Annotated in this window: 48 protein-coding genes; 27 read left to right on the top strand and 21 right to left on the bottom strand. The window is 45.7% G+C overall.

What is annotated here, in order from left to right; all coding sequences use genetic code 11:
- Positions 1 to 112 precede the first annotated feature (112 nt).
- The 9 genes from NA59_RS08325 to NA59_RS08365 all read left to right on the top strand — a co-directional run bounded on the left by NA59_RS08325 (position 113) and on the right by NA59_RS08365 (position 8,770).
- A complete protein-coding gene (locus NA59_RS08325) occupies positions 113 to 502 on the top strand; it encodes a hypothetical protein (RefSeq protein WP_157792579.1) in 390 nt (129 codons plus the stop codon).
- Positions 503 to 1,051: 549 nt separating this feature from the next.
- Positions 1,052 to 1,390 (top strand): hypothetical protein, encoded by a 339-nt coding sequence (locus NA59_RS08330; RefSeq protein WP_044410920.1) that lies wholly within the window; start codon positions 1,052 to 1,054, stop codon positions 1,388 to 1,390.
- A gap of 257 nt (positions 1,391 to 1,647) precedes the next feature.
- Complete coding sequence (locus NA59_RS08335) at positions 1,648 to 2,247, top strand: D-sedoheptulose-7-phosphate isomerase (protein WP_044410926.1); 600 nt, start codon at positions 1,648 to 1,650, stop codon at positions 2,245 to 2,247.
- Positions 2,244 to 3,707, top strand: a complete 1,464-nt coding sequence (gene hldE / locus NA59_RS08340) for a bifunctional D-glycero-beta-D-manno-heptose-7-phosphate kinase/D-glycero-beta-D-manno-heptose 1-phosphate adenylyltransferase HldE (protein ID WP_232504064.1) — start codon at positions 2,244 to 2,246, stop codon at positions 3,705 to 3,707. The genes NA59_RS08335 and hldE overlap by 4 nt, the downstream gene beginning before the upstream one ends.
- Positions 3,698 to 4,747 (top strand): glycosyltransferase family 9 protein, encoded by a 1,050-nt coding sequence (locus tag NA59_RS08345; protein WP_198401076.1) that lies wholly within the window; start codon positions 3,698 to 3,700, stop codon positions 4,745 to 4,747. The genes hldE and NA59_RS08345 overlap by 10 nt, the downstream gene beginning before the upstream one ends.
- On the top strand, positions 4,744 to 5,292 hold the full coding sequence (gmhB, locus tag NA59_RS08350) for a D-glycero-beta-D-manno-heptose 1,7-bisphosphate 7-phosphatase (RefSeq protein ID WP_044410929.1): 549 nt from the start codon (positions 4,744 to 4,746) through the stop codon (positions 5,290 to 5,292). The genes NA59_RS08345 and gmhB overlap by 4 nt, the downstream gene beginning before the upstream one ends.
- Positions 5,285 to 6,589 (top strand): O-antigen ligase family protein, encoded by a 1,305-nt coding sequence (locus tag NA59_RS08355; RefSeq protein ID WP_044410931.1) that lies wholly within the window; start codon positions 5,285 to 5,287, stop codon positions 6,587 to 6,589. Before gmhB ends, NA59_RS08355 begins: the two co-directional genes overlap by 8 nt.
- Before the next feature lie 105 nt (positions 6,590 to 6,694).
- A complete protein-coding gene (locus tag NA59_RS08360) occupies positions 6,695 to 7,669 on the top strand; it encodes a CDP-glycerol glycerophosphotransferase family protein (protein ID WP_232504065.1) in 975 nt (324 codons plus the stop codon).
- 15 nt (positions 7,670 to 7,684) lie between these two features.
- Entirely contained in the window at positions 7,685 to 8,770 is a 1,086-nt protein-coding gene (locus NA59_RS08365) for a glycosyltransferase family 4 protein (protein WP_052501554.1), read from the top strand.
- A gap of 106 nt (positions 8,771 to 8,876) precedes the next feature.
- Here the strand turns inward: NA59_RS08365 and NA59_RS08370 are convergent, their stop codons facing one another.
- From NA59_RS08370 to NA59_RS08390, 5 genes are all read right to left on the bottom strand, one after another.
- Positions 8,877 to 9,347: a Dps family protein gene (locus NA59_RS08370; RefSeq protein ID WP_044410936.1), complete on the bottom strand. Its 471-nt coding sequence runs from the start codon at positions 9,345 to 9,347 to the stop codon at positions 8,877 to 8,879.
- A 214-nt stretch (positions 9,348 to 9,561) separates the two neighbouring features.
- Positions 9,562 to 10,365, bottom strand: coding sequence for a c-type cytochrome (locus NA59_RS08375; protein ID WP_052501555.1), 804 nt, complete (start codon positions 10,363 to 10,365; stop codon positions 9,562 to 9,564).
- Positions 10,366 to 10,379: 14 nt separating this feature from the next.
- Positions 10,380 to 11,699, bottom strand: a complete 1,320-nt coding sequence (locus tag NA59_RS08380) for an NAD(P)/FAD-dependent oxidoreductase (protein ID WP_044410939.1) — start codon at positions 11,697 to 11,699, stop codon at positions 10,380 to 10,382.
- A complete protein-coding gene (locus tag NA59_RS08385; protein ID WP_052501556.1) occupies positions 11,689 to 12,036 on the bottom strand; it encodes a c-type cytochrome in 348 nt (115 codons plus the stop codon). Before NA59_RS08385 ends, NA59_RS08380 begins: the two co-directional genes overlap by 11 nt.
- Positions 12,037 to 12,215: 179 nt before the next feature.
- Positions 12,216 to 12,863: a protein-L-isoaspartate O-methyltransferase family protein gene (locus NA59_RS08390; protein WP_044410942.1), complete on the bottom strand. Its 648-nt coding sequence runs from the start codon at positions 12,861 to 12,863 to the stop codon at positions 12,216 to 12,218.
- 191 nt (positions 12,864 to 13,054) lie between these two features.
- Here NA59_RS08390 and miaB point away from each other — a divergent pair, with 191 nt between their 5' ends.
- The 5 genes from miaB to lnt are packed head-to-tail and all read left to right on the top strand — an operon-like array spanning position 13,055 to position 18,490.
- Entirely contained in the window at positions 13,055 to 14,503 is a 1,449-nt protein-coding gene (gene miaB / locus NA59_RS08395; protein WP_083945022.1) for a tRNA (N6-isopentenyl adenosine(37)-C2)-methylthiotransferase MiaB, read from the top strand.
- Between the two features lie 52 nt (positions 14,504 to 14,555).
- Positions 14,556 to 15,542 (top strand): PhoH family protein, encoded by a 987-nt coding sequence (locus NA59_RS08400; protein ID WP_198401077.1) that lies wholly within the window; start codon positions 14,556 to 14,558, stop codon positions 15,540 to 15,542.
- A gap of 1 nt (position 15,543) precedes the next feature.
- Entirely contained in the window at positions 15,544 to 16,032 is a 489-nt protein-coding gene (gene ybeY / locus NA59_RS08405; protein WP_044410943.1) for an rRNA maturation RNase YbeY, read from the top strand.
- 51 nt (positions 16,033 to 16,083) lie between these two features.
- Complete coding sequence (locus tag NA59_RS08410) at positions 16,084 to 16,950, top strand: HlyC/CorC family transporter (RefSeq protein ID WP_044410944.1); 867 nt, start codon at positions 16,084 to 16,086, stop codon at positions 16,948 to 16,950.
- Between the two features lies 1 nt (position 16,951).
- Entirely contained in the window at positions 16,952 to 18,490 is a 1,539-nt protein-coding gene (gene lnt, locus NA59_RS08415; protein ID WP_044410946.1) for an apolipoprotein N-acyltransferase, read from the top strand.
- Positions 18,491 to 18,644: 154 nt separating this feature from the next.
- Here the strand turns inward: lnt and NA59_RS08420 are convergent, their stop codons facing one another.
- From NA59_RS08420 to NA59_RS08445, 6 genes are read right to left on the bottom strand one after another with little or no spacing between them, the layout of a single operon-like run.
- The gene (locus NA59_RS08420) at positions 18,645 to 19,223 is read right to left on the bottom strand and encodes a hypothetical protein (protein WP_044410948.1); all 579 of its coding nucleotides are present in this window, start codon (positions 19,221 to 19,223) and stop codon (positions 18,645 to 18,647) included.
- The gene (locus NA59_RS08425) at positions 19,220 to 20,083 is read right to left on the bottom strand and encodes a symmetrical bis(5'-nucleosyl)-tetraphosphatase (protein ID WP_044410950.1); all 864 of its coding nucleotides are present in this window, start codon (positions 20,081 to 20,083) and stop codon (positions 19,220 to 19,222) included. Before NA59_RS08425 ends, NA59_RS08420 begins: the two co-directional genes overlap by 4 nt.
- A 3-nt stretch (positions 20,084 to 20,086) precedes the next feature.
- On the bottom strand, positions 20,087 to 20,890 hold the full coding sequence (gene rsmA / locus NA59_RS08430; protein WP_044410952.1) for a 16S rRNA (adenine(1518)-N(6)/adenine(1519)-N(6))-dimethyltransferase RsmA: 804 nt from the start codon (positions 20,888 to 20,890) through the stop codon (positions 20,087 to 20,089).
- A complete protein-coding gene (gene pdxA, locus NA59_RS08435) occupies positions 20,877 to 21,872 on the bottom strand; it encodes a 4-hydroxythreonine-4-phosphate dehydrogenase PdxA (RefSeq protein ID WP_044410954.1) in 996 nt (331 codons plus the stop codon). Before pdxA ends, rsmA begins: the two co-directional genes overlap by 14 nt.
- Positions 21,872 to 22,858 carry a peptidylprolyl isomerase gene (locus NA59_RS08440; RefSeq protein WP_044410956.1) on the bottom strand — a complete coding sequence of 329 codons (987 nt, stop codon included), beginning with the start codon at positions 22,856 to 22,858 and terminating at the stop codon, positions 21,872 to 21,874. Before NA59_RS08440 ends, pdxA begins: the two co-directional genes overlap by 1 nt.
- Positions 22,859 to 22,905: 47 nt before the next feature.
- Positions 22,906 to 25,242: an LPS-assembly protein LptD gene (locus tag NA59_RS08445; protein WP_052501557.1), complete on the bottom strand. Its 2,337-nt coding sequence runs from the start codon at positions 25,240 to 25,242 to the stop codon at positions 22,906 to 22,908.
- An 83-nt stretch (positions 25,243 to 25,325) separates the two neighbouring features.
- On the opposite strand from NA59_RS08445, the gene NA59_RS08450 reads away from it, so the two are divergent.
- Genes NA59_RS08450 through NA59_RS08460 form a run of 3 tightly spaced genes read left to right on the top strand, consistent with a single transcriptional unit; the run spans position 25,326 to position 28,793 of the window.
- Positions 25,326 to 26,339, top strand: coding sequence for an aminoglycoside phosphotransferase family protein (locus NA59_RS08450; protein WP_052501558.1), 1,014 nt, complete (start codon positions 25,326 to 25,328; stop codon positions 26,337 to 26,339).
- Positions 26,339 to 27,004: an N-acetylmuramate alpha-1-phosphate uridylyltransferase MurU gene (murU, locus tag NA59_RS08455; protein WP_269763840.1), complete on the top strand. Its 666-nt coding sequence runs from the start codon at positions 26,339 to 26,341 to the stop codon at positions 27,002 to 27,004. The genes NA59_RS08450 and murU overlap by 1 nt, the downstream gene beginning before the upstream one ends.
- A gap of 58 nt (positions 27,005 to 27,062) precedes the next feature.
- Positions 27,063 to 28,793, top strand: a complete 1,731-nt coding sequence (locus NA59_RS08460; RefSeq protein ID WP_044410957.1) for a hypothetical protein — start codon at positions 27,063 to 27,065, stop codon at positions 28,791 to 28,793.
- Between the two features lie 4 nt (positions 28,794 to 28,797).
- Here NA59_RS08460 and NA59_RS08465 read toward each other — a convergent pair whose 3' ends face one another.
- Positions 28,798 to 29,550 (bottom strand): DUF481 domain-containing protein, encoded by a 753-nt coding sequence (locus NA59_RS08465; RefSeq protein WP_044410958.1) that lies wholly within the window; start codon positions 29,548 to 29,550, stop codon positions 28,798 to 28,800.
- A gap of 49 nt (positions 29,551 to 29,599) precedes the next feature.
- Positions 29,600 to 30,538, bottom strand: a complete 939-nt coding sequence (locus NA59_RS08470) for a KpsF/GutQ family sugar-phosphate isomerase (protein ID WP_044410960.1) — start codon at positions 30,536 to 30,538, stop codon at positions 29,600 to 29,602.
- Between the two features lie 395 nt (positions 30,539 to 30,933).
- Between NA59_RS08470 and metE the strand changes: the two genes are divergently transcribed.
- The gene (gene metE, locus NA59_RS08475; protein WP_044410961.1) at positions 30,934 to 33,279 is read left to right on the top strand and encodes a 5-methyltetrahydropteroyltriglutamate--homocysteine S-methyltransferase; all 2,346 of its coding nucleotides are present in this window, start codon (positions 30,934 to 30,936) and stop codon (positions 33,277 to 33,279) included.
- Between the two features lie 136 nt (positions 33,280 to 33,415).
- On the opposite strand, the gene NA59_RS08480 is transcribed toward metE, so the two are convergent.
- Positions 33,416 to 33,712, bottom strand: a complete 297-nt coding sequence (locus NA59_RS08480) for a c-type cytochrome (protein WP_044410963.1) — start codon at positions 33,710 to 33,712, stop codon at positions 33,416 to 33,418.
- Positions 33,713 to 33,816: 104 nt separating this feature from the next.
- Positions 33,817 to 34,122, bottom strand: coding sequence for a c-type cytochrome (locus tag NA59_RS08485; protein WP_044410966.1), 306 nt, complete (start codon positions 34,120 to 34,122; stop codon positions 33,817 to 33,819).
- 250 nt (positions 34,123 to 34,372) lie between these two features.
- On the opposite strand from NA59_RS08485, the gene NA59_RS15385 reads away from it, so the two are divergent.
- Entirely contained in the window at positions 34,373 to 34,546 is a 174-nt protein-coding gene (locus tag NA59_RS15385; RefSeq protein ID WP_198401078.1) for a hypothetical protein, read from the top strand.
- A gap of 12 nt (positions 34,547 to 34,558) precedes the next feature.
- Here the strand turns inward: NA59_RS15385 and rsgA are convergent, their stop codons facing one another.
- Positions 34,559 to 35,554 (bottom strand): ribosome small subunit-dependent GTPase A, encoded by a 996-nt coding sequence (rsgA, locus tag NA59_RS08490; RefSeq protein WP_044410968.1) that lies wholly within the window; start codon positions 35,552 to 35,554, stop codon positions 34,559 to 34,561.
- Positions 35,555 to 35,695: 141 nt separating this feature from the next.
- On the opposite strand from rsgA, the gene NA59_RS08495 reads away from it, so the two are divergent.
- The 3 genes from NA59_RS08495 (at position 35,696) to NA59_RS08505 (ending at position 37,274) form a co-directional block, all read left to right on the top strand.
- Positions 35,696 to 35,959, top strand: coding sequence for a hypothetical protein (locus NA59_RS08495; RefSeq protein WP_044410971.1), 264 nt, complete (start codon positions 35,696 to 35,698; stop codon positions 35,957 to 35,959).
- A gap of 79 nt (positions 35,960 to 36,038) precedes the next feature.
- A complete protein-coding gene (gene yaaA / locus NA59_RS08500) occupies positions 36,039 to 36,815 on the top strand; it encodes a peroxide stress protein YaaA (RefSeq protein ID WP_044410974.1) in 777 nt (258 codons plus the stop codon).
- 135 nt (positions 36,816 to 36,950) lie between these two features.
- Positions 36,951 to 37,274, top strand: a complete 324-nt coding sequence (locus tag NA59_RS08505; RefSeq protein ID WP_044410976.1) for an Hpt domain-containing protein — start codon at positions 36,951 to 36,953, stop codon at positions 37,272 to 37,274.
- Positions 37,275 to 37,500: 226 nt separating this feature from the next.
- Here the strand turns inward: NA59_RS08505 and NA59_RS08510 are convergent, their stop codons facing one another.
- The 4 genes from NA59_RS08510 to NA59_RS08525 form a co-directional block, all read right to left on the bottom strand.
- A complete protein-coding gene (locus tag NA59_RS08510) occupies positions 37,501 to 39,549 on the bottom strand; it encodes a sensor domain-containing protein (RefSeq protein WP_044410978.1) in 2,049 nt (682 codons plus the stop codon).
- Positions 39,550 to 39,725: 176 nt separating this feature from the next.
- Positions 39,726 to 42,332, bottom strand: coding sequence for a sensor domain-containing protein (locus tag NA59_RS14345; protein WP_052501559.1), 2,607 nt, complete (start codon positions 42,330 to 42,332; stop codon positions 39,726 to 39,728).
- Between the two features lie 2 nt (positions 42,333 to 42,334).
- Complete coding sequence (locus NA59_RS08520; protein WP_044410980.1) at positions 42,335 to 45,244, bottom strand: chemotaxis protein CheB; 2,910 nt, start codon at positions 45,242 to 45,244, stop codon at positions 42,335 to 42,337.
- 27 nt (positions 45,245 to 45,271) lie between these two features.
- The gene (locus tag NA59_RS08525; protein WP_044410981.1) at positions 45,272 to 45,679 is read right to left on the bottom strand and encodes a BLUF domain-containing protein; all 408 of its coding nucleotides are present in this window, start codon (positions 45,677 to 45,679) and stop codon (positions 45,272 to 45,274) included.
- A 68-nt stretch (positions 45,680 to 45,747) separates the two neighbouring features.
- Here NA59_RS08525 and NA59_RS15390 point away from each other — a divergent pair, with 68 nt between their 5' ends.
- Complete coding sequence (locus NA59_RS15390) at positions 45,748 to 46,143, top strand: hypothetical protein (protein WP_052501560.1); 396 nt, start codon at positions 45,748 to 45,750, stop codon at positions 46,141 to 46,143.
- A 258-nt stretch (positions 46,144 to 46,401) separates the two neighbouring features.
- Here the strand turns inward: NA59_RS15390 and hslO are convergent, their stop codons facing one another.
- Positions 46,402 to 47,250, bottom strand: coding sequence for an Hsp33 family molecular chaperone HslO (gene hslO, locus NA59_RS08535; RefSeq protein WP_044410982.1), 849 nt, complete (start codon positions 47,248 to 47,250; stop codon positions 46,402 to 46,404).
- Positions 47,251 to 47,374: 124 nt separating this feature from the next.
- Here hslO and NA59_RS08540 point away from each other — a divergent pair, with 124 nt between their 5' ends.
- The 4 genes from NA59_RS08540 to NA59_RS08550 all read left to right on the top strand — a co-directional run bounded on the left by NA59_RS08540 (position 47,375) and on the right by NA59_RS08550 (position 50,232).
- Positions 47,375 to 49,351 carry a TIGR00341 family protein gene (locus NA59_RS08540; protein WP_052501561.1) on the top strand — a complete coding sequence of 659 codons (1,977 nt, stop codon included), beginning with the start codon at positions 47,375 to 47,377 and terminating at the stop codon, positions 49,349 to 49,351.
- A 68-nt stretch (positions 49,352 to 49,419) separates the two neighbouring features.
- Positions 49,420 to 49,662 (top strand): ribbon-helix-helix protein, CopG family, encoded by a 243-nt coding sequence (locus NA59_RS08545; RefSeq protein WP_044410984.1) that lies wholly within the window; start codon positions 49,420 to 49,422, stop codon positions 49,660 to 49,662.
- A gap of 53 nt (positions 49,663 to 49,715) precedes the next feature.
- The gene (locus NA59_RS15810; RefSeq protein ID WP_198401079.1) at positions 49,716 to 49,847 is read left to right on the top strand and encodes a type II toxin-antitoxin system RelE family toxin; all 132 of its coding nucleotides are present in this window, start codon (positions 49,716 to 49,718) and stop codon (positions 49,845 to 49,847) included.
- A 109-nt stretch (positions 49,848 to 49,956) separates the two neighbouring features.
- Positions 49,957 to 50,232 (top strand): AAA family ATPase, encoded by a 276-nt coding sequence (locus NA59_RS08550; RefSeq protein ID WP_044410986.1) that lies wholly within the window; start codon positions 49,957 to 49,959, stop codon positions 50,230 to 50,232.
- Positions 50,233 to 50,379 lie beyond the last annotated feature (147 nt).

Below are 50,379 nucleotides of genomic sequence, written 5' to 3' on the forward strand. Positions count from 1 at the left end.
TTTTATGCTTTTTACCCTTGATGCTTTCGTTTTCACTTTTCTGTTATTTTCATTCGGTTAGCATGATGGCTTAGTGATAAAATAAACGAAAACTTTGGATTAGAAGGATTCTATGATGAACTATACTTTGCCGCGTCCTATATACGATTTGCTGCTTGAAGCGCTGGGCGATAAGCAAAAAACAGACGTATTTGCTCGAGCGATTGAGTCATCAATTCAAGCTATAGATGATAAAGCTGTTGAATCTATCCTTGAAAAGAAACAGCAGCTTAAGAATGAACTCTATGATAGCTTGCGCAATGAGCTGGCAACAAAAGAGTTTGTTAGGGCTGAAATCAGTGAGGTGCGTGCTGAAATCAGTGAGGTGCGTGCTGAAATCAGTGAAGTGCGTGCTGAACAGAAAAACATGCAAACCTTACTCAAGGTGATTATTGGATTGATGATTTTTGGTTTAACGCTTGCGAACCCAGCTTTTATCGAGCTTTTGAAATCATTAGCTTAATGTTTGTCGCGGCTAAGGAGCATGTCTAAAAAGAACACCCACTTTAAGATTCGCAAACTCTATCAATGCGGTTTTGATCGAAAGCAGGTTTTGGTATTGTTTGACCTGATTGGCTGAATGATCACACTGCCGCATAATTTAGAATATGAATTTAAAGACATCGTTTAACAAATCGAGGAACAACATAGATGGCCTATATGAATACGATTGAGCGTTTGGCGATGGAGCAGGGAGTGGAAAAGGCAGCTTGGAGCAAGCCATCCAAATGATCAAAGACTTCACTATCGGTTAAAAAGATCGCTGAGAAGTACCAGTTGCCGTTAAATGTGCTGATGGAATGTCTGAGTCAGGCAGCGCCATCGGATAAACATTAATCCTTTATTTGGTTAAGGATTCAGTTCAAGGAGGAAAAAGGGGTTATGCTGCAATCAATAGACGATATGTCCGATCAAGAAATGATTTACATGTTTGGTCACAAAAAAGCAAAGGATAAAGATACTGTTGATCAAATCATCAAGCGAATTCCTGCAATAGGCGACTTCATGTAGTGTGATTTACAATACCTTTGATGTAAATATTGGTTCTGAAGACAATAAAGTCCCTTGTAATATGACAAGAATTGATGACTTACAAAATTATCGATTGAGAAGCGTTGCGGTACCTATTTCTATTAACTATTTAATTTTTGATCCCCGGACTGAGCCAGATTTTACTTTTTCACGTATGCATACGGCGCTTAACATTCTGTTTGGAGAGAGCAGCATGTCGCTGGACGGTTGGAAGCAGTCATTCAAATACGTTTTTCTTATAGAGTTTGAAAAAGAAGGTATCGAATATCATTATCTTTTAAAAGAGTTTAAAAGGACAGCCACTTTTAACAACTTTTAACAAAGAGTTTAAAAGGACAGCCACTTTTAACAGACTTTTAACATTGGTTAGCTTCGTGTTGTCAGTCATTCCTTAACTTAATGGCCGTGATGCTGTGCGTGGGGGTGAGTTATAAACCTATGTGCATAGGTTAGGTTTACGGCGGAGAGGGTGTCAAGCGCTGTTTGGATAAAATAATCATGGCGGTGTGCGTTATCCGTTAAAATATTCGATTACTTTAACAAGATAGTGATGTCTTTTATTTAAAAGCCAAATTTATGACCGCAAACGCCCAAAGTTATAATGACGCACTCATGCGTCACCTGGATCTATTTAAACATGCACAAGCTTATCAACCTATGGCTGAGAGGATGTTGTCGGCGATTCTTCATAGCCTGCAGCAAGGGGGTAAAATCTTCTGGTGTGGTAATGGGGGCAGCGCGGCTGACAGTCAGCATCTAGCGGCTGAGTTGGTTGTGCGCTATAAACAGAATCGTCAAGCACTCGCATCTATTGCGCTCACTACCGATACTTCTATTTTAACTGCGTGTGCTAACGACTTTGGTTTTGAGTACATTTTTGCGCGTCAAGTTTCAGCGCTTATGGGGCCAAATGATATTCTGGTTGCGTTGAGTACGTCTGGTAATAGCCAGAATGTGAATCGCGCGGTGGATGCAGCTAACCAGCTGGGTGCGACGACATTGGCGTTAACTGGCGGAGATGGCGGACAGCTTGCACAGATTGCACAGCATGTTTTACGCGTAGAAAGTGATGAAACCGCGCGTATTCAAGAAATGCATCTGTTTATTGGGCACTGGTGGTGTGAAGCTTTGGATGGGCACTGTCTGCAAGGTGATTTGAGTGAGGGTTTGCTATGATGGTTAATTTAGCGCATTTAGCGCATTTATCGCGTGCAAAAATTTTGGTGGTCGGTGATGTGATGTTGGATCGCTATTATTATGGCGATACCCAACGTATTTCGCCAGAAGCGCCTGTGCCGGTGGTCAATATCACGCGTATTGAGGACAAGGCCGGGGGCGCGGCGAATGTGGCGCGTAATATTTCACATCTAGATGGCCAAGTAGCGCTGTTAGGGATTATCGGTCAGGATGCGGAAGGTGAAAGCCTTCAACAGCTGTTGGCCGAAGAAAATATTCAGTCCTCGCTCTACCAGCAAGCGGCACAGCCCACTATTGCCAAAATGCGCGTGGTATCGCGACATCAGCAAGTGGTACGTCTTGATATAGAACAACGCTTTTCTGCCGCCAGTGCTCTGCGCTTGGCTGAGATGTTTGCCGACCAAGTTCAGGATGTGGATTTGGTCATTTTTAGCGACTATAACAAAGGCTCTTTGACGCAGATAAGCGCGATGATTCAAATCGCAAAATCGGCAGGTAAGATGGTTTTAGTTGACCCCAAACAAACGGATTTAAGTCTGTATGCGGGAGCGGATGTGATTACCCCCAATATCAAGGAATTTATTGATGCGGGTGGTGATATCGCCAGTGAAGCCAAGATGCTGGATTCAGCAAGGACGCTGCTCGCGCAATCGGGTATTGCCGCGATGCTGTTAACCCGAAGCGAACAGGGTATGAGTTATATTACGGCATCGACACACTATCATGTTCCCGCGCAAGTGTTAGAGGTCAGTGATGTGACTGGTGCGGGAGATACCGTGATTGCCAGTTTGGCGGTCATGCTTGGCGCTGGTTTTGAAAGCCAACAAGCCGTTGAGTTAGCAAACCTTTGTGCGGGTATTGTGGTGGGCAAGCTGGGTGCGGCCACGGTAGCACCGGAAGAGCTAGCGGCGAAGCTTAATCAACAGCTCAATGCGCAAGGCGACAGTTATTTAGCTCCCTTCGATGCCGTGCTCCAGCACATCGCCTTTGCGAAACAAAATGGCGAACGGATCGTGTTTACCAATGGTTGTTTTGATATTCTCCATGCCGGTCACGTGCGCTATCTCAATCAAGCCAAGTCGTTAGGCGATCGCTTAGTGGTTGGCTTGAACGCCGATGCGTCGGTTTCGCGCTTAAAAGGGCCGACTCGACCGATTAATGGATTGGAGGATCGTGCGGCCGTCTTAGCCGGCTTGGCCTGCGTTGATTGGGTGGTACCATTTGGCGAGTTACCCGAAGAGCAAGACACGCCGTTGAAATTAATTGAGCAAATATCACCCGATGTGTTGGTTAAGGGGGGCGATTACACGATAGATTCGATTGTTGGCGCTGACTTTGTGCTTGCTCAGGGCGGTGAAGTCAAAGTATTGGGGTTTGTAGAGGGCAAGTCAACCACTGGCATTATTCAAAAAGCAAGAGGACAGGGCGAGTGGCGTTGAATTTGCCCTTACCAACCTCCGTATGTATTTTACGCTTGTCGGCGATTGGTGACGTGTGTAATGCGCTAGCGGCGGTGCAATCTATCCAACGACACTATCCAGACTGTGCGATCACTTGGGTTATCGGCAAGGTTGAACATAGTCTATTAAAAGGATTACCCGGTATACGTTTTGTTGTGTTCGACAAAAAGCAAGGTTGGCGCGCCTATCGCCAGTTAAAAGCCGATTTGGCGGGAGAAACCTTTGATTATTTGTTGCACATGCAGGTCGCCTTGCGTGCCAATCTAGCCAGTCTGTTTATCAACGCACATCACAAGGTTGGTTTTGACAAGGCAAGAGCCAAAGAGCTGCATAGCCTGTTTATGAGCCATCGCATCGCGCCACGTCAGGGAGAGCACGTGCTAGAGGGTTTTATGCAGTTTGCCGAGTTTATCGGGGTGCCAAAACAACCACCACGCTGGGATATGTCGATTGCGCCAGATGACCAGGCCTGGGCACGGCAACAGATCGGCCGTTCAACAAAAAACATCGTCATTTGTCCTGCTGCGTCGAATGCAGAGCGCAATTGGTTGCCTCAACATTATGCGGCGATTGCTGATTGGGTCGCCTCACAAGGCTATCAGGTTTATATTTGTGGTGCGAATACCGAGCTTGAACAACGCTTGGCGAAGGCGATTGAACACCATGCTCAGGCCTCGTGCCTAAACCTTGTCGGTAAAAGTAACTTAAAACAATTGTTGGCACTGATCGCCCTGGCCGATGGCGTGCTGGCACCCGACACGGGGCCTGCGCACATGGCGGTTGCTGTGGGCACACCCGTAGTCGGCCTGTACGCTCATAGTAATCCGGCACGCACCGGTCCCTATGCGTACCCAGGCCTGGTTGTTGATGTATATCATTTATTGTTGAATAAGCGGCACAATCACGTATCTAGTGAGGTAAAGTGGGGCTTTCGATTAAAGGGCGATGATTTAATGACGCATATTAGCGTGGATAAGGTCAAAGAAAAAATGCAGCAAGTGATAGGATGTAAATCATGACTCCAGCCTTGTTTCTTGATCGTGACGGGGTCGTGAATGTTGAAAAACACTATCTATATAAAATACCAGATTTTGAGTTTATCGACGGCGTGTTTGATTGTTGCCGCTACTTTCAGCAGCTAGGATACAAAATTATCATCGTCACCAATCAAGGCGGTATTGCACAGGGTTTTTACACCGAAGAGGATTATCAGACCTTGACCGCTTGGATGCTTAACCAATTTCAGGCACAGGCTATTCACATTGACGGTGTTTACCACTGCCCACACCACCCCAAATTCACCGGCGACTGTGACTGCAGAAAACCTAAACCTGGTATGCTTCTTCAAGCGCAACAAGATCACCACATTGATTTGACCAACTCGATCATGGTCGGCGACAAACTTAGCGATATACAGGCCGCCCAAGCGGCAGGGCTAAAACAATGCTACCTCATCCGAACCGGGCATGCATTGACCCGCGCCGAGGAACAGCAGGCTAGCGAAACACTGAATAGATTAACCGATCTTATTGAGCAAACCAAGCAGGATAACCAAGGTGACTAAGCTTTCTATTCTTGACACAGCGTTCACTACCAAGCTACTCACCCTCTACAGCTCGTTAGCCGTATTTCTATTTTTATCCTTGGCATTAATTCTGCCCTCCGGCTATTCCTATGGCGCCGCCATGCTGTTTCTGGCCGGATTGTTTTTTGTTTTTAAACAACAGTCTTGGGTTATGCTTAATAAGCAAGATTGGTTGTTAGGGTCGGTTTTAGCTGTGTTTTCATTGGTGTGGATGCTAGAAGCTTGGATCTTTGGATATGGTATTAGTGGCTTCGATAAGCCGTTTCGCTTTGTTGCTGCAATTGTCGCTATGTTTTGTTTGATTCAGTATCCACCCAAACTGGCTTTTTTTTGGTTTGGAGCTGCGTTAGGCTCGATACTGACGGGAGTCTATACTGTCAAAGTGATATTGTTTGACGGCCTATCTAGAGTTGAGTTGGGTTATACTACTGCAATAATTCAGTTTGGTAACACTTCAATTTTGTTAGCGTTTTTGTCGTTAGCTGGATTGGGCTGGGCTGTAAGTCAGAGAAAAAAGTATTTTTGGATATCACTGCTTTTATTTGGTTTTTTAATGGGCCTTGTAGCCTCTGTGCTTTCAGGTACAAGGGGTGGATGGATTGCAATTCCATTTGCTTTACTGATTATTTATCGTGGACTAAGTTCTCATTTTCAATGGCGTCATGTTTTTGTCGGTTCTGTTTTATTGGTGTTCACTTTAGTGTTTATTTACACTCAGCCAAGTACGGGTGTTAAAGAAAGAGTAGATCTTGCTGTCGCTGAAGTCAAAAGCTATTATCAACAAGGCGTTGCTGCAACTTCTGTAGGTTCACGGTTGGAAATGTGGCGTGGAGGATTGATCATTGTAGCGGATAACCCAATCTATGGAGTAGGTACCCTAGGTTATCAACAACGCAAGTCGGCGTTGATTCAAGAAGGTGAGTTAGATCCGTTTGTTGAGCATATTACGCATTTACATAATGAATACTTGGAGAGATTTGTTAAGTTTGGTCTAATAGGGTTGTTCGCGCTTATATTGCTTTTTTTCTTACCACTAAGGGTGTTTTTAAGTTATTTTCAACACCCCTGCTTAAATGTTCGCGCACTGGCCAGTGCGGGTGCGGTTTTATCGGTCTGTTATATAGATTTTAGCCTAACGCACTCCCCATTAAGGCACAATATAGGCGTTATGATTTTTGCATTTACATTAATCGTTATTTCAGTTCTTCTTAAATATGCACTAGTTAATTATAATAGCGGTCAAAACTCAAATATTGATTCTCTTAAGTGTGGCTAAAAGACAAACATGAAAACGCGTAAATATCTTTTTTTTGTGAATGCAGACTACTGTTATGCAATATATAGACCACTACAACAAAAAATATTGCAGCGTGGTGAGCAGGTGGCTTGGTTTTTTGCGCCTGACTTAAAACCAAAGCTAGATGATTATGAACCTCATCTTTCTAGTGCGCAAGCGGTATTCGATTTTGCGCCTGACGTCATGTTTATTGCAGGTAATTGGTTTCCATATTATTTGCCAGGCATTAAAGTAATGGTTTTTCATGGCTTTGCAATAAACAAGCGCAGCGAGCAAGCCGTTCAGTTAAGTGGGCACTTTAGATTAAGAGGCTGGTTTGATCTTTACTGTACGCATTCTGAAATTGATACTCAGCGATTTAAAGAGCTTAACGATGGAACCTATAAGGTGTATAAAACAGGTTGGCCCAAATTTGATACGCTCTATCAAAAAAAACAAGCTAGTTTACATGTAGATTGCATAGCAAAGCCTAGTGCTCGTATTCCTTGTTTATTTTATGCATCTACTTTTTCACCTTCACTTACATCATCTGAGGTGTTGTTTGAGGAAATTAGGCGTATTATTCAATCCGAAAAGTGGCAGGTGATAGCAACCCTTCATCCAAAAACGCCGGCAGAAACACAGCACAAATATAGAAGCTTAAAAGCAACGAATTATCAGTTTTTAGAAACAAATGATGATCTTTATGATGGCATGTTAAAGTCAGACGTTATGCTCTGTGACACCTCAACGATCATGTACGAGTATTTATTTTTTGACAAGCCATTGGTCACATTTAATACTAAAAATCCAGGTGATTTTGCAATAAATGTCACGGATGTTAATGCGTTGGAAGCCACGCTGTGTAAAGCGCTCATACGCGATACAGCAACACGTAATGCACAACAAAACCGGTGTAAAGATCTACATGGTTACCTTGATGATGGCTCGAGTCAAAGGGTTATAGAGGCAGTAGACTCTTTTATTCAACAAGGCCTACTTGAAACCTTAAAGCCTAAAAAACTTAACATGCTACGTAAGTTAAAGGTAAGGCAAAAAATGAACTACTGGCGACTTTAAAAAACGGAGACGATAATGAAAGTATTGACGATAACCGATCGCCAAGACCGTGCTGAAACCGAACTTTATATTCTACTAAGCAAAAAAATTGAAAAATTTGTTGTTCTAGCGAACCCAACAGGGCGCTACTATGTCATGCTCAAAGACGCAGGAGTTGATGTAAGACCGATACAAATTAAGTCTCGCTTTGACAAAAAGTCTACTCAATATCTTGCAGAAATGCTAGCGGATGAATCTTATGACATTGTTCATGCATACAGGTCGCATTCTATTGCATGTATGCTGAGAGCTGGTAAGTCTAGCTCGGCGAAGCTTCTTGCCTACAGAGGTGTTACTACAGGTGTAGGCTATTTGGTACCTGAATCTTGGATTACTTTACTGCATCCGCGTTTGGATGGGATCATGTGTGTCGCGGAGGCTATCCGTCAATCTTTGATTGATATTCGATTTTTATGGCTAAGATTCCCCGTACATAAGCCTAAAACGATTCATAAAGGACACAATCCTGATTGGTATGAAGGTGAGGCGGTTTCTGTCACGCAATTTGGTGTGCCAGCGGGTGCTAAAACGCTTTGCTGTATCTCGAGAAATAGCTTGAAAAAAGGGGTACTAACCCTTGTAGAAGCTTTTAAAAATTTGGATCCTGCCCTTAACGCTCATCTGCTGCTTATCGGCAATATCGACCAAAATATGCAGCTTAAAAAGCAGGTAAAACAACCTGGCCTGGTTGGGCGCGTGCATTTTACCGGTTATCGAAACGATGCTACTCAGATAATTCGTGGGTGCGATGTGCTGGTGTCTGCTTCGGAGAGTGGAGAGGGCTTGCCGCGCGTTGCGATTGAAGCGATGTGTGTGGGTACGCCTGTGGTGGCTACCGATTCCGGGGGCACACGTGAGGTGGTGCTGGATGGACAAACGGGTCTGCTGATTAAGAAGGGTGATGTTGAGGGTTTAAAAGAGGCTGTTACCCGTTGTTTGACCTCTCCTGCGCTACAAAACAAGTTATCTACTGAAGGTCTTGCATTCGTAAAGTCTCATTTAACCCCGGAAAAGACAGCAAAAGAAGTATATAGCTGGTATCAAGCGTTATTAACAAATTAGCTGTCAAATGAGATTAGGTTCAAGGCCTTATTAGTTACCAACCCCCACAAAGCCAATGGCTTGCTTAATACTCGAGTGGTGCTCGCAAGCATTGGCTGTCAGCTGCCTAGTGTGCGATGAGGCTTCTTAGCATCCAAGCATTTTTTTCGTGGATTTGCATGCGCTGGGTGAGGAGGTCTAGGGTGGGTTCGTCGCTGGCTTCATCGGCTATTTTGCTGATTTCTCTTGCGGTTTTTGCTACCGCTTCTTGTCCGAGAACCAGGTTCTCTATCATCTCTTCTGCGCTTGGGCTTCCTGTTTCTTCGGTGATTTGGCTGAGTTGTTGAAAGGTTTGGAATGAGCCGGGCGCTTTTTCACCGAGTGCACGAATACGTTCAGCAATCTCATCTACCGCGGTAAATAGTTCGGTATATTGTGTTTCAAACATGGTGTGCAGCGTTTGGAACATCGGTCCGGTGACGTTCCAGTGATAGTTATGGGTTTTTAAAAATAGAATATACGAATCAGCGAGTAGTTTAGACAGGCCTTCGGCTATCGCTTTGCGGTTGGTTTCATTGATGCCAATATTTATTTCCATTTTTGCACTCCTTGGGGTTTACAGTAATTAGGTCAGATATCTTAACGAAAAACTGAGGCTAAAAGTATAAAACATGATTAAAAGATGATGAAAGTTTTTTAGGGTGGGGCGTAGATGATAAATAATACACAGGCGGGTTTTGAAGCACCTGTAGGTTAGCAGATTGGCAACCAGGCCTGGTTGCCAATCTGTTTTAATGACGCTTAATTTGACATCAAGGATTCAGGTTTTCGTAATAGGCGGCTAGGCCGTCGATTTCTTCGTCGGTTAAGTTTTTGGCAATGTTTTGCATCATGCCGTTGACATCATTATTACGCTCACCTGAACGGTAGGCGCGAAGGGTGCGAATCGCATAATCGGCTTCTTGGCCGCCAATGGCTGGGAAGAGATCACCATTTCCTTGGCCTTGTGCACCGTGGCAGGCAGCGCAGCTCATTACACCGCGCCCCATGTCGCCCATGCGCACTAATTGACCGATATGGTCATCGGCGTAAAAGCCCGCATCCTTGCCTTTGGGCAGGGCTTGTGCGGCATAGAATACCGCGAGATCCGAAATGTTCTGATCAGTCAGCTCTTTGGAAATGTAGGTCATGATTTTGGCTTGACCATAAGACTCCGCACGTCGATCATCACGGTAATCAATTAACATCTTTTTTAGGTAGTTAGCAGGCTGACCATTGAGGTTTACAAAATTACGCGAATTGGGTTGCCCTGTGACGGCGTGGCAGGAGATGCACATGAGTTGATTATGCGCCTGTTCACCGCGTTGAACATCGCCCTGTGGCATGGCGGCGATTGTGGCCGTGAGTTGCGCGCTATCCCAAGCGATGGGGCCAGTTTTTTCAGCTTTAACTGGCGGCGTTACAGCGAGAGGGGCTTCGCTGATAATTGGGTTGTTGGTCACGGCTGTGCTGGTTGTTTGCGTATCTGTCTGTTCGCTTGAACACCCCACAAGTAATGCAGCCATCGTTAGACCCAGCAGGGTTTTGGTTTTGTCGATAGTATTTCGTTTATTCATGCTCTTGTCCTCACTTAACCGAACACATCTTTAACAAAGGTACGGTGCCAATTTTTTTGATACACCGCTTCGAGTGCCGCTTGTGCTGGAGAGTCGACAATCGGTGAAACGCCGGCTGACTGGCCTTTGGGTTTGATTAATCCATCACGTACTTCATAAATCGCTGAGATACTGATGCCATAGCGTGAACCTACGAGGCTAAAGCAGACGTTGGAGAAAATAGCATTGCCAGGTGTTTCGCCCTTGAGTTCAGCGGCAATCGCTTTTGCCGCCACCTTGGCCTGAGTGTTGGCAGCATTGCCAGATTTTGGCATCGCATCGGCAATCGTACTGTCACCAAGGACATAGACATGTTGGTGGATTTCTGACTCAAAGGTGTTGCGATTCACCGGGCACCATTCAGACGCATCAGTGAGTCCAAGATGCTGTGCGATTTTACCGGCGCGTTGGTTGGGAATGACGTTGCAGGCGTCATACTTAATTTCAGTGCCGTTTTCTGTTTTAACCAGCTTACGTTTTGGGTCAACCTGCGTCACTTTACCGCCTTCATCTAAGGCTAACCAGTCGATCATCGAGTTATCGGTACCAAAACCATACAAGCGTTCCCAACCTTTGCGGAAGGGGCCGTATTTAGAGTGGGTGTTTTTGGGGTCAAGAATTAAAATCTTGCCTGTGGGGTTATGGCGTTGCATCCATTCTGCAAACATCGAAGCGCGTTCGTAAGGCCCGGGCGGGCAGCGGAACTCGCCTGCAGGCGGTGACATGACAAACACACCGCCTTGCGGCATACTTTGTACTTGGTCACGTAATAATAAGGTTTGAGGCCCGGCTTTGTAGGCATGAGGGAGTTGGGTGTTAGCTATTTCGGCACTTAATCCTTCATAGTCTTCAAATCGGAAGTCTATTCCAGGTGAAACAACGAGTTTGTCGTAGCTTAATTTTTCACCTTGTTTAGTACGGACTTGTTTTTTATCAAAATCCACATCGCTCACGCTATCAAATAAAAATTGAATGCCATAATTATTGCGCAGGGTGTCATAACTGAAGGTGAGTTCATCTAGGGTGTGTAAGTCGACCATTACGTCATTGGTGCGCAGGCAGGTGATGTATTCTTTATTGGGCTCGATCACCGTGATTTTGACATCGGCATCCGCAAAGCGCATGTACTTGGCAAAGGTTGCACCACCGATGCCGCCACCTATAACCACCACATGCTGGGCGTTTTTAGCATAGGCGCGATGACTGGCACCGAAAATGCCTGATAGAGCGAGTGCACCTAACCCGGCGCTTTTAAGCAGCTCACGGCGTGATAATATGGTTGAATTATTGGGCATGGTTCAACTCCTCTGGATTCCACTGTTCGGCAGGTTGTTCTGCAAACCAAAGTGCCATTGCTTTAATCTCGGCATCGCTAAACCCGCGTGCTACACGATCCATAATGGTGGTGGCGCGCCGTCCTTCACGATAGTCGAGCATTGTTTGTGTAAAGAATTCGGGGTCGAGGCCTGCAAGCGCGGGCATGGATTCATACAACTCACGACCTTGGGTGCCGTGGCAGGGTGCGCAGAGCCATGCCATGGCTTCTGGGTCAAATCGCAAGTCTTCATTTGCCTGCGCCTGCACACCGAAAGTGAGTAGGCTAGCCGCGAATAACGGAGCAAGTCTTTTCATAGAGCCGTGTCCTTCGTTGAGTAATAATCAACTTGACATTGTATATAAGTTAAACTTTATTTAGCGCTAGAAATATTTATGATTCAGTATAAATATATTTAATAGTTAGATAATTTATACTTGGGAGTGGCGATGGGAAACGCCAGCGAGGGCTGGCGTTAAGGTGTTAAAAGTATTGTTTAAAATATAAATTGGGAAGTCGGGCGTGAGTTTACTAAGGGCGCGACATCTGTTTCAAAGAGTGATTCTTCTAACCATTCATTTTCACTTAGGCGCGTGATGAGTTTGGCTTCCATGGCAGGACTCTGGCCGACGAATGCAAACAGGCGCCCGCCTAATTTGAGTTTTGTTTTATAGCTTTCTGGTAGCGCAGGGCATGAAGCGGTAAGCACAATAACATCATAGTCTTTTAAATCATTCCATGTTTGTGAGGCATCGCCAATATGAAATGTTATATTGTCAAACGGCGTTAAGCGGGATTTGGCTGTGGCTTGCAAGGCTTCAAAAATCTCAATGGTGGTGACCGATTTCCCAAGGCTGGCAAGCAGTCCTGTCATATATCCGCTGCCTGTGCCGATTTCAAGGATCTCATCAGATTCGGCAACGTCAAGTGCTTGCATTATTTTGGCTTCTATTTTTGGCGCTAACATCGTCTGACCTTCACCAATTGGCAGCTCAATATCGGTGTAAGCCAGTTTTTGTTGGCTTTCTGCTACAAAGTGATGTCTGGGTAAACTTTCGAGCAGGTCTAAAACCTGTGGGTCAAGAACGTCCCACGGACGAATTTGTTGTTCAACCATAAAAAAACGCGCTTGATCTAGATTCATAGACTTATCCTTGTTTGTTATTGATGTTTAGCTAACTATCCGGGCTAATTCTGTGATTATAGCGAATTTTTGAGTCAATAGGGAGGCGGGCGTGATCGATGTGAAGCGAGGCATTCAATTTTTAAGTAAATTTGGCTTTTGTGATACACTATGCGGCTGTTTTAAAACTTGATTTATTAAAAAGGTGTGTCATGTCTAATCGTTCAAATACTGTTAAATCCTCAGCGGTCCCTGTTGATCTTGCGAAGTCGTTGATTGGAGGTGGGCTGTTGGTCAAAACCTATGGTTGTCAGATGAATGAGTATGACTCAGAAAAAATGGCGCATCTGTTAGAAAACACCCATGGTTTGCGCTTGGTTGACACGCCTGAAGAAGCGGATGTGGTTTTGATGAACACCTGTTCGGTGCGTGAAAAAGCACAGGAAAAAGTGTTTGATGAGCTGGGTAAGTGGAAAAAATGGAAAGCCGAAAAGCCCCATCGCGTGATTGGGGTCGGCGGTTGTGTGGCCTCGCAAGAAGGCAAGGTGATTCGTGAGCGTGCGCCTTATGTGGATGTGATTTTTGGTCCACAAACCCTGCACCGCTTGCCCGCGATGATTAATGATGCGCTCGGTACGCGCTCAATCAAAGGCAAGGCGAAAGCGGTGATTGATATTTCGTTTCCGGAAATTGAGAAGTTTGATTTTCTGCCCAAGCCCGAGTCTAGCGGGGTGTCGGCGTTTGTTTCGGTGATGGAAGGCTGCTCTAAATATTGTACCTTTTGTGTTGTGCCCTATACCCGTGGTGAAGAGGTCAGTCGGCCGTTTGACGATGTGCTGGCGGAAATAAATAGCTTGGCACAACAGGGGGTGCGTGAAATTAATTTGCTAGGGCAAAACGTCAATGCGTATCGTGGGTTGATGGTGGATGGCGATATCGCTGATTTATCCATCCTCATGCATGCGGTTCGAGAAATTGAAGGGATTGATCGTATTCGTTACACCACCTCGCATCCGAATGAAATGACCAGCAATATTATTAATGCGTTTGCTGAAATTCCCGAGCTGGTGTCGCATTTGCACCTGCCTATTCAAGCCGGTTCTGACCGCATTTTGGCGTTGATGAAACGTAACCATTTGGCGTTGGAGTATAAGTCGATTATCCGTAAAGTGCGGGCGCACCGTCCGGATTTAAGTTTATCAGGCGATTTTATTATTGGCTTTCCCGGGGAAACTGAAGAGGATTTTCAGGCGACAATGAAGCTGGTTGAGGATTTAAAATTTGACCGCTCGTTTAGTTTTATTTATAGCCCAAGACCGGGTACGCCCGCCGCGAGCTTGCCGGATGATGTACCGATGGAAGTCAAAAAACAACGCCTGTATGCGCTACAAGCGCTTTTAAACCAACAATCGGCGGCATTCAGTCAAGCGATGGTCGGCACGGTGCAACGCGTATTAGTTGAGCGTTTGTCGCGTAAGTCAGAAAATGAGATGGCGGGTCGCACTGAAAATAACCGCGTGGTTAATTTTGTCGGTGATTTAGACATGATCGGTACCTTTGTTGATGTGAAGGTCACCGAGGCGCTGACGAACTCTTTACGCGGTGAGGTGGTTGGCCAGCCAGAAGCGGGTCGTGCAAATTCTCAATTTTATGCCTTGTGATTCAAAAAAATTGCTTATAAAATGAAAACCTTATTATTTAGGTGCTCACATTTTGTCTGAATCCATAATCTCTCCATTGCATAGCATTCACTTTGAATTGTCGCCGCAAAACAATGAACAGCTGCAAAACCTTTGCGGCTGGCACAATCAACATATTAGTCAGCTTGAGTTAAAACTGGGGGTGGAGATAAACCATCTTGGGTTTGATTTTCGCGTGGTGGGTCAGGCGGATCGCTTGGTGCAAGCCGAGCAAATCCTGCGAGACCTTTATCAGCAAACGAAGCACAAAACCCTGTTGCCAGAGGATATTCATCTGAGTCTGCAAACCAAAGGCTTTGAGCAGGCCAAACCACTTGATCATCAACAGTCGATTATTAAAATCCGTCGCAAACCGATTAAAACCCGCAATCCCAATCAAAGTCACTATGTCAATTTAGTGCAACAAAAGGATGTTAACTTTGGTGTCGGCCCAGCGGGCACAGGTAAAACCTATTTGGCGGTAGCCTGCGCGGTCGCCGCGTTGGAAGCTGAGCAGGTGAGGCGGATTATATTGACACGCCCAGCGGTTGAGGCAGGGGAAAAGCTGGGTTTTTTGCCGGGTGATTTAAATCAGAAGGTCGATCCCTATTTACGTCCCTTGTATGATGCCTTGTTTGATATGCTTGGTTTTGAAGCGGTCGAGCGCTTGATTGAAAAAAACGTGATTGAAATCGCACCCTTGGCCTTTATGCGGGGTCGTACCCTGAATGAAGCGTTTATTATTTTGGATGAAGCGCAAAATACCACCGTTGAACAGATGAAAATGTTCTTAACTCGAATGGGTTTTGGCTCGAAATCGGTGATTACGGGTGATATAACCCAGTGTGACTTACCTAAACATCAAAAATCAGGGCTGCGTGACGCGATTGAAGTATTGGCCGATGTAGATTTGGTGGGTTTTACGTTTTTTCAAGCCCAGGATGTCGTGCGTCATTCGTTGGTACAACGCATCGTACAAGCCTATGAAAATCAATCGACTCGACTAAGACAGGGCGACTAAGATGTCAAATCTAACACTCGATATACAATGGGCGTATAGCACGCCCCAATTGCAGGCATTATTAACCGAGCAACGCGCCCAGGCCTGGTTGTCGGCGGCGTTAGAGCCGGATGTTTTATCGCAAGATGTTGAGCTGACATTACGGATAGTTGATCTGGAAGAAGGTCAGCAGCTCAATCGTGATTATCGTGGTATGGACAAGCCAACTAACGTGTTATCGTTTGAGTTTGATATGCCGCCTGGCGTGGAATTGGATGACGATGAACCGCTTTATTTGGGTGATCTAGTGGTTTGTGCGCCAGTGGTGGAGCGCGAAGCGCACGAGCAGGGCAAGCCGTTGATCGCGCACTGGGCGCATATGTTAGTGCATGGTTGTTTGCACCTACAGGGCTTTGATCACCTTGATGATGACGAGGCCGAAGAAATGGAAAGCCTTGAAATACAGATTATGCAATCCTTGGGTTTTGATAACCCCTATGACGATGACTGAGCGATTTATATATTTTAATTTTTAATTTTATTTTGGAGATGAAAAAACATCATGAGTGACGCAGACAGTAGTAACGGTTCGACTTGGTTGGAGCGTATTACACGCTTGTTTTCAGGCGAACCCGAAGATCGTGAAGATTTACTGGAAATATTGAACGAGGCGCAAAAACAGGGTTTATTAGATACTGATGCGCTGTATATGATACAAGGTGTTTTGGGGGTTTCAGAAACCCGCGTGCGCGATATTATGGTACCGCGTCCGCAGGTTGATGTGATAAATGAGTCGGAAACCCTTGAAATGATTCTCAAAGAAATAGCCGAGTCAGCGCATTCGCGTTACCCCGTAGTGTCAGAAAGCAAAGATGAGATCGTGGGCATTTTGTTGGCGAAAGATGTCCTGCGTTTAATGGTTGAGGGTAAGCTTAATTCAATCGAAGATTTACGTGCGCTTTACCGTCCAGCGGTATTTATTCCAGAAAGTAAGCGGGTGAATGTGTTACTGCGTGAGTTTAAATCGAGCCATAACCATATGGCGCTGGTGGTGGATGAATATGCCGCTTTAGCAGGCCTGGTTACGATTGAAGACGTGTTAGAGCAAATCGTGGGCGATATCGAAGATGAGCATGACGAAGAGGAGGTTGAATATATTAAACCCCAAAACGGCGATAGTTTTAAGGTACAAGCCATCACGCCTTTAAGCGCGTTTTTTGAAGAATTTGGCGTGGATTTATCTGAAGAAAATGAATCAAACAGCGAAACACTGGGCGGTTTAGTGTCGAGTGTATTGGGTCATGTTCCTCAGAAGGGGGAAGAGTTGGAAATGCAAGGTTTGTTACTGCGCGTGATTAAAGCGGACAACCGACGCGTGCATTTGTTCCTTGTAAAGCGTTTAACCAAAGATACCGATCTCATCGACTAATATGAAATATCTCTCTATTCTTAAGCAGGTTGTTCAACCTGAGCGCTATGCGGGTCTGGCATTTTTATTCGGCTTGCTCAGTGTGCTCGCGTTTCCCCCTTTTGGTTTTTCCTTTCTGGCGCTGGTGGCCTTGATTGGGCTTTTCTGGTTATGGACAACGCAAGCGCAAACTATTCTGCAAGCCTTTAAGTTTGGCTTATGGTTTGGTTTGGGGCAGTTTGGTTTAGGTGTCAGCTGGTTGTTCTCTAGCGTGTATTTTTACTCAGATGTCGGTCTGGTCACCGCGATCTTGATTGTGATGGGCTTTGTGTTGTTGTTGGCCTTGTTTCCCGCGATGGCGGGCGCTTTAGCACGTTGGTTTCAGCCGGTCAATAAAACCTCGGCGCATTCAACCCTGTTGTTTTTATGTCTTATCCTGCCCGCGAGTTGGGTGTTCTTTGAGCTGGTACGTGCGCATAGCCTAGGTGGTTTACCCTTCTTATTAATTGGCGCATCGCAGTTAGGTGACTTGCTAGATGGATTTTTGCCGATTTTTGGTGTGTTTGGAGTCAGTTTTTTGCTGGCTTTAATGGCGGGTTTGTTGGTCAGTCTATGGTTAACGCCTTGGTTGAAGTTTGGCGCAATTAGCCTTGCGGCTTTAAGCCTTTTAGCTTGGCTAATAGGGCGTGTCGACTGGGTAGAACCGATTGATCAGCCCGTTAAGCTGGCGTTGGTACAAGGCAATATCGCGCAGGATTTAAAGTGGCAGCCTAACGAGTTTGTTCCCATGGTTCGCCAATATGTCGCCCTCACGCGTGAAAACTGGGATGCGGATGTGATTGTGTGGCCAGAAACAGCGGTACCCGGTTATTATGACCAGGCCTCTCGGATTGTGTTGCGCAGCTTAATTAAGGATGCCACCGAGCAGCAGAAAGATGTGGTAGTCGGCGCGATTGTTAGAGAAGTAGGAACGGATGTTTACTATAATTCGATGATTAATTTACGCGATGATACGCAGGTTTACCGGAAGCGTCATCTAGTGATGTTTGGTGAATATTATCCAATGGCAGGCCTGGTTAAAGCTTTATCGGAACAACTGGGTTTTCCGTTTTCACAGTTTACCGCTGGCGAGACAGAACAACCGATGATGTCATTGGCAGGTCATCCGGTTAGCTTGTCGATTTGTTTTGAAATGATGTTTGGTGCCGAGTTGGCCAAGGATGCGGCGCAAGCGGCTTACCTGGTCACAACCAGTAACGATGCTTGGTTTGCCCACACCTTTGAGCCCGCCCAACTACGCCACGAAGTGCAACTTCGCGCCCGTGAGCTAGGGCGTGAAATTGCACGTTCCACCAATACCGGTTATACCGTGATTGTCGATACGCGTGGCCAGATTAAAGCCGAGATACCCGCCTATGAAGTCGGCGTCTTGCGCGGCGAAATCCAACCCCACCAAGGCCAAACCCCCTACACCCGCTGGACCAACTGGCCAGTCTGGTGGCTAGTCCTATCTTTAGTCGGCTTCTTTGTTTATCGTCGGGCTAGGAGCCTGTCGGACTAAACCGGTCGAAGCGAAAAAAGTCTGGGTTGAGTCAGTTTTTGTTCAATTCCGAGGAGAATAGCGAGTTATTTGACGAGGAAGTGGGCAAAAATGGCCAAATCCAGCTTTTTTGCAGCCGATTGGCTTTAGTCCGACAGGCTCCTAGGTTTCATTTTTAGCTCTCTGAATTATTATCTGTGTCTTCTGGCTTGACGGGCGCAGTTTCCGGGTGGGCGAGGTGCCAGGCTTTAGTGAACTTTTCTTTATCTAGTTTTTTTTGCAATAAATTGATCGCTTGAATGTATTGATCTATATAACGGCTATTGCCTTTTCGCAAACACTGGACTAGATGACGAAAGCGAGTTGGCAAAAAGGGTTTGAAGTGAATCACGAGGCCTTGTTCACCTTCCGTTTCTAAAATCCGTCGTTCGACTTCTTGGCGTGCCTCCCATTTGAATTGGTTTTCATAGCCTTCAAACATTTTACCGATAATAAAAATCAATAGCGCGCTAAGCAAGAAGCTGATAAAAATATAGCCGCTAATCCAGCCGCCTAAGAAAGTTAAAATCACCAAGCTAAGCATGGTCACGGGAATGGTCAGCACCTTGATCCATACTTTTTCGCCCATCACCTCCTCTTCAACCTGTTTAAGGTTAAAACTATCGATGTCTACCTCGTCTAGCCTTTTAAGCAAATCCTCTGCAAATGGCTTAGCAGGCTTTGTAGATGGCGGAGTATTGGGCGCGTCGCTCATGATTTAGATGGCGTAGTTTTACTGTTTTTTTTGGGTTTAGCGGTTTGTGGGCATTGTAGCGTATGGCGATGCTGGGTTTCAAGGCAGTAGGCGGTGAGTAGGCCGCCCCATAAGCAGCCTGTATCGGTTGAGTGAACTTGATAGCCATCGAGCGCGCCGAGCGTTGACCAGTGACCAAAAAAGATTTGATGGTCTTTGTTGCGGCGATTCGGGTGAACAAACCAGGGTTGGTAGCGCCCTGAAGCACTCGAGGAGGGCGCGCCTTTTTTTTCAAAGTCGAGTTTGCCCTGCGGGTCACAATAACGCATTCGAGCAAACGCATTGACAATATAGCGCATCCGCTCCCAGCCTTTAATAAGTGGAACCCATTCTCGGGTTTTTGAACCAAACAGGTGTTGTTTGATGAATATTTTCCATTCTGCACCGCCTAGTATTTGTTCGACTTCTTGGGCGTGTTGCATGGCTTCATTAATCGACCATTGCGGTGGAATGCCAGCATGAACCATCACGGCAGCAAAACTAGGGTGTTTGACCATTAGCGGCTGTTGGCGCAACCAATCAATCAGTTCGTCACAATCGGGTGCGTTTAGAATCGGGTCGATCGTGTCCGCCTTGGAGCGATATTTCTCTAAACCTAACGCGCAGGCGATGAGGTGAAAATCGTGGTTGCCTAATACGATTTGCCCCTTTTCGCCTAGTGATTTGACAAAACGCAGGCATTCGAGCGATTGGGGACCGCGATTAACGATATCGCCGACAAACCAAAGTGTGTCTTGCTCAGGTTGGTAATTAATCTGTGTCAGCAAGGTTTGCAACGGGTCAAAACAACCTTGAAGGTCACCGATGACATAGGTAGCCATAGACTAGCCTTGTTCCTGCTTGATTTGGCTATAGAGGTTGGCTAGGCGCACAAAATCTGCCACATCTAACGCTTCCGCTCGCAGGCCTGGGTCGATGTCGCATTGCACAATCTGTTCGGTTGTTAGCCAATTTTTTAGCGTGTTGCGCAGGGTTTTACGTTTTTGGCTAAAGGCTTGTTTAACCAAAGCGGCAAAGTCGCCAAAGTGGTTAGCTTGAAACGGCGGCTGGGCATAGGGTATCAAACGCACTATCGCCGAGTCTACTTTCGGTGCGGGGGTAAAGTTTTCAGGCCCTACCGTAAACAGGTATTCCGCTTGGCAGGCATATTGCACCATAACGCTGAGCCGACCAAAGGCTTTGTTGCCCGGGGTAGCGGTGAGGCGTTCCACCACTTCTTTTTGCAACATAAAATGCATGTCGCTGACAATATCTGCCTGCTCAATTAAATGAAAAATTAATGGGCTGGAAATATTGTAGGGCAGGTTGCCGACCAGTCTTAATTTATCGCTCGGGTTAGCCAACAGCTGGCGATAATCAAACTTGAGTGCATCGGTATTATGCAAGTGAAACGTCGGCTTGTGGCCGAAGCGTCGGGTCAAAGCGGGGATTAAATCACGGTCAATCTCAATAATATCGAGCTTGGCCACCCGATCAAGTAGCGGCTCAGTCAGCGCCGCTTCTCCTGGCCCAATCTCTACCAGATGTTGGTCAGGTTGCGGTGCAATCGCGGCGACAATATTGTGAATCACGTTGGGGTTGTTTAAAAAGTTTTGACCAAATTGTTTTTTGTGCTTATGTCCGCTCATGCTGTGCCTCCAACATATTCAGCGCGATTTGAATCGCATAGTGAAAGCTGCCGGTATCGGCTTGACCGGTGCCCGCCAGTTCAAGCGCGGTGCCATGATCGACCGAGGTTCGGATAAAGGGCAGGCCCAGTGTGATGTTGACCGCATTGCCAAAGCCCATGTGCTTGAGTACAGGCAAACCTTGGTCATGATACATGGCCAACATCGCGTCAGCCTGTTGCAATTTAGTGGGGGTGAACATTGTATCAGCGGGATAACAGCCACGAATATTCATACCCTCAGCTTGAAGCTGGTGAATGACAGGCAGAATGGTGTCGATTTCCTCGCGTCCCATGTGACCATCTTCGCCTGCATGTGGGTTTAAGCCGGCTACCAACAATCGCGGTTTTTCGATCGCAAAATCCTGTTGCAACGCCTGATAGGTAATGCGCATCACTTTGTTAAGTAAATCTTGGGTGATAGCCTTGGGTACGTCGGCGAGCGGCAGATGGGTGGTCGCTAGGGCAACACGTAATCCCGGTGTGGCCAGCATCATCACAACCTGTTCGGTTTGGCTCAACTCAGCCAGCAGTTCGGTGTGCCCAGAAAACGCCAGTCCAGCCTCGTTAATCACGCCCTTGTGAACTGGGCCGGTAATCAATGCCGCAAACTCATTGTTTAAACAACCCTGCGTCGCGCGCGTCAGCATTTCGATAACATAATCCGCATTCGCAGGATTAAGCAGGCCTGGTTGTACGGGTTGGCGTAAAGGAATCGGTAGCACACATAGCTGGCCTGGTTGGCTGATTTGTTCAGGCGCATCCGCTTGATAGGGCAAAATTTCCAGTGGTAGATTGAGTTGATCGGCACGCTGGGTTAACAGTGCGGGGTCGCTTAGCACCACCAGCTGCATCGGCCAATGCTGTTGTGCAAGCGCAATCACCAAATCAGGACCAATGCCGGCGGGTTCTCCGGAGGTAATCGCAAGACGGGCGGCTTTCATTAGCGTGCATCCTCTAAACGAATTTCAACAAAGGCTTCATCACGAAGGCGGCGCAACCATAAATCAAAGGTTTCATTCGCTTTGCGCATCCGAATGGCTTGTATCGCTTCTTGCTCTAGGGTTGTGCCGTTGCCTTGAGCTGCTTCGCTAAGTGCGTGGAGTTTAACAATATGGTAGCCAGAGGGGCTTTCAATTACTGGGCTAATTTCGCCAGGTTGTAATTGTTCAATCGCCTCGGCAAAGAACGAGGGGATTTGATCAAATTCGAGCAGACCCAAGTCACCGCCGTTAAGCGCTTGACTGCCTTCCGAGTGGCGCACGGCCAATTGGGCAAAATCCTCGCCTAAGAGCAGGCGGCGATGTATGTCATTTACCTTGTTTTCCAGTTCTTGACGTTGTTCACGAGTTGGCGAGTCCGGGCGTGTGATTAAAATGTGGGCGATATGATAGAGGAAATTATTTTGTTCCAGCTGGCGACGCTGAATAAAATGCGCCACTTCTTGTTCAGTGACAAAAATTTGGCTGATGATTTCAATTTCACGCAGTTTTTGAATCAGGATTTGGTCACTGATTTGCTGGCGCATTTGGGCAAAGCCGTTTGGCATTTGGCGGTTTAGCGCTTCTCGGAGTTGAAGCAGTGATAAGTTGTTAGCCTCCGCCATCTGCAACAGTTGTTCATTGATTTCATCATCACTCACCCGAAGTCCGCGTTGACGCGCACGATCCTCTTGGAGGGTTTGCATAATCATGTTATCCAGCACACGGCTTTGCAGTGTTTGACGATCAGGCAGTGCAATCTGGCGCTGGCGTAATTCGGTTATCGCCAGATCCATTTCTTCATTCAGCTCGCTGAGCAAAATAATGTCGTCGTTGACGACGGCGACTATGCGATCAAGCAGGGTTTGAGCCTGCAGATGAGCGCTAAATACCAGCAGTGCTGTGAAGCTAAAAATAAGGGTTGAATGTTTTTTTAGGGATTGCCACATAAGTTGTCTTTTTGTTAATAGAATAATGGGTTGTTAATTGTTGGTCGTTAAAAATCAAGGCTGCGTTGTATTTGATCCGTTAATCGCTGACCGACACTACTCAACCCTTTTAGTTCAATGAGGTATTTGATTGAGTAATTATATTGGCCATCGGCCATTTGATTTTGTTTAATCATCAGTTCGGATGCCCAGCAACAGCTATCATAACGCAGACCGCCAATAAATTCACGGCGAACGCTTTGTTCTAGGTCGTAATTTATATAACTTCCTGCCTGCCATTCGTTATTCAGTTTTAGCATCAAACCCGTAGCTAGCGTTTGTTGTCGCGCATTGGGCTGGTTGAGATTAAAACCCTGATGAACTGCCAATAGCTCAATCCGCTCGAATGCCTGCCATTTTAGCCGATTCAGGGTTTGACTGAGCTCAAAATTATCCACATTTAACTGGCTGGTGGAAACAAAATCAATCGAATCAAGGTGAGCGCCGAGTTTAATAAAGTAATCCGAGCGTTGATTATCTTGGGGCTGATGTCCAATTAACCCGACTTGGCGTTCTTTTAGGTAGAAAACCTGACCTATGCCGGCTTCAGCTCGGGTTTGACCCATGGCGTTGAGTAGGCGGCTGGTTAAAGCCAGACTGACTTGCTGGGTGTCGCCTATTCGGTCAAAACCACTAAAGCGGTTAAGCTGAAACAGGTTGCTAAAGTCGAGGCTGTTCATGCCAGTGTCGAACAGACTAAGGTGGCTTTGGTCGTGATACGGCACATAAAGCCATTGCATTTGGGGTTCGAGTGTTTGGGTGTATTGCTGGTTGGCCAGTGTCAGTGTGCGATCAAAAAACAAGCCGCTGTGCAAAGCATACTGCATGATCAGCGAATCGGTGCTAGCGGCATCGGGCGCATTGGTGAGCTGGTAGCGACGATAATTACCCTGAACTTGCGCGTGCATAAAACCATAGGGTTGCTCAAGTCGATAACTTAGGTTGGGTTGCAGAAGGTAGCGTTGTCCTTGGTGTTGGTTTGGATTGAGCCGCAGGCTGTTGTCGAGTGCGCGAGCACGTAGGTAGCCCTCTTCTGAGAAATCATTAAATCCTGAATAGCGCTTAAACTCTGTGGCCTCGGCATAGACCCTAGCGTGCCAGTGACCTGTGTGCTTTGACCAGTTTATCCCGAGTTCTGGGCTTTTTTCGAGTAGCATGCCTTCGCCATGGCGTAGTGGTAAATAGCCATAATGTTGGATATGTGCTTGCAGGCCTGGTTGTTGATATCGCAGTAACACTTGACGCATACGATAACTATTTTCGGCGTGGGTTTGGGTTGTTTCGCTGTTAAAATCAAGCGGCATGTCGTTGTAAAAATCGGGATCAGAGACTTCATGCCAGTGGATTTGGCTATTTAAGCGCTCACTCCAGCGCTGCCGTCCATCAAAGCGGGCGCGCCAACGCAAAGACTGGGCATCTTGCTGTTGTATTTGTCCTTGGCTTAAATACTGCAACCCCTCGGATTGGGCCAGCTGGTCTTGGATCAGGCTGAGGTCTAATTCTCCGCTGTGGCTGGGTTGAAGATAACGCCATTCTGTATCTAAAAGCATGCCCCGTTGTTGCATCCATAGGGTTGTAAAGGTAGCATCATAGTTATCCGCTATCGCCCAATAAAACGGCAGGGCCACCAGCCATTCTGAGTGGGGTTGTGCCGGTGTTTTATGTGTACCAAAGGTCGGGAACAACAAACCTGTCGCGCGATTCTCCAGCGGGAAGTTAATGTAGGGCGTATAGAGAAGCGGAACACCTTGCACGCTCAAATAACCGTGATGACCATAAATGCGCCGGGTGGTTTGATTGATTTCAAGATGATTGAAGTTCAGTTGCCAGACTGGGTCTTCCAGTGCGCAGGTTGTGTAGCTGGCTTGATGCAACTGGCTGATTTGTGTTAGTCCATCCAGTTTAAGCCATTCGGCTTGACCATGGTAACCACTCGGCTTGAGTTGGTAGCGCAGTTGGGTAAGTTCGGCCTGTTGGGTTGTTTGATTGTAAAAAGCGGTTTCACTGCCAAGCAATAGATCACTTCGATGGAGCTCAATCTGCCCGGCGAGTGCAATGGATTGTTGTTCACGGTCATAGTTTAATTGGTCAGCCATGACAACCAGGCCTGGTTGAGAAAGCGTTGCGCGACCAATGAGTTTGAGCTGAAATGAGTTTGATTGCGTTAAATGGTCTGCTTCAATGTGTGTGGCGCTATTGAGTTGGGGCATAGCAATAAGCGGAAACAGCCAATCAATGCCGCAGGTTAGCGGCTTAGCTGGCAGTTCGGTTGTTTGAGCTTGCGAAGCGCCGAGCGTCGCAAAACTTAGCAAGCAAACATAAAAAGGGGTAAACCGGTTAAACATTGACATTCTCAAAACAAAACTATCTAATTGGCAAATTAACAGGTTATTTTACCTGAGTTATCAATTTTTTATAAAGGCAATTAATGGATTTACGTTTTTCCAAGATGCAGACCTGGTTAGCGGGTCTGGCACAATATCAAGAGGGTGAGTTTAGTTCACCGGTTCCGGCTTCGAGTGATGCTAGTTTTCGGCGTTATTTTCGTACTCATTATAAAGATAGGTTTTCTGACAAGAGCCTGATTATTATGGATGCGCCGCCTGAAAAAGAAGATTGTCGGCCTTTTGTTGAGGTGTCCAATCACCTAGATTTATTGGGATTTCACGTGCCCAAGGTGTTGGAGCAGGATTTGTCCCAAGGATTTTTGTTGTTGACTGATTTGGGTGAGCACACCTATCTTTCGGTCTTGTCGGCCAAAAACGTCGAGTCGCTCTATAGCGATGCACTGGGCGCGCTAGCGAGACTGCATCAACATGGCGACCCAAGTACTCGACCCATCTACACGGCGCAACTTCTTGGGCAGGAAATGGCCTTGTTTAGCGATTGGTTAGGACAAACGCATTGCGAGATGAGCATGAACCGCTTGGAGAACCAGGCCTGGTTGCAAACCCAGCAGTGTTTGATTAAATCGGCTTTGGCGCAGCCTCAGGTGTATGTGCATCGTGATTATCATAGTCGTAATCTGATGGTTACACGCGATAATAATCCGGGTATTTTGGATTTTCAAGATGCGCTTAAAGGTCCGCTAACCTATGATGCGGTCTCCTTGTTGCGCGATTGTTATATTCGCTGGCCAGCAGATCAGGTTGGCGAATGGCAACGGGAATATTTTTTAACCCTGTGTCAAAAGAATTTGATCAGCCAATCCGAATGGTCCGGTTTTGTGCAGGCAATGGATTGGATGGGGATTCAGCGTCATCTCAAAGCGGCGGGCATTTTTGCTCGACTCTATCACCGTGATGGCAAAGACAGTTATCTGAAAGATATTCCCACCACCTTGGGCTATATCACCGAAGTTGGCGCGCGTTATGCTGAGATGCGTAGTCTGGTTGATTGGACCGAAAAGCTGGCTTTTCAATTCGCACAGGTGAAAATTTAATGCCGATGAAGGCGATGAAGGCAATGATCTTAGCCGCAGGACGCGGCGAGCGCCTGCGCCCGTTAACCGATCACACCCCTAAACCGCTGTTGCCGATTAAGGGTAAACTCATGTTGGTGTATCACCTTGAAAAGCTGGCTCAAGCAGGGGTTAAACAGGTAGTGATTAACCATGCGTGGCTCGGAGAACAGTTTGAGCCGCTATTGGGTGATGGCAGTAAGTGGGGGCTAAAGATTCACTATTCGCCTGAACCCGAGGGAGGTCTAGAAACCGCAGGGGGTATTATTCAGGCTTTGCCTTTGCTGGGTGCTGCGCCTTTTTGGTTGATTAATGGTGATGTGTTTACCGAGTTTGATTTTAACCAGCTACCTAAATCCCTTCCTGAATCGATGCTGGCACATTGTGTGCTTGTTCCTACTCCATCATTTAAAACACAAGGCGACTTTGGCTTAAGCGCCGATGGCAAATTATTACCTACGGGTGAATGGACTTTTTCGGGTATCAGCCTGCTGCATCCTGCTTTGTTTAAGGGTTGGCCTGCGGGTCGTTTAGCCTTAGCCCCTATTTTGCGTCAGGCTATGGCGGATCAGCGGATAAGTGGCCAGTGCTATCACGGCGTTTGGAACGATATAGGTACCCCAGCGCGTTATAAAGCAGTGCAATAGTGGTAGTGCAGTAGGAGTGCCATAGTCGCAGCGCAATAATTATTAGGAAGCAACTAGGATGAAACTGAGCATGTCTTTTGGGTTGTTGTTGGCGTTAATGCTAACGCTTACCGCCTGCTTGGACACAACAAAAACAACCTTTACGCCGCCTTCAGATGAGGTGGATTATGGTGTGACCTATTCTCCCACGGGGCGCTTAACCCAAGCACGCTTAGATCATCTTGAGCAGTTGCATGATTTTGCAAAAGCCTTCGAGTTCCACCACCGCCATCAACCCATCTTTACCTTTTGGCATCAAGCGGCGATAAGTTTGCGACCCGCAGATGAAATGCCTTCTCTATCCGGCACCTGTCAGGGGCGATTGACTCAAGGCAGTGAGGCCAACGAAGCGCAAACACAGTTTATTAATAGCTTAGCGTTTGAGCGCTATTGTAACCCCACGCTCTTGTGGAATACCCACTCTGAGGAGTCCGGGCGCCAAGTGTATAGCGGCAATGACGATTTGTTTTTAGTCGAATATTTTGATTACCAAAAAGACATGAACGCATTTTATAAGCTATCCATCGGTGGGGCGGTGCGCGTATCGGAAGAACAAGGCCAATTGACATACAATTATGAAGATCTAGTGGTTAAGCAGGATAGCCCGAGCAATGAATATCGCTATGTGGATTTTAAGGTAACGTTTGATAATGGTCGCGCTATTTATAATGGCAAGATATACCATCCTGCGCACGGCTGGGTTGAGGTATCAACAGGGGCCGTGCTGGACGATAGAGTGTTAACGGCAGAGAATCCTGACCAAAGACTAAACCACCCGATAGATGGCCGTATTTTTATCAAGGGCCGCGATGGTGAAGGTTTTTTAACCTTTAACCCAGACCAAACCTATAACATTGAGCTGGACCTAGGGGGTAACCCCCTTGATAATCCAAAGTTAGAAAATAAAACTTGGGAACCGATGCCCGAGGTTTATCCACCGCCGGTTGTAGTAGTGGATTATGGTGTCACTTATTCACCCAATGGCCGATTAACTCAAGCACAGTTAAATGATATGGTTGCTTTACGCGCTTTTGCGAGAGGATTTGAGTTGCATCATCGTCATCAGCCACTGTTTACTTTCTGGCATGCCGAAGGCACTAACCCTGTGGCGGATGACATGGCAGGGTTAGACGGAACCTGTGATGGGCTTTTAAGTAGAAGCCAGGCGATAAATGACAATCAGCAAGGTGTCAATACCCTAAATTTTGATAATTATTGTAACCCCACTTTACTTTGGAACACCCATTCAGCCGAGTTTGGTCAGCAGGTGTTTACTGGTAATGAAGATTTGTTTGTGGTTGAGTATTTAAGCTATCAGAAGCGAATGCGCGCGCACTATGATTTATCAGTTGGTGGAAAATTGCGTGTGTCGAGAGCTGACAACCGACGAACCTACAACTATGAAGATGTCGTTGTTAAGCGAAACATGCCGCCAGATGAGTATCGCTATGAAGATTTTGTGGTCACCTTTACGGATACTGGCGCGATTTATAATGGAAAAATTTATCATCCCAGCTATGGTTGGGTAGAAATTTCCACGACCGTTGATGCCGGCTCAAGAGTGGTAACCGCCGATGATCTAGAACAACGGCTTAATCATCCGATTGCTGGGCGTATTAAAATTAAAGGACGAACAGGAACCGGTACGCTCACCTTTAATCCTAACCAAACCTACAACCTTGCCTTGGACTTAGGCGGCAATGCCGCGCTGAACCCGGCGCCTTTAAATGGCGAGGCCTGGTCGGACTAGTGGCTTAAAACCGCAGGTTAATCCCTGTTTTGTAATTCAGGTCATAGGATTTTTGCGCTGTAAGCGGCTTGGCGTCGTGGCTGTAAGCTAAATCAAAGGTAAATGCAAAACGCTGGTTAATGCGTGTAGTTAAACCTGTGCTGGCCACAGAGCGCAAATCAGCGATAGCATCGACTTTGGGTTGGGCATAGAGGCTGATCTTCCAATCGGTGTTTTCGCTCAGTTTGTACTTTGAATCCAGATACAAGTTGAATCTAACGCCTTTGTCCTCCGTTAGCTGGTTGTTGGGTTTAACCGAGCGCTGTTCATACATTAAACCCACACCCGCATGACCATTAAACGGTGACGTGGTTAAACGATAACGCGCATTGGTGCCGATTAAATTACGCTCACGCTTATCACTCAAGGGTTCGCTTTGGTGCTGAATAAACTTTTCCCAAGCCCAATGCGTATTGAGTTGGCGGGTGTGTCGATAATGTACAAAATAAGACTCGGAATAGGGGGTACCGTTCGATTGCGAGTTTTTTAAATCATAAAGAAATAAGTTGCGTACCGCCGTGTCCTCACCAATATATTGCATGCCACCGGTTAAGCCATAAATATCCTCATCCGTATTGCCGCGTTTGCCGCTGACCGACAGCGTAGTGCTGGTTGAAAACCCGGCTTGGCTCTCATCCATCCGAAGGTTTTCAATATTGACAATCGCCAGTGCAGAATGGCTGATTAACAAACCGCTTAAACCAATAACTAAACGCATAACGCTCCTTGATGTTGATGAAAAAATAACAATCCTAACGAATTAAGCCTTAAACCGCAAGGTTGTAGATTTGGATTATCCCCACTAAACGGTTTTCAGATGTAACCAGCAGAGAGGTAATTTTATGCTGATTCATTAAGGTTTCGGCTTCAGTGAGTTTAGCGTTAGCATCAATGGTACGGGGGGTTGGTGTCATAATGTCCTGTGCTTGAAGTGTCATTAACTGGCCAGCATTGATTTCAAGCTGGCGACGCAAATCGCCATCAGTAATAATGCCTTGCCCATCGCCGACAATACAGAGTCCAAGCCGCCCTTCGGTCATGCTGTGAATCACCTCAATCATCGGCGCGTTAGGCGCGACAATCGGTAAGCGCTCGGATACCATTTCATCTTTGACGCGAGTGAGCAGTTTACGCCCTAAACTGCCACCAGGGTGAAAACGTGCAAAGTCATGCGGCTGAAAGCCCCGCGCTTGCATTAAGGCTATCGCCAAGGCATCGCCCATAACGAGAGTGGCGGTGGTCGAGGATGTCGGCGCGAGCTGCAAGGGGCAGGCTTCTTTGGGTACCGCGATGTTTAAATGATAATCGGCGTTTTTCGCCAGCGTAGACACCGGATTGCCACTCATCGCAATAATTGCATTACCATTGTCCTTTAAAAATGGTAATAGCCGAATCAGCTCCTCCGTTTCACCCGAATTAGACAGTGCGATAAACACATCATCGGGAGATACCATACCTAAATCACCGTGAAACGCTTCGCCCGGATGCATAAAAAAACTAGGCGTACCGGTGCTAGCAAAGGTAGCGACGATTTTTTTACCAATCAATCCTGACTTACCCATGCCACAGACGACCACACGTCCGGTAGACTTTAAAATCGCATCTACCGCCAACTCAAAATGCTCGTCTAATAGCATAATTAAGTTATCAATGGCGGCAGCCTCAATTTCAAATACATTTTTAGCAATTTCTAAATGACGGCTCATGGTGTAGTTTCCTGGCAATAAAGTGGCTTGTGAGTGTAACATTATCTTTTAAAATTCAGCATTAGCATTAACCGCATAGTTAGCCTCAGGTCGCAGATACTAACGTAAAGTTAAGGTGTTTTCCAGTTGTAGGTGATTTTCTAAGCACCTATTGGGCTTAACCCAGACTTTTTTCACTTCGACCGGTTTAGTTCGACTGGCGCCTAGCTTTATGCTTTGCCTTCACTTCCGTTCCAGAATCAAAGTCTGTTCAGGTAAAGCATAAAATCGTCTATTAATTAAATTCAAGTTATCCTGAATTTAATTCGTTTGTTTTCATGTTGCTGGCATTCTATCATTCTTTTCGATCTTAATTAACGCCGCATTGCGGTATCTGTAATCAAAAGGAAAATAGTATGACGATTCACAATTTAGGGTATCCGCGTATTGGCGACAAACGCGAATTGAAATTTACGCTTGAGGCCTATTGGAAGGGCGAAAAAACGCTGGCTGATTTAGAAAAGCAGGCGCGGGGACTTCGCTACCAAAACGTTCAAACCCAGATTGCCGCCGGCATTGAGTTGATTCCGCTGAACGATTTTGCCTATTACGATCAAGTGCTGAATATGAGCACCTTACTGGGTGTGATCCCGAAACGATTTCGTCAAGAGAACTTCGATGTCGAGGTGGCGTTTCGGATGGCACGTGGTCGGGCGCCGTCTGACGACCAGGCCTGCTGTGCGGGGCATGGCCACGAGCAAAATAAATCAAAAGCCGGATACGCCGGAGCAATGAAAAAGTGGTTCGACACCAACTATCACTATATAGTGCCGGAACTCTATGACGACACCGAGTTTAAAATCACCGACACACGCTTATTTGACGAAGTGGCGGAAGCCTTGGCGTTAAAAAGCGATGGTACTAATATCGACTTTAAGCCGGTGTTAGTGGGGCCGGTGACCTATCTGTATCTGGCAGAAAACGTATCAAATGCGATTCCAAAACTCAGCCGTTTGCCGAGTTTGTTGGCGGTGTATCAACAAGTGCTGCAAAAGCTGGCCGATTTAGGGATTAACTGGGTGCAAATCGATGAGCCGATTTTGGGCTTGGAGTTAAGCACGGAGTGGCAGAATGCGTTTAATCAAGCCTATACAGAACTTGCGCAAACACCGGTTAAATTATTATTAGCGACCTATTTTGAAACCCTGGGCGACAACTTAGTGCTTGCTTGCAATTTGCCAGTAGCCGGCCTGCATTACGATGGCTTGCGTGGTGAAAAGCAGTTAAAAGATTTGATTGAGCAGTATCCGGCAGAGAAAGTCTTGTCGCTGGGCTTGGTTGATGGGCGTAATATTTGGAAAACAGATTTGAATGCCGCGATTGCGTCGCTAAAAGTGGCGAAAAACAAATTTGGTGACCAACTTTGGATCGCACCAAGTTGTTCGTTATTGCATGTGCCGGTGAATTTGGAGGTCGAAGAAAAGCTGAATCCTGAGCTGAAAACCTATCTGGCGTTTGCCAAGCAGAAATTGGCGGAAGTGAAGTTATTGGCGGATGCGTTAAACGGCCAGGCGGATCAACAGGCGTTGCAAGCGAATGCACAAGCGATTGCCGCCAAGCAATCCTCTAAGTTGATTCACAATGCGCAAGTACAAGCGCGTTTGGCACAGTTGGATCAGATTGCATTGGATCGCCCTGTGCCTTATAGCGAACGTGCAAAACTGCAAAAGGGCAAATTCAATTTACCCTTATTCCCGACCACCACGATAGGTTCCTTTCCGCAAACCCAAGAAATCCGCCAAGCGCGCCGTCAATTTAAAAATGGCGAGCTGACTGAAACGCAATATGTCGAAGCGATGCAAGCCGAAATCCGCGATGTGTGTGAACGCCAGGAACGCATGGGAATTGATGTGTTGGTGCACGGCGAGCCGGAGCGCAATGACATGGTGGAATACTTTGGTGAACAGTTGGACGGTTATGCCTTTACCCAGTTTGGTTGGGTGCAGTCTTATGGTTCGCGTTGCGTCAAACCGCCGATTATTTTTGGTGACGTCTCGCGCCCTAAGCCGATGACCGTCAGCTGGTCGCAGTATGCGCAAAGTCAAACCGACAAGATTATGAAAGGGATGCTGACCGGTGCGGTGACCATGTTGCAATGGTCGTTTGTGCGCAATGATCAGCCGCGTGAAACCACCTGTAACCAGATTGCGTTAGCGTTACGTGACGAAGTGCTGGATTTGGAGCAGGCTGGAATCCACATGATTCAGATTGATGAAGCGGCGTTGCGCGAAGGGCTGCCAATTAAAAAATCCGACTGGGCAGACTATTTACGCTGGGCGGTGAACAGTTTCCGCATGACCACATCGGGCGTGCAAAACGACACCCAGATTCATACCCACATGTGTTATTCCGAGTTCAATGACATTATTGACGCGGTGGCGGCAATGGATGCGGATGTGATTACGATTGAAACCTCCAAGTCGAATATGAAGTTGCTAGATGCTTTCGTCGATTTTGAATACCCGAATGAAATCGGCCCGGGTGTCTACGACATTCACTCGCCCAATATTCCGACCGTGGAGCAGATGGTGCGCCTCATCGAAAAAGCCGCCCAGCTAATTCCGGCAGAACGCCTATGGGTTAACCCGGACTGTGGCCTCAAAACTCGTGGTTGGGCAGAAACCGAACCCGCGCTCAGCAATATGGTGAAAGCGGCGATGGTATTAAGGGAGCAGTTTGCAGACCAAGCAAAAAGCGCTTAAAACCCGCTAACGAGCGATACAAAAAAACCACCCGCTCTATTACCAGATCGGGTGGTTTTTTTGTAGTGAATAATGGGTGCTCTTCCCGTCGGTTTAAGGCGGGGAGTTTACCCGTTGAAGGTTAAGTTACGCGTTATTATTTTGGGGTTTGTAGTGAGTAAAATTTAGCGAGGTCTTTAATTTCTTGATCAGATAACCCACGTGCAAATGCCGCCATAGATTCATCACGACGAAAGCCATCGCGGTAATCTTTGAGTGCTTTTTCAAGGTAAGCGGCATGCTGTCCTGCAATTTTTGGAAAGTTAGGTACGAGACTATTGCCATCGGCACCATGGCACCCAATACAGGTGTTTGCTTTAGCGGGTGGTTGCATCGCAAAGCTAGCCGAACTAAATAAGCTAAATGCGACAGCCGCAAGAATTGTTTTTTTCATTTTTGGTGTCTCCGTTAAAAAGCCAAATTTGATTATAGTCTATAACGTAGGGCTTTAAATAAAAAAACCGCCGTTAGGCGGTTTTTTTCAATGTAATTGCAAAATTACATCTGAGCCATATAGGCGGATAGGTTGTCAATGTCAGCGTCAGACAAACCTGTCGCAAAGCCAGCCATCATACCTGTCATTGGACCTACTTGCTCACCAGCACGGTAGCGCTTTAGTAATGCCGCTAGTTCACCCGCGTCACGCCCTTTAACAGACGGACCAACGCCACCTTGACCTTGCATGCCGTGACAACCCATACAGGTTGAGTAAGCCGCTTGACCTGCAGCAACATTACCCGCGTGAGCGGCCATACCAAAAGTCATTAAGCCCGCTGCCGCGGCAGCCATCATCATTTTTTTCATTTTAGCACTCTCCTAAAAGCACGATAAAAAATAGAGGGTAATCCCTGAGAGTTATTAGACCTGATACATGGGGTCGAGTCAAGTTAAGCTAGTCGCATAACCGGGTAAATCCGCTAAAAATGCCATCAAATATTTTTATGGCAAGGGTTAGTGAATTAATAATTTGATTCTTTAAATTCATTTTTTGATGCCGAATTAATGGATTGATTATCGGTTAAAATAGATAGAAATTATAAAAGAGGCGGCTAATATGGCAATTGTTAAGATTTGGTTAATTATTATGCTGGCGACCTTTGCCAGTTGGTATGTGTTGAAATGGATTAACAACCCCAAGCCGCTGGCTTGGGTGTTCTTGTTTTGGCTAGGGGTGATTGGAGCGACGACCGTTCTGCTCTATCTGGTGTCTGTGTTTTTGGTTGCCTAATCTGGTAGGCGCCTAGCTGTTCGAAGGCTTGGTGGTGTTCGCTTTGAACTCGGCGAGTAAGCGCTGAAAGCTTTGAAAGCGGCTTTCAGCGATGGCTTCTTGTTCAACCGCTTGTTTAATGGCGCAGTCAGGTTCAATGGTGTGGGTACAGTTATTAAATTTACATTGACCTAGAAAAGGTTCGAAATCGGCATAATAGCCTTCTAGCTCGCTCAAACTGCAGGGCGCTGGGCTAAACTGACGTACACCGGGTGAATCGATAATGTCACCGCCTTTGGGTAGATGATACAGAATGCTGTTGGTGGTGGTGTGAACACCCAGCCCCGTTGCTTCTGAAAGGCGGCTGGTGCGAATGTCTAAATCAGGTATCAAGGCATTAATCAGTGAGGATTTACCCGCGCCAGAGGGGCCGACCAAAACCGAGGTTTTATCGCTTAAAAAGTCTTCTAGTTCCTCTAAGCCATCTTCGATTTGACTGGATACCGGAATAATCTCAATTCCAAGTTCGTCATAGGGTAGTAAGGTTTCTGCTAGGGCTTCCCAGTCTTCATCCGTGGTGAGTAGGTCAGTTTTGTTGATGATGAGTGCGCAGGGTAAATTTAATTGTGCGGCAGCCACCAAGTATCTATCAATCATATCCGGGTGAATACCTGGCTCAATGGGTGCAACAATGCCAATAATATCAATATTGGCCGCCACCATTCGGGTTTGCCCTCGAAATCCTGGGCGTGATAGCGCGCTATGGCGGGCGAGATTTTCGCTGACGATACCTGTGCCAAGTTCAATGTCTGGTTGCCAGAAAACACGATCCCCCGCGACGAGCTTGCCTAAATGTTGGCGTATGGCGCAGCTAATAATTTCACCTTGTTCGGATTCAACTAATAGCCGCTTTCCGAAGTTGGTAATAACCAGGCCTGGTTGTAAATCCATGCTAGAAGGTGCGTCACTTTTTTGGCGTTTTAGGTTGACGCGGCGGCTTTGTTGGTCGCTGAGTTTACGTTTGCTCATGAAGGGTCTCTTACAGATAGATAAGCGTTGATTTTAGCCTGAGTCGCTTCGCTATGCAAAACTTAAGCTCAGCGCCTATTGTGAGTGCTATAATATTTGTAAAGAAAAAACAAAGTTATTAACCACCAACTGGAGATAAAAATGAGCCACAAACACGATGCAATGATTGAAAAGATTTTTGCCCACCCGATTGCCGCGAATGTCGATTGGAAAAAACTGACCCATGCGTTAGAGCATTTTGGTGCAACGGTTGATACCAGCCATCACGGGCGTGCAAAAATTGTGATGAACGGCGCTGAAGTCGTGATTCACACCCCGCATCATGGTCATGACATTGAAAATAAAGATGATATTATGGCATTACGTCATTTCCTAGAAGCGCAAGGTATGGCACCTAAAGCCTAAGCTTGATAAAGAATGTAAAGAATGTGTTAAAACGCCCGGTTAGCCGGGCGTTTTGCTTTATTAGAGGAGTTTTTAAACCATGTTAATGTTAATTTCGCCCGCTAAGTCCCTAGACGAAACAGCTCGAAACCCCAGTTTGCCGATCAGCGAATGTGATTTTACTCACCAAGCCCAAACCCTGATGGCGCAACTCATTGAGCTAGCACCGGCTGATTTAAGTGCCTTAATGCACATTAGTGATGATTTAGCGCAACTCAACTTTGAGCGTAACCAGGCCTGGTTGAAACCAACTGAAAAGGATGGTGTGTCGAAACAAGCCTTGATGATGTTTAAAGGTGATGTGTATCAAGGGTTAGAGGCGAGCACGCTGGACGAGGAAGGCTTAAACTATGCACAAACCCATTTGAGGATTTTATCAGGCTTGTATGGCTTGTTGCGCCCAATGGATTTAATGCGCCCTTATCGTTTGGAGATGGGTACTAAGTTTGCCAATTCGCTGGGCAAGGACTTGTATGCCTTTTGGGGCGAACAGATTACGAATAATCTTAATCAAACATTAGCCCAAGCCGGTAAGCCGATTGTGAACTTAGCGTCTAATGAATATTTTAAAGCGGTGAAGCCAAAAAAACTCAACAGCGATGTAATAACGCCGATTTTTAAAGACCTCAAATCCGGTCAATACAAAATCGTTAGCTTTTACGCCAAAAAAGCGCGCGGCCTGATGGTGCGCTATGCGATAGACAAAAAGATTGAACAGGTCGAAGATTTAAAGTATTTTGATTACGCGGGTTACCAGTTTTCGCCAGAGTTATCAAATGACAAAGACTGGGTCTTTACTCGCGACCAAGCCGTTTGATAAATTTGCAGGCTCGCGGAGCCTCGCTGGGCTAAAACCAAGAAGCTGTCATTTACGGGTCAATATCTTTTGTCTTTTTTCAACCAAACCGAGTAGAATTATCAACCTACTATCAGAAATTGAAGGTTATTATTAATGACGCCATCCATACTACAGGCAAAAATAGATTTAATGGGTGAAGAGGATTATCTTAAGATGCTTGCTCACTATGAGCGCGATAGCCAAATGCTTCTAAAGCAGTTAGCTAAAAAAGATAAAATGCGTAGTGCTATTCACACCCTCAAAAGCAGTTCCTACGCCGTTGGCCTTGAGGAGTTGGGAAACAAGTTGGTTTATATGGAGGGTCTTATTGTCAATGGTGCGATGAGTACCTTTGATACCCACGTAGCCCGGCTGTCGGAAACCATTGAGCAAGAGTTAATCACCACAAGACAGATGTTATTGAAGATAGGCCAGTAAAATGCTTTCAGTTAAAGCTGTATTGTTGAACTAATTTATTAGCTTCACGTATCCCGCATATTTAATTAGCTAAACATCGGGTTTAGTCCGACAGGCTTCCTAGTGCACTTAACATATAACACTTCGTTTCTCGTTCCCACGCTGTGCGCCACGGCCATTAAATTAAGAAATAAACTGTCATTGCGAGGAGCGTTTTTGGTAGTGAGGTACAACGTGGGTTGTGAGTTTAGAGTTTCAAGCCTAGGTTGTACATTACCACGTTGTTGCGGCCGTTGTTTTTAGCTTGGTACATCGCCAGGTCTGCGTGCTTGAGTAGGGTTTTGTAATCTTGTGCGTCGTTAGGGAAAATGGTTACGCCCATCGATGCAGAGATGCTTAAAACTAAACCATCAATTAGATAAGGTTCAGCAAGGCGTTTCACCAGTCGCTTAGCAAGCTCAAGGCTATCATCAGCACCAAGCAGTGGAAATAAAACTGCAAATTCATCGCCACCCATTCGCGCCAAGGTATCTTGTTGGCGAATCAACTGTTGGATGCGCTGGCTGGCCTCGATAAGCAAAAGATCGCCGATATCATGGCCGTGTGTGTCATTAATGTCTTTAAAATGATCCAAGTCGATAAACATCACACTAAATTGAGTGGTAGCGCGCTCAGCTCGGCTAATTAACTGCTCACAGCGCTCACGAAGTAATAGTCGGTTAGCCACGCCGGTTAATGAATCATAAAATGCCAAGCGCATCATTTGTTCTTCAGCTTGTTTCTGTTCGCTGATTTCGTGGAATATGCCCAGGTAATTGATTGTATTACCCTGCGAATCCTTGATTGCTGACACCGACAGTTCTTGTGGATAGAATGTGCCAGATTTTGTTTTGTTCCACATTTCACCGCGCCAATGGCCTTTGTTAAGCAGGCTGTCCCAAAAGCTTTTGTAAAACGCCTTGTCATGGCGCCCGGACTGAAGAAAACGAGGGTTTTTGTACAGGACATCTTTCGCCGAGTAGCCGGTGAGTTCCTCAAATGCATGGTTGACGGTAACAATGCGGGCGTTGGTGTCGCAAATCATTAAGCCGTCATGGCCTTGTTTAAAAATCTCTTCTGTAATACGGCTTTGAGTTTCAAATTGTTTTTGCTCGCTAATGTCCTGCACTGTGCCGATTGATTTAATGACCTCGCCTTGCTCATTAAGCTGATGTTGAGCGCGTTCTTGCACCCATTTGATTTTGCCATCGGCAAACAACAAGCGGTAATCTATTTGGTAGGCACGTTTGCTGGTAACCGATTGTTGATAGGCATGATTTACCGCTTCCTTGTCATCAGGGTGAATCAGGTTTAAAAAGGTCTCGTAACTGGGTTGATAGCATTGCGGGTCAAGTCTAAAAATGTTGAACACCTCATCAGACCAATAGAGTGTGTTGGCAACCAAGTCCAGTTCCCAGCTCCCCATTTTAGCGAGCTGTTGAGCCAGTTTCATGTTGTTTTGGGATTTTGTTAAAGCCAGTTCCAATTGCTTTTTTTCAGTGATGTCAGTGACAAAACCATACCAAACCACACTAGCGTCTCTGTGTTGAAAAACTTGGGATTGCTTGTAGAGCCAGCGTCGCTTGCCACTAGGTAGTGTTATTTGGGTCTCGTCTGACCAAGGGGTCAGTGTTAGGGCGGAGTGTTTAATTTTCTGTTTCAGTGTGACCTGGTCAGCGGGAGAAAAACGCTCAAACAGCAGATCGGCATTATTCTCAAGCTCGGCAGGCGTCAGCTCAAATAAATCAACAACGCCAGGGCTGACATAACTAAAAGCCATCTTGCCATCGGGTGACAGGGTAAATTCATACACCATGCCTGGAAAGTTTTGGATTAGATTATTGAAACGCTGATGATTATAGTCAGCGTCATTTTGATTGATTAGGTAACCCAAAATGGTTTCAAGTTCGCCCTGTTGATTGTAAATTGGGCGAGTGTAATCGTAAACCCAATGCGTTTTTCCCTGTGCATCAATGAGGCGGTAATGCTGTTCCCAAAAGGGTCGTTTTTCGGCTGAAAACTGAGTCACTTCTTTGGCTAATTTTTCTAAGTCATCAGGATGAACAATAGCGGCAAACGCCAATTCACCAGACATCAAAGACGCGGGTGAATAGCCCAGAATCTGTTGAATATTCGGTGAGACATACTTTACCGGCCAACCATCGCTCGCTTGCCACTCAAATACCATAAGCGGTCCGCTGGCAAATAAATCCTGTAATAGGGCGGCATCACTTGGAATAATTGAAGAATGTTTCATGTTTAACCCTTGATAACTGTAAGGAAAAGAGTGCCTTACAGTTTCAATGTTACGCGCTTAGCGCTTAATATGCAAGAAACTTATAAGTGTTTGTAGTTAATTGTTGTATTGTATAAAAATTATAATTGATTAAGTTGTTAGTGTTTTTGCCTTGTTGTTTTTATATCATCGTAAGTTTATTGAATACTTATACTTTCATTATTTCTACTCAATAGGTTGATCAGATCTTCTTCGGTTAGGGGTTTCGAATAGTAGTAGCCCTGGATTAAATCACAGCCTTGCTGCTCTAAAAATTCGGCTTGTTGTTGCGTTTCAACCCCTTCGGCGACGGTTTGATAGCCGATGGCTTTCGCGAGGGAAATAATCGCTTTACAGACAGCTTCATCCTCTCTATCAATACCTATGTCGTCCACAAATGATTTGTCAATTTTGAGGGTCTGAAGTGGGTATTTTTTTAGATAATTGAGCGACGAGTAACCCGTACCAAAGTCATCAAGCGTTAAGCCTACGCCCAATAGTCTAAGTGAGTGAAATATAAGTAGTATTTTAGTAGGTTGCTCCATTGCAATCCGCTCAGTGATTTCCAATTCAAGCTGTTCGGGGGCGATTTCAGGGAAGGCGGCAAGATGTTTTCTGATGCGCTCTACAAAGTCTGAACGTATCAGTTCGCGCGCAGAGATGTTGACGGATAAATTAAGATGAATTCCTTTTTTTCGCAGATGATCTAACGCCATTAGCGCATTGTTAAGTACCCAATCCGTGATATCCATTATAAAGTCTGAGCGCTCAGCAAGGGGTATAAAAATATTGGGTGAAACAATGCCCATCTTTGGGTGGGACCAGCGAATGAGGGCTTCCATGCATAAATAGGATTGATGTTTAATTGAGTACTGAGGTTGAAAAACAAGGTGGAATTGATTTAATTCAATCGCATAACGTAATTCGGTTTCGATATTGACCGAACGGGTCAACTCAGTTTCGAGTTCGTTTTTAAATAGATAAACACTATTGCGGCCTTGGTGCTTGGCATGATACATGGCTAGATCCGCATGCTTGAGAAGGGTTTTGTAATCTTGTGCATCATCTGGAAATAATGCGATGCCAATAGAAGCTGAAATATGTAGGTGTTGATTTTTAATTATATAGGGCTCAGCCAAGGTTGAGACTAAACGCTCACCTAACTCTAAACTGTTTTGTGGTGTGAGCCGAGGAAAGAGTACTGCAAACTCATCACCACCTATGCGAGCCAGAGTGTCTTGCGGACGAATGAGGGCATTAATTCGCTGGGTGACGTCTTTAAGTAGGGCGTCACCTACGTCATGCCCGTGCACATCATTGACGTCCTTAAAATGATCTAAATCAATAAACATCAGGCTAAAGCTATTCGGATTTCGCTGTGCACTGGCGATCAATTGTTCGGTGCGCTCTCGAAGTAATAGTCGGTTGGCTACGCCGGTAAGAGGGTCATAAAAAGCCAAATGCATGACTTCTTCTTCGGCTCGTTTTTTATCAGTAATATCGTTAAAAACACCAAGATAGTTGATTAGGTTTCCCTGGGTGTCTTTAATTGATGATACCGAGAGTTGTTGTGGATAAATCTCACCAGATTTACGTTTGTTCCAAATTTCGCCACGCCAAAACCCTTGTTTAACCAAGCAATACCAGAAATTTTCATAAAATGACTTGTCATGACGACCTGATGATAAAAACCGTGGGTTTTTCTTTAGACAGTCTTGTTGAGCATAGCCAGTGATTTCTTCAAAGGCATGGTTAACTGATAAGATAAGCCCATCTGGATCACAGACAATAATCCCATCTTGCCCTTTAGTGAAAATCTCGTTTGATAGCGCCAATTGTTTTTCTTGTTCAGTTTGCTCACTAATATCATAGGTGATGCCACCTACAGCCATCACCTCATTGTGTGAACCTAGCAAAGGAAACTTGTCGGTTAGCAGATAGTAGAGTTGGCCGTTTTTAAAAACGTCTTCTTTAAATTGAATAGGTTTTTTTTTGGTTAGTACATCAAGGTCATGTTGAAAATGCGCATTGGCATCACGTAGTGACATTAATTCTTCGCGTTTAAGTCCCATTGTTTCACCGGGCGATTTAAAACCAAAGAATTCAGCAAACTTTTGATTAGCAAGCAAACAACGGCCATCACGATCAAATGCATAAATTAACACTGAGCTATGATCAAGTACGCCTTGAAAAATGCGCCATTCTTTTTGGCGTAAGTATTGGTCGGTTAAATCGATAAAAGTAACGATAAAGTGACGCTGGGCAAATTGATCCAGTGACTGCTTAATCGGCATTAGGCTAACCTTGACTGGAATAGATTCCCCCTGTATCTGACATTCAAAACTGGCGGAGAGGACATCGGTTAAGTGCAGGTCGTTAAGCCGGTTAAGCAACCATTGACTATTTGTATCACTTAAAAAACGAAAAATTGAATGGTTTCTTAGGTGACGAGTTGTGCGATGAGCAAAAAATAATTCGGCCTGTTCATTGTTCTCAATAATAATGCCCGATTGATTGAGTAGCAGCGCTGGAATGGGCAAGTGCTCAAACAGTTTTTTATATTGAACTTCTTGATGATCAAGTTTGAGCTGGGTTTCTTGCAGCTGTTGGTTTTGGACCTCAAGTTCAGCCAGATAGATTTGCATTTCTTCGACAAGATGTTTGAGGTCTTGATGAGAGAGAGTTTCAGTTTCAGCTAGATCCGGTTGATTTTTTAATAACTGTTGTGCTTGCTGACGCAAGCGTAGTTTCTCTTGTTGATCCATGGCTAGCTTTCTTTATCCTGTTGTGGGTGAGGTGAGCTTAATGGGGCATAGCTAACTAGCGCTGAATAGCCAGGTTGATGTTCGATTTGTTGAACATTCATGACAAACCAAGGTTGCTCAGTGGCTGTTGTGGAGGGATAAACTAGACTAAAGTTATTTTTCGAGCCTTCCAGTACAGATTTTATCCCTAAATATGCGCGTTCTGCTGTGGAATCATCTGTGTCTAGGCGGGCTTCGCAGGCTGCAAGATAATCTGTTCCTAGAGGATTAGGGTTGTTGTTGATTGTGGCAAAAGCCAACCAGGCCTGGTTGATCAATTTAATCTCTCCCTCATCCGATAGTACCGCAATTTGTTCAGGTAGTGCATCAATAATCGCTTGCAAGCGCTTACCGTCATTGAGCGCTGTAACATCAATAAAACTCGCCACGGCACCATGATGATTGCTTGAGGGAATTTGGTAGGGTAGGATGCGCAGTAAATAGCTCTTTTTGTTTTGGTGAATCAAGTCGGTTTCAAAGGGACGAGTGGTTTTTAAGGTTTGCTCAAAATACTCAATCAGGTGTTCATTGTCAAAACTATGCTGCAAGTCGCTTAAAGGGCGACCAATGTCAGCATCGCGCAATTTAAATAACCCCACCGCATCAGGACTAAAGCGGCTTACATTGAGTTTATGATCAACAAAAATAGTCGCCACACCCACGGCCTTCGCCATGGTATCCAAATCGGCATTCAGTTGATTAAGTCGCATTACTTTTTCTTGGTACTCGGCGTTGACGGTATTGAGTTCTTCATTAACCGATTGTAACTCTTCATTAGAACTTTGAAGTTCTTCGTTCGAGGCCATTAGCTCCTCATTAGTGGCTTGCAGTTCTTCATTTGATGTTTCCAGTTCTTCAATTGTCGCTTGCAAGCTTTCGCGGGTCGCACCTAGTTCTTGCTGTAGCACGTCAATGCGAGCAGCCGTTTCATCATCAAGGTTAATGGTTTCATCCAGCGTTGTGTCGCGTTCGTTATTAATGGGCTCAAATAAGACCAGCGCAAACTTTTCATCCTCAAATCGAATAATTGGTCGAACACACACACGGATAAATGTATAGGTGTCTCGTTCCTGTCTGAGCTTAACCTGGTCAGAAAACAGCACTTTTTGATCTTTTAGGGATTTATATAGTAAGGCTGACACGACAGAAATTAACTCATCGGGCAGAATGCGACTAATTTCCATGCTAGCGGCACCCGCACGCAGCCGATAAAAAGGTCTAACATCTCCATATAGATGAATCACTTCTTGATGGTCGTTGACTAGAAAACCGGGCGGTGAATAAGCATCAATCAGTTGGTGGCTAGTTTCATCTAGCAGTGCTACTTCAGCGGTTTCTTGCGCACTCAGTTTAATGGGATGTTTTTTAGCGCGGGGGGTGTATTTCGTGATGCTAGTATGTCGCCCCTCTAAGTCGAGTAGCGGCAAGCTTACAAAGTTGCGTTTAAAGAGTTTGCTTTTCGCATGAATTGTGTCAAAACCCTTGGCAATGCTGCTGATGGATTCACTTGAACCCAAAAACAAAAATCCATTCGGTTTGGTGGCATATTGTAAGCGCTGTAATGCACGATTCTGAGGTTCGGTTTTAAAATAAATCAAGGTATTGCGGCAGGTTACCAAGTCCATCCGGGTAAAGGGTGGGTCGGCGAGTAGGTTGTGTTTAGCAAACACCACCGCTTGTCGCAACTCGGGTTTAATCACATATTCACTACCGGCCTTAGTAAAAAAGTGAGCTAAGCGTTCAGCACTGACTTCAGCGGCAATCGAGTCAGGGTAGTGACCCGCAGAAGCCAGTTCAATTGCTTGTGGGTTGACGTCGGTGGCAAATATTTTAAGGTTAGGCCAGCGGCGCACCTTTTCAAAGGCTTCAAAAAACAACATGGCAATCGAATAGACTTCTTCGCCACTGGATACGCCGGCTGACCAGACTCGAATACTGCCACCCGATTCACTTTTCTTGACAATTTCCTCAATCGCAATATTTTGCAGGTCTTCAAATGCAGCGCTGTCTCTAAAAAAGCTGGTGACAGGAATAAATAACTCACGGCGTAAATTGGCTAGCTCTGCTCGATCTGTTTCTAAGAGTTGTGCATAGTCTTTATGGCTCTGAATATGCTTAACTTGCATGCGACGTTCAATGCGACGCAGCACAGTTGCTTGCTTGTATTCATTGAAGTCAACCCCAGCGGTTTGAATCAAATAATGAAAAATAAGATTAAGGGGTTCATTGTTATCCAACTCAATTTTGAGTTTATCTGCATTGTTGTCTTTAGTTTTTTGTGGGTTTTGTATGTAACCTAACAGGCCCTCGGCCAACTGGTTAGCAGGTAAAATGTCGTCAATCAGCCCGGTGGCAATTGCGCTATTGGGCATGCCGTTAAATTTGGCCTCTTGGGGGTCTTGAGCTAATAAAAATCCCCCCGCCTCGTTAATCATATAACTGCCACGTGTGCCGTCAGAGCCGGTGCCTGATAAGATCACACCAATGGATTTTTCACCGTATTCTTCGGCAAGTGAGGTAAAAAAAATATCGATGGGTAGGCTTAATACATGAGGTTGTTTTTGAGTGAGTACAAAATGACCCGCCACCACACGCATGATCGTGCCCGCTGGAATTAAATAGACATGGCTCGGCTCGATCGGCATCCCTTCTTTTACCAGTTTAATCGGCATCGACGTGTAGCGACCAAGCAATTCAGCCATCATGCTTTTATGGTCGGGGGAGAGATGTTGGATAACAATAAAAGGCAAACCGCTATCAGTCGGGCAGGTTGAAAAGAAGTTTTCAAGCGCTTCTAAACCGCCTGCCGAGGCACCGATTGCGACAACAAATCCATTGTATTTTATGGGCTGAGGCTGGTCTTCTGCATCCATGATGTTTACCTTAATTATCTTGTGTATTTATAAGTGTTGGAACGCATCAACTAAAACCATGGCTGTGCTGGGCATCACCCAGTTTTCGGTTTCATTGAGCTTGGTATGAATAATGTCACTGTGCCCCTGTTGGCGTTGATCTGGCGAAACATTGTAAAACCGCATTGACCAGTCTTTAAAGTGGCGTTGCACGAGTGATTGTTCATAGATAGTGCGCACATCATAATGCCGGAAATCTTTTTTTATGTTGGCAAACAAGTTTCTGACGGCGTATTCTTCACCTTCAAGGACTTGAAAGAAAATACCATCGTTGTAGAGTAGCAGGCCTGTTATATCATGTGATGTGTTAAATTCAATCGCTTCAGCCAGCAATTCTTCAAGTTGGTTAGGTGCCATCATTTCACTAGCGCGGCTGGTGTAGGCAAGCTCAAACATTATTTTTTCCTTGTTTGCACCAATTGGTCATATACTTTTGCGGTGCGCATGGTTATTATTAGGCCGATATGAATAGCATTTACGACATACGTCTTCACAACGCGCAACTCTTGGTTAATTTTATTGGCAACAAAACACTTTTCTCAGAGAGAATTGAGCGTTCGCCTACCCAAGTAAGTCGCATCATCGGTTTGAATCCAACACGTAATATTGGAGAAAAACTTGCGCGCCATATTGAGCATTGTTTTTGCTTGCCTAAGTTTTGGTTAGACCAGCCGCATCAGCAAACCGAAAACATTGACAAGCAGATTAACACCATCAACCAAGATCGATATGAACACTTGCATCATGTGCTGTGCGAACTCTATCAGGCGACCATTACTAAGCGCATTGACGCGTCTACTTATGAGCGTTTAGTCTTAGTGCTTGAGCATCATAAATCAACTGTGTCCAGTTCCAGTTAGGTAGCTATCCCATTGGCTGTACCATCTTGATACATAGTTTAACGCTTTCATTTTCACTGTCAACAAAACCAAACTTTAAATTACATAATTTTTCTATAATCTGCCAATAAAATTTATTTATTGCTACACGGCTACAACTTAAGAAAAAAGCCAGTCATTGCGAGGAGCGGAGCGACGCGGCAATCTCTCAAAGTCCGAGCCATTTGGATCCTGCGACTTCGCGCAGGATGACGACGAAAGCCAACTATCCGGGTTAAATTACTGGGTGCCAAATAGATTATCTAGGTCTTCGCTGTTAAAGCGCTCGTGGTAGTTACACATTTCATTAAACACGACAATTTCCCCTTGTTCTTGAAGTAGCGTGCGGGCTTCTTCCTCACCGAGTGATTTAAGCATGGTAGCAACTCGTTCACGGTCTTGGTTGCATTCATAGGCCAAGGGTTTGGCTTCAAATACTTCGACCACTTCTTCGTGAAACAGGCGTGTTAGCAGGGTTTCATTGTCTAGCTCAAGCAGTTCTTCATCTTTTAGGGTTGAGGCGAGGTGTTGGATACGATCCCAGGCATCGGCGTCACTGGTTTCGATATCGGGCATTTTTTGTAAATACAAGGCGCCTACCGCTTGGTCATTTACGCTGATCCAAAGCCGAGTATCCAGTTGTTCTGATTGCGATAGAAAGTGTTCCAGTGAGCCAACCAGCTGTTCACCTTCGCGGCTGACATAAGATTGGTAGATGTGGTCGGTTTGGGTGTTTTCCAATGACAGTAAAATTTGCCCCTCGCCTAATAGGGCATCCGCGTCGTTTTGGTCGGTAATCGGTTGGTTGGTTTTTGCCATGCCTTTGAGTTTGAGTTGATGGTTTACTTCTACAACCAATAGGTTGACCGGGCCTTGGCCTTGCACTTGTAGCGTGATTTTTCCTTGGTGTTTAATGCCGTTTGCCAGTAGCACATTAAAGGCGGTTAGCTCGCCTAACAGCTGTTGCAATGGCGTTGGATAATGGCGATCTTTGAGCATAGACAACCAGGCCTGGTTGAGCAGGAGGCGTTGTCCACGTATGGCGTGATCTTTAAACAGAAAACGTTGAATAGAATCTTGGGTTGGCATAGTAAATCCTTTTATAAAAATAGCGGTGTTGCGCTATTATATAGGCGTTTGCGACTTGATAAAAACCTTCGCAAAATTAGACGGCCCAAAAGGCCTTTTTACAATGAATTAAGAGATAAGTTGAATGATATCTGAACAAGAAATTGATCAAGTAGTGGCGCAGAGCATTGAGCAGGTAAAGCCTTTACCTAAAGATTTGGTGCTGATTGATCCAGCGCAATCTGAAGAGCGAAAACAGGCGGTGCGCGAGTTATTAACCGCGCAGGGGTTGGATGTTGAATTTTTTAGTTGTGCTGAGGGCATGGAGATTGAACACTGTTTGCCTGAAGCACGCCGCTATTGGCTCGATTTGTCGGATGAGCAGGTGGTTGAGTTATTTAAATACTTGCCCAAAATGGGAAGTAGCGTTCCGCTGGCGTTGCTGCCAAATGATAACAATAAAAACGCGCAAAGCTTTTTTGGTATAACCCGCAAGTTAAAAGAGGCGGTGGCCGATGGCGTGGATAAAACCAAGGTGGTCAAAGCTGATTTGCTGATGTGTAATGGTCAAATTGTGTTGGCGAGTGTGGTGCTGGGTGAAAAGTTAGGCGCTCGTGCTATGGATGACAAGCAAGATGCCCCGTTTTGGAAGCAGGCCTGGTTAGACTGGAAAGAAACCTATCAAGCGGTAAAGCGCTCAACGCCGCAGTTGTTTAAAATAAAAACCGGAAAAAAACAATCGATTAATACCGCGGCTCTGAGTATTTGGGTAGAGCCCCATTCCAGTTCGGCGGCGATTACACGTGGGCTAGAAACGAATTTTAACTTTAATGATGGTCGAATGAATGCGGTAATTTTTGCACCTAATTCCTTAATGGGCTATGGTTGGCATTGGTTCAAATCCTATGTATTAGGTCAGCGCCAATTGACGCTACTGGCAGATACCTTTGGTTTGGTGCAGTCAAATAGTTTGCGCATTAAGGCGCAGCGAGACGTTGAGTTTTTTATCGATAATCAGCCACATCAGGCGCAAGAGATTAAATTAGATGTGCGTGAACAGGCGATTCATCTGATACCTGGGCGCTTGCTGGCCGATGACGACACCACGCGCAAAACCCATAAGGAGGTGTTTAAAGTACAAGGCTTGCCTCGTGATGCCGATGCGATTGAAAAGGTTGGTAAGCCACTGCCTTTGTTTGACCAAGCGCATGAAGAAGATTATAAGCATGTTTTTGTAGAGCTGCGCCAAAGCGCCCTGACCACTTCGCCCTATATGGTGTTGATGGTGTTATCTACTTTGTTGGCGACGTTTGGTTTGATGGCGAATTCGACCTCGGTGGTGATTGGTGCGATGATTTTGGCTCCTTTGATGGCGCCGATTGTATCTTTGGCCATGGGGATGGCGCGGGGTGAAGGGGGTTTAACGGTTTCATCGATCAAAACCCTGTTGATTGGTTTGTTTTTAGCTTTGATGAGTGCGATGGTTGCGACTTGGATAGTGGATATTCAATATGTCACGAATGAGATTGCGGGACGACTTAATCCAACGCTGCTGGATCTGGGCGTGGCGGTGGTGTCTGGGATTGCGGGTGCTTATGCCTATGCCAAATCGGAAGTGGCTAAAACCCTAGCAGGCGTGGCAATTGCGGTGGCGCTGGTGCCGCCATTAGCCGTGACGGGTATCGGGTTGGGCTGGATGGACTGGTCGGTAATTTATGGTTCGTTTTTATTATTTATTACCAACTTATTTGGTATTGCCGCGGGCGCGGCGATCACCTTTTGGGTGATGGGTTATACCAGTTTTGCGCGTGCCAAGAAGGGCTTTGGTGCGTCGACCTTGATTGTGGGATTGTTGGCGATTCCATTGGCGTTTGCGTTTTGGCAAATGGATCAAAAAAGCAGTTTAACCAATAGCTTAGAAGGCATGGAGTTGGTTATTAATGATACAGCCATTCGCTTGGAAAGCGTCGATGTCCAGTGGGCAAGCACACCGAGCGTCAAGCTGAATGTGGTTAGTAGCCAAACCCTGTCGGATGAGGTGTTTGATGAGCTAGCTGAAGCCCTAAGCATCAAAACAGGTGTTGAAGCCCAATACCGTTTTACACCCCAGTTGATGCGTTAAATCTCGTTTTGGCACTGTTGTAGCCTGTGTATAATGGTGTCAATACATGTATCTACAAGGTTGGTGAAATGAAAAAAGCAATAAATATTCGTATGGATGTTAACCTGCTCTCTGAGTTGGACGGTTATGCAGAAGAGTTGGAGCGCTCGCGCACTTATTTGATTGAGAAAGCGGTAAGCACTTACGTCGATACGCTTGATGAGATGCTGGCTGATAAACGCATTGATGCCCTGAAATCAGGACAGTCAACGGTGGTTTCAATGGAGGATGTGTTTAAAAATGCGGGCTTGAATGTATTAAGTCGTGTTTGAAAAACAGGCAGAAAAAGAGTTCTTGAAGCTTGATAAGCAAGCGCAAGTGCGTATTGCCGTTAAAAGGCAGGCATCAAGGTAAGTTTCGTAAGTGTGCGGGTGATTATCGTATAGTTTATTTGCGAGAAAATGATTTGTTGCTGATTACGCTAATTCGCATCGCCCATCGTAAAGAGGTGTACTGATTCAAGATTTCTTATTTCTATGGTTGTGTTTGTGCTGTAGGTTTTTAATTTACCTTTAGTTTTTTAGGAAGTATACTTCTTAATAGTGTTGTAATTTACGGAAGTATGTATGAGGGAATTGTTAGTTGAACAAAATCTGCATTGGACGCAGTTACCTAAGGCTTATGCTTATCGTCAAGCCTTTAGCAAATTAGTTAGCTATTTGCCGTTAAAGCAGGTGGTAACCATTAGCGGTATTCGGCGTTGTGGAAAAAGTACCTTGGCGAAGATGGCGATTAAACATTTAATTGATGAAGGCCTAAATCCAGCGAATATTTTGTTCGTTAATTTGGAGCAACCGCTGTTTTTAGAATATCGCCATGATCCTAGGAGCCTGTCGGACTAAAGCCAATCGGCTGCAAAAAAGCTGGATTTGGCCATTTTTTGTCCACTTCCTCGTCAAATAGCTAGCTATTCTCCTCGGAATTGAACAAAAACTGACTCAAACCAGACTTTTTTTCGCTTCGACCGGTTTAGTCCGACAGGCTCCTAG

The sequence above is a fragment of the Thiomicrospira microaerophila genome, from assembly GCF_000934765.1.
GTDB lineage: Bacteria > Pseudomonadota > Gammaproteobacteria > Thiomicrospirales > Thiomicrospiraceae > Thiomicrospira > Thiomicrospira microaerophila.

Bases quoted from the DNA above. Each gene is read 5' to 3' on its own strand.
- NA59_RS14345 (WP_052501559.1), bottom strand. From the start codon at position 42,332: ATGGATCAACAAGAGAAACTACGCTTGCGTCAGCAAGCACAACAGTTA.
- NA59_RS08545 (WP_044410984.1), top strand. From the start codon at position 49,420: ATGAAAAAAGCAATAAATATTCGTATGGATGTTAACCTGCTCTCTGAG.
- NA59_RS08375 (WP_052501555.1), bottom strand. From the start codon at position 10,365: ATGAATAAACGAAATACTATCGACAAAACCAAAACCCTGCTGGGTCTA.
- NA59_RS08510 (WP_044410978.1), bottom strand. From the start codon at position 39,549: ATGAAACATTCTTCAATTATTCCAAGTGATGCCGCCCTATTACAGGAT.
- NA59_RS15385 (WP_198401078.1), top strand. From the start codon at position 34,373: ATGGCAATTGTTAAGATTTGGTTAATTATTATGCTGGCGACCTTTGCC.
- NA59_RS08325 (WP_157792579.1), top strand. From the start codon at position 113: ATGATGAACTATACTTTGCCGCGTCCTATATACGATTTGCTGCTTGAA.
- hldE (WP_232504064.1), top strand. From the start codon at position 2,244: ATGATGGTTAATTTAGCGCATTTAGCGCATTTATCGCGTGCAAAAATT.
- NA59_RS08525 (WP_044410981.1), bottom strand. From the start codon at position 45,679: ATGTTTGAGCTTGCCTACACCAGCCGCGCTAGTGAAATGATGGCACCT.
- ybeY (WP_044410943.1), top strand. From the start codon at position 15,544: ATGTCAAATCTAACACTCGATATACAATGGGCGTATAGCACGCCCCAA.
- NA59_RS08425 (WP_044410950.1), bottom strand. From the start codon at position 20,083: ATGGCTACCTATGTCATCGGTGACCTTCAAGGTTGTTTTGACCCGTTG.
- NA59_RS08410 (WP_044410944.1), top strand. From the start codon at position 16,084: ATGAGTGACGCAGACAGTAGTAACGGTTCGACTTGGTTGGAGCGTATT.
- hslO (WP_044410982.1), bottom strand. From the start codon at position 47,250: ATGCCAACCCAAGATTCTATTCAACGTTTTCTGTTTAAAGATCACGCC.
- NA59_RS08520 (WP_044410980.1), bottom strand. From the start codon at position 45,244: ATGGATGCAGAAGACCAGCCTCAGCCCATAAAATACAATGGATTTGTT.
- NA59_RS08380 (WP_044410939.1), bottom strand. From the start codon at position 11,699: ATGCCCAATAATTCAACCATATTATCACGCCGTGAGCTGCTTAAAAGC.
- NA59_RS15390 (WP_052501560.1), top strand. From the start codon at position 45,748: ATGAATAGCATTTACGACATACGTCTTCACAACGCGCAACTCTTGGTT.
- pdxA (WP_044410954.1), bottom strand. From the start codon at position 21,872: ATGAAAGCCGCCCGTCTTGCGATTACCTCCGGAGAACCCGCCGGCATT.
- NA59_RS08365 (WP_052501554.1), top strand. From the start codon at position 7,685: ATGAAAGTATTGACGATAACCGATCGCCAAGACCGTGCTGAAACCGAA.
- rsgA (WP_044410968.1), bottom strand. From the start codon at position 35,554: ATGAGCAAACGTAAACTCAGCGACCAACAAAGCCGCCGCGTCAACCTA.
- lnt (WP_044410946.1), top strand. From the start codon at position 16,952: ATGAAATATCTCTCTATTCTTAAGCAGGTTGTTCAACCTGAGCGCTAT.
- NA59_RS08505 (WP_044410976.1), top strand. From the start codon at position 36,951: ATGACGCCATCCATACTACAGGCAAAAATAGATTTAATGGGTGAAGAG.
- murU (WP_269763840.1), top strand. From the start codon at position 26,339: ATGCCGATGAAGGCGATGAAGGCAATGATCTTAGCCGCAGGACGCGGC.
- NA59_RS08420 (WP_044410948.1), bottom strand. From the start codon at position 19,223: ATGAGCGACGCGCCCAATACTCCGCCATCTACAAAGCCTGCTAAGCCA.
- NA59_RS08550 (WP_044410986.1), top strand. From the start codon at position 49,957: ATGAGGGAATTGTTAGTTGAACAAAATCTGCATTGGACGCAGTTACCT.
- NA59_RS08470 (WP_044410960.1), bottom strand. From the start codon at position 30,538: ATGAGCCGTCATTTAGAAATTGCTAAAAATGTATTTGAAATTGAGGCT.
- NA59_RS08445 (WP_052501557.1), bottom strand. From the start codon at position 25,242: ATGTTTAACCGGTTTACCCCTTTTTATGTTTGCTTGCTAAGTTTTGCG.
- miaB (WP_083945022.1), top strand. From the start codon at position 13,055: ATGTCTAATCGTTCAAATACTGTTAAATCCTCAGCGGTCCCTGTTGAT.
- NA59_RS08450 (WP_052501558.1), top strand. From the start codon at position 25,326: ATGGATTTACGTTTTTCCAAGATGCAGACCTGGTTAGCGGGTCTGGCA.
- NA59_RS08540 (WP_052501561.1), top strand. From the start codon at position 47,375: ATGATATCTGAACAAGAAATTGATCAAGTAGTGGCGCAGAGCATTGAG.
- NA59_RS08485 (WP_044410966.1), bottom strand. From the start codon at position 34,122: ATGAAAAAAATGATGATGGCTGCCGCGGCAGCGGGCTTAATGACTTTT.
- NA59_RS08460 (WP_044410957.1), top strand. From the start codon at position 27,063: ATGAAACTGAGCATGTCTTTTGGGTTGTTGTTGGCGTTAATGCTAACG.
- NA59_RS08480 (WP_044410963.1), bottom strand. From the start codon at position 33,712: ATGAAAAAAACAATTCTTGCGGCTGTCGCATTTAGCTTATTTAGTTCG.
- rsmA (WP_044410952.1), bottom strand. From the start codon at position 20,890: ATGAGCGGACATAAGCACAAAAAACAATTTGGTCAAAACTTTTTAAAC.
- NA59_RS08385 (WP_052501556.1), bottom strand. From the start codon at position 12,036: ATGAAAAGACTTGCTCCGTTATTCGCGGCTAGCCTACTCACTTTCGGT.
- NA59_RS08495 (WP_044410971.1), top strand. From the start codon at position 35,696: ATGAGCCACAAACACGATGCAATGATTGAAAAGATTTTTGCCCACCCG.
- NA59_RS08440 (WP_044410956.1), bottom strand. From the start codon at position 22,858: ATGTGGCAATCCCTAAAAAAACATTCAACCCTTATTTTTAGCTTCACA.
- NA59_RS08390 (WP_044410942.1), bottom strand. From the start codon at position 12,863: ATGAATCTAGATCAAGCGCGTTTTTTTATGGTTGAACAACAAATTCGT.
- metE (WP_044410961.1), top strand. From the start codon at position 30,934: ATGACGATTCACAATTTAGGGTATCCGCGTATTGGCGACAAACGCGAA.
- NA59_RS08370 (WP_044410936.1), bottom strand. From the start codon at position 9,347: ATGGAAATAAATATTGGCATCAATGAAACCAACCGCAAAGCGATAGCC.
- NA59_RS08465 (WP_044410958.1), bottom strand. From the start codon at position 29,550: ATGCGTTTAGTTATTGGTTTAAGCGGTTTGTTAATCAGCCATTCTGCA.
- NA59_RS08335 (WP_044410926.1), top strand. From the start codon at position 1,648: ATGACCGCAAACGCCCAAAGTTATAATGACGCACTCATGCGTCACCTG.
- yaaA (WP_044410974.1), top strand. From the start codon at position 36,039: ATGTTAATGTTAATTTCGCCCGCTAAGTCCCTAGACGAAACAGCTCGA.
- gmhB (WP_044410929.1), top strand. From the start codon at position 4,744: ATGACTCCAGCCTTGTTTCTTGATCGTGACGGGGTCGTGAATGTTGAA.